Below are 56053 nucleotides of genomic sequence, written 5' to 3' on the forward strand. Positions count from 1 at the left end.
TCGCGGAAGAACCCGGTGCGGGGCTTGAGCGAACAGGGCTGCAATGTACCCCCCAGCACGTTGATCGCCTCATACATCTGCATCGCGCAGCCCTCCCTGTCAGGAAACCTCTGCGATGCGGCGCAACATGGCAAGGTTTTCCTCCTCGACGCCCTCCTCCTTGAAGCGCCAGTCGGCGGCGTTGAGCGCGATCACCGTGTCGGTCGCGGGGCTGACATAGATGTGCTGGCCATAGATGCCGCGCGCGAAATAATCGCCGCCGTGCTCCGCCGTGTCGACGGGCACCCACCATTGGTAGCCGTATCCCTCGCCCTTCGGCGCCTGCAGCGCGGTCGATTGCGTAACCCAGTCCTCGGGCACGATCTGGCGCCCGTTCCAGAAGCCCTTTTGCAGGAACATCTGGCCGAAACGCGCATAGTCCCGCGTCCGCAGGTTCAGCCCGCCAAGGACGAAGCTGACGCCCAACCCGTCGGTCAGCATCACCGGCGCGGCCTCCAGCCCCATCGGTGCGATCAGCAACTCGCGCATCACCTCCGCCGGATCGGCCCCGGTCGCACCGGCGATCACCATGCCCAGAACATGCGTATCGATCGAGACATAGAGCATCCGCGCGCCCGGCTCCGCCTCGCGGATCTTGAGCGAGGCGGCGAAGGCGTCCATCGACCGCCCCATCGCGAGAACACGGCCCATCTTGTTGATATCCGAATGGAAATCCAGATAGTCCTCGTTGAAGGCCACACCCGAGGACATCACCAGCGCATCGCGGATCGTCACGCCCTCATAGCCCGAGCCCTTCAGTTGCGGCGCAAAGCGGGTGAGCGGCGCGTCGAGATCGGGGATCACGCCCTGATGGTGCAGGATGCCCAGCGTGGCCGAGAGGAAGCTCTTCGCCATCGACCAGGAGATGCGCAGATCCTCGGGCGCGGTGCCGCGGAAATAGCGTTCATGGGTGATCTGGCCGTGGCGCAGCTTCACCAGCGCGGTGACCCAGCGCCGCTCGATCCAATCTTCGACGCCCTCGGGCAGCGCCTCCTCCGCGCCGCGGGCCAAGTCCGACACCGGCCCGTCGCCACATGCGATCTCGCGCGAATGAAACAGTGCGGGCATGTTGGAGAAATTGCCGACGATCCGGTCGGGCTCGAACAGCCGGTTCACCGCGCGCAGCCGCGCGATCTCGGCGCGCTTCCACCATGCGAGCCCCGCAATCGGTAGCGCCGCCGCCATGCCCACCCGGATCGCCCCCCGCATCGCCTTTTGTCCAAGCTGTTTCATCGCGCGTCCCCTCGCCGCATATCGTCACGGCAAGGAAGCACGCCCCACGCCGATGCGGCAAGGAGAACCGGGCGTCATCGCGCAAACGCGACCTGCGCAAGGGTCAGTAGATATAGCGGATCTGGTCGGTCCAGTAGCGCTCCATCCGGCGCAGCGTGTGGTTCATCTCCTCCATCGCGTCGAAGGTGATGACGCCGCGCGTCTCCATCCCGCAGGCGTGCCGCTCGAACAGGGTCGCCACGTTCTCGCGCAGCTCGCGCCCCTTCGCGGTCAGCCGCACCCGCACCGAGCGGCGATCTATCTCGCAGCGCTGATGGTGCATGTAGCCCGCCTCCACCAGCTTCTTGAGATTGTAGGAGACGTTCGACCCCTGATAATAGCCGCGGGTCTTCAGCTCCCCTGCGGTCACCTCGTTCTCGCCCACGTTGAACAGCAAAAGCGCCTGCACCGGGTTGATCTCGAGGATGCCCAGCCGCTCGAACTCGTCCTTGATGACGTCGAGCAGCAAGCGATGCAGCCGCTCCAGCAGCGAAAGGCTGTCCAGATATCCCGCCATCAGCCCCGGCGTTGCCGGGACGGGCGTCATGTCGCTTGCAGATTTCTGCACGGTCATAGCATTCTCCGCCAGTTTCGCTGCCCCTGACGCAGGACAGTGGCGGGAAATGGCAAAGATACCGTTAAGCGGCCCGAATTCTCCGAAAATTCGCGCAAAACCCTATGAAATCCGGGGCTTCCGCGCCGTTCTCAGGTTTTCGTAATGTGCCGTTCGCGGGCGAACTGGCCGATTACGGAGAGCAATTCGAGGTATTTCGGCGGGCAAGGCTGCGCGCCCGAGACCCACGGATACAGGTCCTGATCGTTCTCTTCGAGAAGCTGGTCATAGAGATCGAGAGTGGCGGCATCGAGATCGGGCAGGCACGCATCGGCGTAAGGCCCGAGGATCAGGTCCATTTCCTTGATCCCGCGCCGCCAGCTGCGCATCTTCATCCGTTTCAGCCGCGCCTCTCGCGTCTCTGTCATCAACTCTCTCCTGCCACCAAGCGCTTCTCCAGCCGTGCCAGCCGCACGTCGAGATCTTCGAGCCCGGACCGCACTTCCCGGATTTCGCGCACGAGGGCGCGTTCCGCCTTTGCGTCTTCTCCCTGTTCGGGCGGGCCGTCAAGCCCCTCGCCCGATCCGGTCAGCAGCCACATCAGCGTCACGTTGAGCATCCCCGACAGCATCTGCAGCCGGTTCGCGCGCGGCTCCAGCACGTCTTCCTCCCAGGCCTGCAGCGTCTCGAGCCGGACGCCCAGCTGCGTCGCCAGATCCTCCTGGCTCAACCCTGCCGCTTCGCGCGCGCCCGCAAGCCGGTCGCCGAACGTTGCGCTCGCCTCGCCATACCAATCGTCGACCATGTCTCTCTCCCGCTTTCGCTTGAACGCTTCTGGTGCCGAGCCTAGAAGTTTGCCGAACGAGTTACAAATCAAGGGCGACGCGATGGCATTCCTTTCCGACACGCTTGCACGGGTGAAACCTTCGCCGACGGTCGCGATGACCGGAAAGGTGGCCGAATTGCGCGCGGAAGGCCGCGATGTGATCGGCCTTTCGGCGGGCGAGCCCGATTTCGATACGCCCGAGTCGATCAAGGACGCCGCGAAATCCGCGATCGACGCAGGCAAGACCAAATACACCGCCGTGGACGGCATCGCCGAGCTGAAACAGGCGATCTGCGCCAAGTTCGCTCGCGAGAATGGCCTCAACTACACACCCGAGCAGGTCTCCGTCTCCTCGGGCGGCAAGCAGGTGCTGTTCAACGCGCTGATGGCGACGCTCAATCCCGGCGACGAGGTGGTGATCCCGACCCCCTACTGGGTCAGCTACCCGGATATGGTGCTGATCGGCGGCGGCACGCCCGTCTTCGTTCAGGGCGATCCCGCGATGGGCTACAAGATCAGCCCCGAGGCGCTGGAAGCCGCGATCACGCCGAACACCAAGTGGTTCCTCTTCAACTCGCCCTCGAACCCCTCGGGCGCGGCCTATTCCCGCGAGGAGCTGACCGCACTGACCGAGGTGCTGATGCGCCACCCGCATGTTTGGGTGATGACCGATGACATGTATGAACATCTCACCTTCGACGGGTTCGAATTCACCACGCCCGCGCAGGTCGAGCCCGCGCTCTATGATCGCACGCTGACGGTCAACGGCGTCTCCAAGGCCTATGCCATGACCGGCTGGCGGATCGGCTACGCGGCTGGGCCGAAAGAGCTGATCGCGGCGATGCGCAAGGTGCAATCGCAATCCACCTCGAACCCCTGCTCGATCTCCCAATGGGCCGCCGTCGAAGCGCTCAACGGCCCGCAGGATTTCATCGACACCTTCCGCACCGCCTTCAAGCGGCGGCGCGATCTGGTGGTGGCCGGGCTCAACGCCTGCCCCGGCATCTCCTGCCCGACGCCCGAGGGCGCGTTCTACGTCTACCCCTCGATCAAGGACTGCATCGGCAAGACCTCCGCAGGCGGGCGCAAGATCGAGAGCGACGCGGATTTCGCCAACGCGCTCTTGGAGGAAAACAACGTCGCGGTGGTCTTCGGCGCGGCCTTCGGGCTTTCACCGAATTTCCGCATCAGCTACGCTACATCGGACGCGGCCCTGACCGAGGCCTGCGCCCGGATCAAGGCCTTCTGCGAAGGGCTGTCATAAGGCGGAACGGCCGAGGGAGACTGGCGAATGACTGACTTGCCCGAGTATTACTTCCGGGTGAAGGAAAACGGCGCGACGGTGTTTCGCGTCGATACCGAGAACCGTCAGCGCCGGATCGAGATGGACCCGATCGCCAATATCAACATCCGCAATGGCGAGATCAAACCGCAGGGCGACCGGGTTCTGACCGAGGAAGACCGCGCCGAGATCGAGGCGTGGATGGCGCATCGCCGCGAGGTGCTCGCCCAGCGCGATGTCGACGACATCCTGCGCGCGGTCGATCACCTCAATCTCGTCACGCAATGGGCGCAGTCGAAGGCGACCGACGCCCAGCTCGAAGAGATCACGGATACGCTGTTGCTGACAATGCACGACCTGCGCAGCGTGCTGGTGCGCAAAAAGGCCGAGCGGCTGACCAGCGAGGGCTGAGCGCCCCCGCCCGCTCCGGCCTCAGCCTTTCGAGATGAACCCGGTGATCGGATAGACGCGGCCCAGCGCGCCGGGATTGCTCATGACGCGCACGCGGCTCCAGTCGTTCTTTTCCGAGACATCCACCACGACCATGTCGAGCGACACCTTGTTACGCTCCCAATTCGCGTGATCGACCCGGATCTGACGCGGCGAGTCGACGCCCGAGACCACCGCGATATGACCCAGCGGATTGCGACCGGTCGCCGAGAACGCCATCACCGCACCGACCTTCGGCTGATGACCGCGCGCATACAGACCCTTCGCCTGCGACCACCACGTCTTAGCATTGCCGCGAATGTCGATGCCCGAGGCATTGCGCGCAAACGGCACGCACCAGACACGCTGGCGCTTGGCGCGCATCTGCTTGGCAACTTCGACGGCATAGGCGCGGCGTTCGAGGTTGACGGAGCTCGCCTGATCCCGCGCGCTGGCAAAGCCCATCCGGTCGCCGGTGGTCGGGGTACAGGCCGAGACGGTCAGAGCCGCGATCAGAACAAGCGAAAGAGGGGCCGCGCGGCCCGCAAGGTCAGAGATAGAGAGCATGGGCGATCACTGTCGATGTCGAATTGTTGCGTCTTCGTTACCTCCTCCATAGCCCCGAATACCCCCTTCGCCGAAGGAGAATTTCGCCGCGCATCAGCGGGTTGGCAACAATCCGCTTACAGGAATGTAATCTTGGGAACCTTTTGCGATCTCGCGATGCGCATTCTACGGGTGACGGTCCGAAGGACAGCGCGCATGCAGGTAAATCTCGACCCATTCAAAGCCCGGATCGATCCCCCGCTCGGCCAGCCACGCCTCCTGCAGACGGTAGGCCTCCGGCTCGGCCGCCGCCGGACAGGGCCAGTCGCGCGCATGGAACTGAGCGCGGTGGATCAACTCATGCAACAGCGAGGAAAGCTGCATCGGATCGTCTTCGGACCACGGCCCGACGAGGAAGATTCGATCCTCCACCAGATCATAGGCCGCGCGCAGATCGGAATCGACCAGAAGATCGTGCCCCTCATAGGTGATGACCTCCCCGCTCTGGCACATGAAGATCGCAGGCGCGCCCTGCGGCACCGTGTAGTCGCTATGCGCCTCGATCCATTCGGCGAGCGCTTCCGTCACCGCATCGGGCACAGACATCGGCAGCGGCGCGGGACAGGCCCCGGCCGCTGCCGGACATAACAGTGCAAGCCCTATGACGATGGCTCGGATCATCACGCCTCCTCTCCAGACAGGATAGCAGCTGCGTGCGGATCTCGGAATTGATGCCGATCATTCGGGCCGATTGTTCAAACCGCGCCTTCCTAGTTCGGCATCATCGGCGGCGCCATCACGATATAGGGCGTCGTCGGAGCCTCCCCCGGCGGCAAGGCCTCGGGCATCCGATCCCCCGGTTCCCCGAGCGATTTGATATACTGGTAGAGCGAGCGCAGATCGCTCTCGGGCATGGCATGCACGTTGTAGAACGGCATTGGCGGCTTAGCGTCAAAGGTCTTCGCGTATTCCACGAAACCGTCCTCATCCATATCCTTGATCTCAAGGCGCAAATTGACCGCGTAGGTCGTGCCCCACGGCCCCTGCCAGCCAAGCGGCACGCCTTTGAGCGCCGCCTCCGGGTCGATCTTGCCGCCGGACTCGTTGTACCCAGCCGTGTGGCAGTCGTGGCAACCCGAGGTGATCGAGACCAGTTTGCCCCGCTCCACCGAGACCTCCTGAGCAACCACAGCCGAAGAGCTGGCCAGCGCGCCAAGCGCGGCCAGAATAAGAACGCGTTTCATGGGTTTCTCCCTCCCCTAACAGACGCGCCCCTCCCGGCGCGCCTCTCCCTGAGGTCCGGCCTTACGTCCAAACAGACCTGACCTTGCGGAAAGGATGCGCCCAAAGGGGCGAGTCCGGCAATTAGATAAAAGACAGGGTCTCGCAGCCGTGTTCAGGCAACGGATAGCGATGAGGCACGAACCTCACGACGGCGCGAAGCGGGCTGCGCCATCTGCCTCAGACGCTGACCACCTCGCGCAAAGCCTCGCGCGTCAGGGTCTCTTTCGTCCCCTCCATCGCGACCGCGCCGCGCTTGAGCACGTAGAAGCTATCGCCCAGATCATGCGCGAAGTCGAAATACTGCTCGACCAGCACAATCGCCATATCGCCCTTCTCGCGCAGGTAGGAGATCACCCGCCCGATCTGCTGGATGATGTTGGGCTGGATGCCCTCGGTGGGCTCGTCCAGCAACAACAGCTTCGGCTTCATCAGCATCGCGCGGGCAATGGCGAGCTGCTGTTGCTGTCCGCCCGAGAGGTCCCCGCCCCGGCGGTTCAGGAAGTCCTTCAGGATCGGGAACAACTCGTAAATCTCGTCCGGGATGACATGCTCGGATTTCGGAAGGCAGGCGAAAGCCGTCTCCATGTTCTCGCGCACGGTCAGCAGCGGGAAGATCATCCGGCCCTGCGGCACATAGCCCAGCCCCGCCTTCGCCATCGCCTGCGGCGGCACCCGGCCCATCTCCGCGCCATCGAGCGTGACAGACCCGCCCGAGCGCAGATGCGTCCCTGAGATCGCCTTCAGCAACGAGGTCTTACCCACCCCGTTGGTCCCCATGATGCAAGTCACCTCGCCCGCGCGGGCCACCATGTCGATCCCGTGCAGGATCTGGCTGCCCCCGTAATGGAGCGTCAGCCCCTCTGTCTTCAGCATCGCGGGTTTTGTCAGATCAGCGGCCAAGATACACCTCGATCACGCGTTTGTCGGCGGTCACATGGTCGAGCGAGCCTTCCGCCAGAACCGACCCCTCATGCAGCACCGTCACCTTGCAGTTCAGACGGCGCACGAATTCCATATCGTGCTCGACCACGACCACGGCATGATCGCGCGCCAGATCGACCAGCAGCGCGGTGGTCTGCTCGCGCTCGGCCAAGGTCATCCCGGCGGCGGGTTCGTCTACCAGCAGCAGCTTCGGCTCCTGCGCCAAGAGCATCCCGATCTCCAGCCATTGCTTCTGCCCGTGGCTCAGCTCGCCCGATTTGCGCGGCAGCTGATCGGCGAGGCCCACCTGCGCCGCGATCTCTTCGACCCGCGCGCGATCCGCATCGCCGGCCTTCCAGCCCAGCACCGCGAAGGGGCTGCGATTGGCCTTCAGCGCCATCATCAGGTTCTCGGTGACGGTCTGATCCTCGAAGACGGTGGGCTTCTGGAATTTCCGCCCGATCCCGATCCGCGCGATCTTCGCCTCGTTGAGCCGCAGCAGGTTGGTGGAGCTTTCCCCCCACAGCACAGAGCCCTCATCGGGCCGGGTCTTGCCGGTCACGATATCCATGAAGGTCGTCTTGCCCGCCCCGTTCGGCCCGATCACCGCGCGTAGTTCGGTCGGGCCGATATTGAAGCTGAGATTGTTGATCGCCTTGAACCCGTCGAAGCTGACGGAGATGCCCGAGACCTCCAGCAGGGTCTGCGCCCCTGCCCCCGGTTTGATCGCGACATTCATTCCTGCGCCTCCTCTTCCCGGAAGGAGCCTTTGTCGAGCCCGAGCGGCGCGCCGTGGCGGTTCGGACGGCGAATGCCCTCGAAAAGGTCGATCAGCCCCGACAGTCCCTTCGGTGCGAACAAGGTCACCAGCACGAAGGCGAGCCCCAACAGCACCTGCCACCAATCGACCCAGTCGATCGTGTAGAAACCCAGCGGCAGATCGGGCACGCGGCCGCCGGTAAACCAGCTCGAGACGATGGAAACGAAGGCCGCCCCCATCACCGCACCATAGAGCCGCCCGCGCCCGCCGATCGCGACCCAGACCGCGAGGTAGATCGAGGCGATAGGTGCCATCTCGCCCGGGTTGATGATCCCCGCCTGCGGGTAATAGAGCGCCCCCGCAATGGCCGCGATCACCGCTGTCAGGGTGAAGACGAACAGCTTGTAGCCCTCGACCGAATAACCAAGGAAGCGCACCCGCGCCTCGTCATCGCGGATGCCGCGAATGACCGAGCCGAACTTGCCCGAGACGATCAGCGACGCCGCGATATAGCCCAGCCCCAGCGCCAAGGCCGAGGCCCAGAGGAACCAGATCGACAGATGATCCTGCCCCGCGCTCACGCCGGGAATGTTCTGCAGCCCCGAAAGCCCGTTATTGCCACGCAGCCCGCTCTCGTTCTGGAACAGGTAGAGCGACAGCGCGAGCGTCATCGCCTGCGTCAGGATCGACAGGTAAACGCCCGTGACGCGAGACCGAAACGCGAGCCAGCCGAAGATCAGCGCCAAGAGCCCCGGCACCAACACCACGAACAGCAGCTGCATCGGCAGGTTGCCCGCGAAGGTCCAGATCGCAGGCAAGTCCGATCCACCCACCACGCCAAAGATTTGCGTGCCGATGGCGTCATTGACCTCCTGCGGGGTCATCGGGAACTCACCCGCCGATTTCAGCACGATGTCGCGGGTGCGCTCATACATGAGCCACATGCCGATCATGTAACCGCCCAGACCGAAGAAGGCGAAATGGCCGAGCGACAGGATGCCCGTATAGCCCCAGACCAGATCCATCGCGATGGCGATCAGGCACAGGCACAGCGTCTTGCCCAGCGTCTTAACCATCGAGGTCGAGATCGCCCCAGGCCCGTAGGCATGGGAGAGGAAGGTGACGCCCAGCGTGAAGACCGCGAGGATCAGCAGGAACCACAAGACGGAGGGGTTCTTGGCGAGAAATCCGGATTTCATGCGCGGACCTCCGATGTTGCGGCGGGGGTTTCGCACCCCCGCGCCCCCGCGGGATATTTGGACCAAGAGGAAGGGATAAGGGTGTGTGCCATGCTCAATCCCCCGCGGCCCGGCCCTTGAGCGCGATAATGCCGCGCGGGCGGAACTGGATGAAGATGATGATGAAGAGGATCATGTAGGTCTGCGCCGCGAGCGTATTCGACGGGTTGAGCCATTCGATCCCCTTCTGCAGCACGCCTATCAGGGTCGCGCCCGCAAGCGTGCCGAAGATCGAGCCGACACCGCCGACCACGACCGTCATGAACGACTGCACGATATAGTCCTGCCCCATCTCGGAGGTGACTTTCGCGAAGAGCCCGATGGCCACGCCCGCGATCCCGGCGATGCCCGAGCCAAACCCGAAAGCGAGCATGTTGATGCGATCCGGGTTGATCCCCATCGAGGCCGCCATCGACGGGTTCTGCGTGACCGCGCGGACCTCCAGCCCGAGGCGCGTCTTGCGCATCACCCAGAGATAGAGGGCAAGGAAAATCAGCGCCAAGACGAAGATCGCGATCCGGATATAGCTGATCGACACCACGTCATTGAGCGTCCACGCCCCTTCCAGCCACGGCGGCGAGGTCAGCGGACGCGCTTGCGTGCCGAAGATGTTCTTGAAGAGCTGTTGCAGCGCGATGGAAATACCGAAGGTCGCCAGCAGCGTCTCGAGCGGGCGTTTGTAAAGGTACCGGATCACCAGCCGCTCCATTGCGACGCCCGCGCCGAAGGTGATCGCAAAGGCCAGCGGCAGCGCGATCAGGATCGACAGCGTGTAATCGGGCACGAAGAGCTGCACGACATAGCCCGTATAGGCGCCCATCGTGATGAACTCGCCATGGGCCATGTTGATCACGCCCATCACCCCGAAGGTGATCGCAAGCCCGATGGCGGCGAGGAAATAGATCGAGGCGAGCGAGAGCGCATCGAGGCCGAGATCGACCGTCTGCATCCCCGCCACCGTGCGGCTCACCCGGGTCAGTGCGGCCTCGGCGGCGGCGGTCACTTCCGGGTCTGGCTCGGCATAGATATCGGCGAATTGGTGATCGGCGACGAGCGCCGCGGCCTCGGCATCGGTCAGCCGCGTCGGCACCTCGCCGGCAGCGGCCAGCGTCGCATAGGCCTCCTCGCGCTTGGCCGGATCGGCCATTGCAGCCAGTGGCAGCCCGCCCACCTGACCGTTCTCGACATGCGCGGCCAAAGCCTGCTGCATCTCGGATGCCGAAATCCGCGCGGGCGCCAGATCGGCCGAGACCAGCATCGCATAGGCCTCATCTTCGGGGATATCGCGACCCGGCTTGAGCGTTTCCGCAACATTGCCCTCGGGCGCGCCTTCGAACACCTTGCGGGTCGTCGCCACCAGCGGGTTCAGCGTCGCGCGGAAGTCCAGCCCCAGATCGGCCCCGAAACTGTCGATCGCCGCGACGCGCTCTTCGGCATCCTTGCCGAAGCGGATCGTCAGCAGGCGTTCCAGCCGCTGTTTTTCCGCCTTGATCGCGGGATCGGGCTCGTCGGGGATCGAGGCGCGCAGCGGCTCCAGATGCGAGGCCTCGCCATTGCGGTCGATCGCGGTCAGCGCCTCGCGGCGTTTCTTCGGATCTGGGTCGCTGAGCAGAAACCGCACCAGCGCCACACCGATCTCGGCGCGCACGCCGGAATTCGGCTTCACTTCCTTGATGTCGGATTTCGGCGCGGTGCCGGCGGGCTCTCCGGTGACCGGATCGCTTAGCTCGTATTCGCTGCCGGATTTCTTCACGATGAAGAAGGCGCCGTCGCTTTCGCGCAGCCCCACGCGCTTGTCGGACCAGGCCTGCAGGAAGCGCGAGGCCCCCTCGCCCGAACCGGCGACCGCCTCGATGACCGGGCCGATCGTGCGGCGCGACGGCTTGGCGATCTGCTTGGCATAGTCCTGAAGAACGGCGCGCAGCCCCGTGGCTTCGCTTTGCGTGGCCTCCGCCTGCGGCGCGTCGCCCGCATCCTGCGCCAGCCCCGGCAGAGCCAATGCCAGAACAATCCCGAGCGCGATCAAAAACTTGCGCATCCCGTCCCCTTAGGATGAAACGGCCGGGAGAGGCGCACCCCTCCCGGCCAAGACACGATCAGTAGTTCGATTTCTTCTGAACGCAGGTTTCGGTCTCGGTGTTGTACATGCCGCAATCGAGACCCGGCCAATCCGACTTGAGCACCGCCGATTCCGGCAGGAAGTCGGTCCAGGCGTCGCCCGGCACGGGGTCGGTCTGCGAGATGATGTCGAACTGTCCGTCTTCCATGATCTCGCCGATCAGAACCGGCTTGGTCAGGTGGTGGTTCGGCAGCATCTTCGCGGTGGAGCCGGTGAGGTTCGGGAATTCCTGCCCCGGCATCGCGGCGATGACTTCGTCGACATTGGTGGAGCCGACCTGCTCGACCGCCTGCACCCACATGTTGAAGCCGATATAGGTGGCTTCCATCGGGTCGTTGGTCACGCGGCTGTCGTCGCCGGTGAAGGCGTGCCACTGCTTGATGAAGGCCGCGTTCTCGGGCGTGTCGGCGCTCTCGAAGTAGTTCCACGCGGCCAGCTGACCGACGAGGTTCTTGAGATCCGCCTCACCCAGACCGGACAGCTCCTCTTCGCCGACCGAGAAGGCCACGACGGGGATATCCTCGGCGGTGATGCCGGACGCTGCGAGTTCCTTGTAGAAGCCGATATTCGCGTCGCCGTTGATCGTCGAGATCACGCCGACCTTCTTGCCGTCCGCGCCCAGCGCCTTCACGTCGGAGACGATCTTCGACCAGTCCGACTGCCCGAAGGGGGTGTAGTTCACGAAGATATCTTCCTTCGCGATGCCCTTGTCCTGCAGATAGGCTTCGAGAATGTTGTTCGTGGTGCGCGGGTAGACATAGTCGGTGCCCAGCAGCGCGAATTTCTCGACGCCAAGCTCTTCGAGGAAATAATCCACCGCCGGGATCGCCTGCTGGTTCGGGGCAGCACCGGTGTAGAACACGTTGCGCGAGCTTTCCTCGCCCTCGTATTGCACCGGGTAGAACAGCAGACCGTTGAGTTCCTCAAGGACCGGCAGAACCGATTTACGCGACACCGAGGTCCAGCACCCGAAGATCACGTCGACCTTGTCCACGGTGATCAGCTCGCGCGCCTTTTCGGCGAACAGCGGCCAGTCGGAGGCCGGGTCGACCACGACCGCCTCGAGCATCTTGCCGTTGATGCCGCCTTTCTTGTTCTGCTCTTCGACCAGCATCAGGACCGTGTCCTTCAGCGTGGTTTCCGAGATCGCCATCGTGCCCGACAGCGAGTGCAGAACGCCAACTTTGATCTTGTCGTCCTCCTGCGCGAAGGCGAAGCCCCCGCTCATCGACATGGCCCCGGCCAGAGCCGCAGACATCATAAGTTTACGCCGATTGATCATTTCATTTCCCTCGTTAGCGTCGACCCTGCGCGGCCCTTGATGGGCTCATTCTGCAGGTGCCGAACCTCCACTATTGGTAACGGTCGAGGCCATCCCTCCGACCAGGGGCGCACAGCCGAGCGCCTCCGACATCCAATCCCTCGCGCTGCGATGCGGCAAAAAATTCCGGCACCACGCAGCAAAAAACCCGCCGAATGGGCGGGTCTGCCGAAGTTTTCGCACAAATTGTGAGTTTTCGCCCAATAAATGGGCAACTATTTCGTTATCAGGCTGGAATCGATTTCAGCGCCAAACCACCCTCGCGCTCGAGAAATGCGACGATCTCCTCGATGCCCGCACCTTGGCGCAGCCGCGCCATGACATAGGGCTTCGACCCGCGCGCGGTTTTCGTATCCGCCTCCAACTGCGCCAGATCGACCCCCACATGCGGTGCGAGGTCCACTTTGTTCACCACCAGAAGGTCGGACTTGGTCAGCCCCGGCCCCCGCTTGCGCGGGATGTCCTGCCCCGCCGCCGTGTCGATCACATAGATCGTCAGATCGGCCAGTTCCGGCGAGAAGGTCGCCGCCAGATTGTCGCCGCCGCTCTCGATTAGCACCAGTTCCAGATCGGGGAGTTGCGCGGTCAGATCGGCGATGGCCGCCAGATTGATCGACGCATCCTCCCGGATCGCCGTATGCGGGCAGCCCCCCGTCTCGACCCCGCGAATACGCTCGCCCGGCAGCACCTGCGCGCGCATCAGCGCCTCGGCATCCTCGCGCGTATAGATGTCGTTCGTCACCACCGCCATCGACACGCGCGACGCCAAGGCCCGCGCCAGCTGCTCGGTCAGCGTGGTCTTGCCCACGCCCACCGGTCCGCCAATTCCCACGCGCAAAGGTCCGTTGCCCATATCCTCACCTCAAGTCTTGAAGAGACGCACATCGAGCGTCTCGTGTTTCATGGCCGAGACCTCGGCGCGAAAGGCGCTGAAGCTCAGGTCCGTCAGTTCCGCCTGCGCCGCGCGTGCCGCGATCTCGGCGATTTTTCCGTGCAGCTCGCTCAGAACCGTTTGTCCCGCGATTTGCCCCAAAGGGACAAGCCGGATCGCCGCAGAGACGAGGTTCGACGCGAAAGAATGCTGGAAGAGGGAAATCACCTCCGTGGCCGGCAGGTCCAGATCGCGCGCCGCCTCGGCCAGTGCGACCGGCAATATCCGCGGCGGCAGCTCGACGCCCCGCAACCCCGCCTGCGCCAGCGTGAAGGCCGCGCCCTGTTCCGCCGTCTCACGCAGCCGCTCGGCCGAACCCGCCATCGCGCGGCCCAGCGCGTCCAGTTCCTCCAGATCGCCACCGCGCAGCCCGCAGGCCAGCAGCACCGCATCGGACCAGCCCGCGCCATGCTCCAGCACATCGCCCAGCCATATCGCGAACCCCGCCGCATCCCTGATCTCGCCCGCCGCCACCGCCTGCTCCAGCCCATGCGAATAGGCGAACGCCCCGGTCGGAAAGGCCGGAGAGAGCCATTGCATCAGGGACAGAGGCGCGGTCGGATCAGGCATGGTCGTGATGATGGTCGTGGCTGTGCGAATGGTCGTGGTCATGCGAATGGGAATGCCCATGGTGATGCGAATGCCCGTGCTCGTGCCCCATCGTGCGCCCCATCCCGTAGGCGCCGCCCTCGGGTTGGAAGGTCTCGACCGCGGGCGAAACCACCGCCCCCAGCTGCTTCAGCATCGCCTCGAGCACATGATCGGCGCGGATCACCAGCCGCTCCGCCTCGATCTGGCACGGCGTGTGACGGTTGCCGATATGCCAGGCCAGCCGCGTCAGATCGCCCTTTACAACCAGCACCGGCTCCAGCGCCGGACGCACCTCGATGAAGCGACCGTCCTCCAGCACGAAGGCCTCGCCGCCCGTGAGGTTCGTCACCTCCGGCAGATCCACCAGAAACCCCGCGCCCGAGCCCGCAACCAGCCGTTTGCGGCGCAGAAACCGCCCCTCGTAATCCAGCGCCACATAGTCGACCGCCGCCTGCCAGGCACCTTTCGGCGCCACTTTTTCGGCCTTCGGATAATCGCTCATTCTCTCGGCTCCCCTTAACGCTTTCTCAAACCTCCGACCGCAGACTGCTCTGCAGCAAAGGAGTCTTTCAATGTTCCACCATTGCTTCGAACCGCGCACTCCCGCGGACGAGCTAGCCCAGATCCGCGCGCAGATCGCACAACTCAAACGCCGCGAGGCAGAGCTGCGCGAGGCCTATCTTACCCAGCCCGACATGCCCTGTCTCGGCCGCTGGACGAAGGTGGAGATCGTCACCAGCCGCCGCCAGGTGCTGGAGCCGCGCCTGCTGCCGCCCGAAATCCGCTCCGACCCGGCCTTTCAGCGCGAGAAAGTGACCCGCACGCTGCAGACCCGACCGCATGATCCGACGCGGAACCGCCTGCCCGAACTCGTCCGGGACAGACCCGTCAACGTCGGGCTGCGCCTCGTATCCGGCGGCTGACGCCATCCTCAGAAGAGGAAGTAACGCTGTGCCAGCGGCAGAACCTCCGCGGGCGCGCAGGTCAGCAATTCGCCATCCGCGCGCACCTCATAGGTCTCGGGATGCACGTCGATCTCGGGCGTCGCCGCATTGTGGATCATCTGCGCCTTGCCGATGCCGCGCGTACCCTCGACGGCAAGCGTCTGCTTTTGCAGACCAAGGCTCGCCGCCAGCCCGTTGGCCTGCGCCGCCTGACTGACGAAGGTGACGGAACTCGCGTGCCGCGCGCCACCCAGCGCCCCGAACATATTGCGCGTATAGAAAGGCTGTGCCGGGATCGAGCCGTTCGGATCGCCCATCTGCGCCGAGACAATCGAGCCCCCGATCAGCACCATCTCGGGCTTCGCGCCGAAGAAGGCCGGGTTCCACAGCACCAGATCGGCACGCTTCCCCACCTCGATAGAGCCGATATGCTGGCTCATCCCGTGGGTGATCGCCGGATTGATCGTGTACTTCGCGATGAACCGCTTCACCCGCACGTTGTCATTGTCGCCCTGCTCTTCCGGCAACCGCCCGCGCTGTTTGCGCATCTTGTCCGCCGTCTGCCAGCAGCGAATGATCACCTCGCCCACGCGCCCCATCGCCTGACTGTCCGAGCTGATGATCGACATCGCGCCCATGTCATGCAGGATATCCTCGGCCGCAATCGTCTCTTTCCGGATACGGCTTTCGGCAAAGGCCACATCCTCGGGCACCTTGTTATCGAGGTGGTGACACACCATCAGCATATCGAGATGCTCTTCGATCGTGTTGCCGGTATAGGGCCGCGTCGGGTTGGTCGAAGACGGGATCACGTTCGGCGCGCTCACCACCTTCAGGATGTCCGGCGCGTGGCCGCCCCCCGCGCCTTCGGTGTGGAAGGCGTGGATCGTACGTCCCTTGATCGCGGCGAGCGTATTCTCGACGAAGCCGCTCTCGTTGAGCGTGTCGGTGTGGATCATCACCTGCACGTCCATGTCGTCGGCCACCGACAGGCAGCAATCGATCGCGCCCGGCGTCGTGCCCCAATCCTCGTGCAGTTTCAGCGCGCAGGCGCCGCCCTCGACCATCTCGACCAGCGCCTCGGGGCGCGAGGCATTGCCCTTGCCCGACAGCGCGAGGTTGACCGGCAGCGCGTCGAAGCTCTGCAGCATCCGCGCGATATGCCACGGCCCCGGCGTGCAGGTCGTGGCCAGCGTGCCATGCGCGGGGCCCGTGCCGCCGCCCAGCATCGTCGTCATCCCCGACGCCAGCGCATCCTCGATCTGCTGCGGGCAAATGAAATGAATATGCGCGTCGAACCCGCCAGCGGTCAGGATTTTTCCTTCCCCAGCAATGACTTCCGTCCCCGGCCCGATGATGATGTCGACATTCGGCTGCGTGTCGGGATTGCCCGCCTTGCCGATCGCCACGATCTGCCCACTCTTCAGGCCGACATCCGCCTTGTAGATCCCCGAATGGTCCACGATCAGCGCATTGGTGATGACCGTATCGACCGCGCCGCCCGCGCGGGAGATCTGGCTCTGGCCCATGCCGTCGCGGATCACCTTGCCGCCGCCGAACTTGACCTCCTCGCCATAGGTGGTCAGGTCGCGCTCGACCTCGATGATCAGATCGGTATCGGCGAGCCGCACCCGGTCGCCGGTGGTGGGGCCGAACATATCGGCATAAGTGCTACGCGAGATCATAGCCGGCATCAGAGCGCCCCCATAACTTTCTGATTGAATCCATAGACTTCACGCGAGCCGCGATAGGGCACCAGCCGCACTTCGCGGCTCTGGCCCGGCTCGAACCGCACCGCCGTTCCGGCCGCGATGTCCAGCCGATAGCCGCGTGCGGCGTCCCGGTCGAACTCCAACCCCGGATTGGTCTCCGCGAAATGGTAATGCGAGCCGACCTGCACCGGGCGGTCGCCGGTATTGGCGACCATCAGCGTGATCGCCTCGCAGCCCTCATTCAGCGTGATCTCGCCCGCCGCGGGCAGGATTTCTCCGGGGATCATCGGCTCACTCCTTGTTGCGACGCAGGGCGCGCGCCAGTTCCGGCCCGACATAGGCGACCGCTGCGAGCGCGAGCAGCCCGATCAGCGGACCGTCGTGGAAAAACCATGTGCTCCCCGCGCTGTGGCCGGGATGGGCCAGCGCGGCAGTGGGCGCGAGGACGGCGAGAGCAGCTACAAATTTCATCGGACGGCCTTTCATTAGAAAAACTTATTTCGGGTCGGTCTGTATAAGCTGAACTTATCTCAGCGGATCGGATGGTGGACGGTGACGAGCTTCGTGCCGTCCGGGAAGGTCGCTTCAACCTGAATGGAATGGATCATCTCGGGGATGCCCTCCATGCATTGATCGGCCGAGATCACCCCTGCCCCCGCCTCCATCAGATCGGCGACGGAGCGCCCTTCGCGGGCCCCCTCGACGACGAAATCCGAAATGATTGCAATGGCTTCCGGGTGATTGAGCTTCACGCCGCGTTCCAGCCGGTTGCGCGCAACCATCGCAGCAACGCTGATCAGCAGCTTGTCCTTTTCCCTCGGTGTCAGGTTCATCGTATTCCCTCAGATCTGCCACACGCGCGGCGCCGCTTCACCGCGTCGCAACGTATTGAAAAGTCGTAGAATTTGTCGCCGCATCGGCCAACCGTCCCGCGCGAGCAGCCGGATGACGCATTTCCCGTCGAACCCCGAAGCCGCGCCCTCGACGCCCGGCTCGTCGAGCACCGCGCGCAGGGGCTCCACCGCGTCTTCCGCACCTTGCTGGCACAGGACGAGCGTCGCGAAAGCGCGTGCCTCGCCCAGCACTGCGCTGCGCGCGCCCTTGGCCAAAATGTTGGAATTCAGCAAGAAGGGCTCGAAAAACACAGGCTTTCCGGCGCGATCGATCCGGCGCATGTCGAAAAACTGCAAGTCCTGCACCCGCTCGCCCATCGCGATCCGGCCCAGAACCACCGCCTCGAGCATCAGGCAGGACGCATCGACGGCCAGCGAAATAGTCGTGTCGCGCGCAAGTTTCGCCCGATCGAACAGGATCGTCTCCTGCGGCAGCCAATCGAGATGACACCCGGCACCGACATTGTGATGCACCTCGACCTGCGCCTGACCACCATCCGCGCGATAGGCGCGCTCGGCGGCTTGGGTCGTCGCCACGAGCTTCGCGCCATCTTCCAGATCGGTTTTGTAGGAAAGCCGGTCTCCAGAGGCCAAACCACCGGAAGTATTCAGGAAAACCACTTCTGCCGCGCCCGGAACGCGCGGCAGAATGGCTTTCGCGGACCCGCTTTGATGGAGACCGGTCAGCCGCGCACCAGAAAAGGCTGCCCGCGCCGCGCCGCGCGAACGCTGCATCTCGACTGCAGCCGGAGTCTGTATTTTCGCGTCGAACATGGGTCCCTCCCTCCCGATTCAAAACCGCGCCAACGGGACGGTCCATGCCGTGCTCGCGCAGATTTGGCTTTGACCAAAGCACAACGGCAGCTGCGCCCATTTCACGCGCAATTTGCCCAATTTTTCAACTGTAATGAATCACCCCAAGGGACCGGGGCGGCGTTCTTCGTTGAGCAGCACATTCGCCTCGACCTGCCCGACCCCGGGCAAGGTCATGATCCGACGCCGCAAGACCCGTTCGAAATCGGGCAGATCGCGCGCAGTGACCCGCAGCCGGTAATCGAAGAGCCCGAGGACGTGCTGCACGAGCTGCACCTCCGGGATCGCGGTCACCGCGCGCTCGAAATCCTCAAGGCTGACGCGGCCTTTCGCGGCGAGCTTCACGCCCAGAAAGACCGTCACGCCGAACCCCAGCGCCTCGGGATCGACGATGACACGCCGCCCCGCGATAACGCCCGCATCCTGCATCCGGCGGATTCGTCGCCATGTCGCGGGCTGGGAAAGCCCGAGCTTGCGGCCCAACGCCCCCGCGCTTTGCGTGGAATCGCGGCTCAGCGCCCGCAGCAGCTGGCGGTCGAAGTCGTCGAGATCGAGGCTCATATCGGCAGCTCCGCGCTGGATTTGATCGTCGAGATCAGCATCAGAGCATCGAGTTCGGCGATATGCGGCAGGGTCAGAATGCGGTTGCGGTAGATCTCCTGATAATGCGCCATGTCGCGGGCGATGACCTGCAGGCGCATATCGGTGGAGCCGAGGAAGCTTTGGATTTCAATGACTTCCGGAACCTCTCGCGCGGCGGCGGTGAATTCGTCGAAAGCGCGCGGGTTGGTCTTATCCAAGGTGAAGCGCAGGGAAACCTCGACCGCCCAGCCGAGCGCGTGCCAGTCGATCAGCGCCTCTTCCCCGCGGATCACCCCGCCTTCGCGCAACTTCTCGATCCGGCGCCAACAGGTTGCGGGCGTGACGCCTGCGCGCTCGGCCAGCTCGGCCGAGGGGAGACCCGGCTCCGCCATCATCTGACGCAATATCCGCCGGTCGGTATCGTCGATCTGCATGATTTTTCCGATTTTATCCAAAAACGCGAATGACTTTTATCCTCGATAGCGGATACACTCAACTTCTGAACGCACATTCGCGCAGAACCTTCTATTCTCACCCTCAGACAAGAAGGAGGAACGCCATGCGCGTCTATTATGATCGCGATTGCGATGTGAACCTGATCAAGGACAAGAAAGTCGCCATTCTTGGCTACGGCTCGCAGGGCCACGCCCACGCGCTGAACCTGCGCGACTCGGGTGCGAAGAACGTGGCCGTTGCGCTGCGCGACGGCTCGCCCTCGAAAGCGAAAGCCGAAGCCGAAGGCCTGCAGGTGATGGGTATCGCGGAAGCGGCTGCCTGGTGTGACGTGATCATGTTCACCATGCCCGACGAACTTCAGGCCGAGACCTACAAGAAGTACGTCCATGACAACCTGAAAGACGGCTCGGCGATCGCGTTCGCCCACGGCCTGAACGTGCATTTCGGCCTGATCGAGCCGAAGCCCGGCATCGACGTGATCATGATGGCGCCGAAAGGCCCGGGTCACACCGTGCGCGGCGAATACACCAAGGGCGGCGGCGTGCCGTGCCTCTTCGCGGTCGAGAACGACGCGACCGGCAAGGCGCAGGACATCGCGCTGAGCTACTGCTCGGCCATCGGTGGCGGCCGCTCGGGCATCATCGAGACCAACTTCCGTCAGGAATGCGAAACCGACCTGTTCGGCGAGCAAGCGGTTCTCTGCGGCGGCCTCGTCGAGCTGATCCGCATGGGCTTCGAGACCCTCGTGGAAGCCGGTTACGAGCCGGAAATGGCCTATTTCGAGTGCCTCCACGAAGTGAAGCTGATCGTCGACCTGATCTATGAAGGCGGCATCGCGAACATGAACTACTCGATCTCGAACACCGCCGAATATGGCGAGTATGTCTCGGGTCCGCGCATCCTCCCCTACGAGGAAACCAAGAAGCGCATGAAGGACGTCCTGACCGACATCCAGACCGGCAAATTCGTGCGTGATTTCATGCAGGAAAACGCGGTCGGCCAGCCCTTCTTCAAGGCGACCCGTCGCATCAACGACGAGCACGAAATCGAGCAAGTCGGCGAGAAGCTGCGCGCCATGATGCCCTGGATCTCCAAGGGCAAAATGGTCGACAAGTCGCGCAACTGATCTGCACGACAGCGACGAGATTGGACCCCCGGCCTATGCGCCGGGGGTTCTTTTATGTGCGGGGTTACACCCAGTAACTGGCGCCGTTGGCCATGTTCATCGTCACGCCCCAGGCGAGGTAGAAGAGCCACACGCCGGTCAGCAGCTGGAACACGCCGCCCGCCTTTTCCGCCGTCTCGCTATTGGTCCAACGCGCGCCGAATTCGGCGAGATAAATCAGCATCAGGCCGATGAAGAGGATCGCAGCGGGAATGTCGCCATTGCCCCAGAACGAGATCGTGCCCATCGCGCTCAACCCGAACAGCGGGATCGCCATCCACGCCTCGGGCCCGGGATCGGAATGGGTGTAGCGACGCAGGCCGATGACGAACCAGTGGATGCCGTAGAGCGAAAAGGCGACAGCCGCCATGTAGAGCGGCGCGGCATTGGCGAAGACCGGAAACCATGTCAGGCCGATCATCAGGTAGATGCCGGTCAGAAGCTGGCCGAACCCGCCAAGGAAGATACCCCAGAGACCCAAGGTTCGCTCCTGCGCCAGCGGGTCGCCGGACCAGCTCGGGCCGTTCGCGACGGCCGCGCCGCCCTGGACGAAATAGTTGATCGAGAGCGATAGGAAGCCGATCGCGAGCGGCCAGAAATCTGATGTGGGAAAAATGGATGATTGGTCCATGACGCACCTCCGGTAAATATCGCCCCTCCATTGCTCCAAAGCCGCGGAAGGCCTTGAAGTTCAGTCACGTTTTGGTCACTCCAGACGCTGACCGCGGCAGCGCGTCGCCTTGCGGGGCTACGGGTTTCTTGTCACAGTTCCGCGAATTGAAAGGGAAGCAGATGGCCGAACCCGACCACGAGGAACTCGAAGCGATCTTCGAGGAGCGCGCAAAATTCTTCACCCCGAGATGGTTCGGCGATCTCTTCGCCGGGCGGCTCGCACCGGGAGATACGTTCTGGGCCGGGAATTACGGACCCGCGCTGGTGGTGGTGCCGCTGATCGTGATCCTGGCGCTGTTCACCGCGCTGATCTCGCCAGGCCATCTTGGCGCGTTCTTCGGAAGCTTCGCTGTGGCCGCGGGGATCTACCGGATCGCTGTGTTGATCGGTTTGACCCGCTCGGTCTGGCGCGCGGAGGCCGGCCCGACATTCTGGCGCTGGGTCGGCGTGCTCTGGACCGTGTTCGAAGCGGTCGCCCTGATCTGGCTGGGGCTGGGCCTCTTCGGCGGGTAAGAAAAAAGGGGGCGCGACGCCCCCTCTACTTCGCTCTTTCAAAATATCCCGGGGACGGCCGCAGGCCGGGGGCAGAGCCCCCTCACTCTCCGTTGATTGTCGCCCTACGGCGGCGGGGGCGGAGCCCCTTCATTCTCCGTTGATTGTCGCCCTACGGCGACGGGGGCAGAGCCCCCTTACGCGGTTTCGGCCTCGACAGCGGCGACGATGCTGTCGACCGTCGCCTCCAGCAACCCCTCGTCCTCGCATTCCGCCATCACGCGGATCAGCGGCTCGGTGCCGGATTTGCGGATCAGAAGACGGCCCTGACCGTTCAGACGGTTCTCCGCGTCCAATATCGCTTTTGCAACATTATCGGCGCTCAGAGGCTCCTGCCCCGCCTGATACCTTACGTTTTTCAACATTTGCGGCACGGTCTCGAATTGCCGCACGAGGTCGGAGGCGCGCAACCCGGTCTCGACCATCGCGGCGAGGAATTGCAGCCCCGCCATCAGCCCGTCGCCGGTCGTGGCGTAATCGGTCATGACGATATGGCCCGATTGCTCGCCGCCCAGATTGAAGCCGCCTTCGCGCATCCGCTCGACCACGTAACGGTCGCCGACCTTGGTGCGCTCGAGCCGCAGCCCCTCGGCTTCAAGGAAGCGCTCCAGCCCGAGATTGGACATCACGGTCGCCACGAGTGCACCGCCCGAAAGCTGACCGGATTCAGCCCAGCGTTTCGCAAACAGCGCCATGATCTGATCGCCATCTGCGACATGGCCGGTCTCGTCGATGATCATCACCCGGTCCGCATCACCGTCGAGCGAGATCCCGAGATCGGCGCCATGCGCCACCACGGCCTCGGCGCAGGTGCTGACATGGGTCGAACCGCAGCCATCATTGATGTTGCGCCCGTCGGGCGAGACGCCGACCGGGATCACTTCGCAGCCAAGCTCCCACAGAACCGCCGGCGCCGCACGATAGGCCGCCCCATTGGCGCAATCGACGACCACTTTCAGGTCGGGCTTGCGCAGCTTCGGGAAGGTGGTCTTGGCATATTCGACATAGCGCCCCAGACCGTCGTCGATCCGCTTGGCGCGGCCGATATTCTCGGGGCGCGCGAGGCGGATATCCGTGTCGAGCATCGCCTCGATCTCGGTCTCGGCCTCGTCGCTGAGCTTGAACCCGTCGGGGCCGAAGAACTTGATCCCGTTATCCTTGGCCGGGTTGTGGCTGGCGGAGATCATGATCCCCATATCCGCGCGCATCGAGCGGGTCAGGTAGCCCACGGCGGGCGTCGGCACCGGGCCGAGCAGCAGCACGTTCATCCCCGTCGAAGTCAGACCCGCCGTCAGCGCGTTCTCGAACATGTAGCCCGAGAGACGCGTGTCCTTGCCGATCACCACGCGGTGGCCGCGCGAGTCGTCCTGCCGGAAATAGCGGCCCGCCGCAGCGCCCAGTTTCAGCGCCATCTCGGCGGTCATGTTGCCCGAATTGGCCTCGCCGCGGACACCATCGGTGCCAAAAAGCTTCCTGCTCATTCCTCAAAACCTCTTTTGATCGCGTCCCAGAGCCGGATGCCTTGGGCGATCTCGGCCACATCGTGGACGCGGTGAATTTGAATGCCCTGATCGAGCCCGGCGAGCGTCACGGCCAAAGTGCCGGGGGCGCGGCTATCGGCCTCCTCGGCGCCGCCCACGGCCCCGATGAAGCGTTTGCGCGACACGCCGAGCAGGACGGGGCAGCCCAGCCCGTGAAACAAGCTGAGACCGCGGATCAGGGCGAGATTGTGCTGCGCGGTCTTGCCGAAGCCGATACCGGGGTCGGCGATGATCGCCTCGCGCGCGATGCCGTAATCCTCGGCCAGCGCGATGCGGTCTTCGAGATAGTCGTAGACGTCGAGCAGCACATCCGTGTAGCGCGGATCGTCCTGCATCGTCTCTGGCAGGCCCTGCGCATGCATCAGGCAGATCGGCGCGCCGGAGACCTGCGCCACCTCGACCATGGCCGGATCGAATTCCATCGCGGAGACATCGTTGAGCATCGCGGCCCCCGCCTCCAGCGCCTGATCAGCGACCAGCGACTTGCGGGTATCGATGGAGATCGGCGCATCGAAATCGGCATCGCGCAGCGCCGCAATCACGGGCGCGGTGCGGGCGATCTCTTCGTCTTCCTCGACTTCCGTGGCGCCGGGACGGGTCGACTCGCCGCCGATATCGAGAATGTCAGCGCCCATCTTGCGCAGCGCAACGGCGCGCTCGATCGCAGCATCCTCGACGTCGAAGCGCCCACCATCGGAGAAGCTGTCAGGCGTGACGTTCAGGATGCCCATGATCCGCGGCGCATCGAGCGTGATCCCGGCGACCGGCGTTCGCGGGGCGCAGAGCCGCTCCATCACCTCTTCGGGCAGATGGGCTGCGGGGATGATCTCGGGCTCGCCATCGCGGCGCAGAATCTCCACCTCATCGAACCAGCACCAGCCCCCCGCGAGGGTCAGGGCCGTGTCGGGACGGGCGGAGTCGGTTCGGGCGACGGGTCGATAATAGAGCTTCTCCATGCGCACCATTCACCCGATTGCGCCCGAGAGTTCAAGCCGTTCAGAGCGGGCGCGTCTCGACCGGCACGCGGCTTCCTGCCGGGGCTGAAACAGTCCCGTGAACTTCCAGCCGGGTCGCGGCCATCTGCTCGGCCAGCCACAGCGCCAGCGCCATCGCGTCGCGCGCGGGGCTTTTCGGGCCGTCGGTCGCGTCCAGCACGATCTTTGAGGGCGCCCAGACGACCATCTGGCCATGGCGCATCGCCCAGTCGATCTCGGTGCGGGTCGCCACCACAACGCAGCGCGGATCGCGGGCCGCGAGCCGCCATGCGTTCTGCTCGATCGCGAGAAGGTCGATGCGGCGCTGCGTGGGCCCCTGCCCGCTTTCGGGCACGGCGCCGTCGGGCAGCCCCACGGCGAGGATCACCGGAAGGCCCGTCTCCTGCAGCACGTCGAGCCGCGCCGAAAGGTCGGGCGCGTCGATAGCGGCGTTGGAGAGATAGGCCACCACCGGGTGCAGCGTTTCCTCCACCCCACTCTCGTCCACGCTTTTCACCGGGACGGAGGCGCGGGAGCGCACGATCTCGACGCCAAGCGCGCCGGGGCCGCGGTCGAGCTTTTCGATCCGCACGAAAACGCGCATCGCCTGCGGGCTGGCGAGGATACGCTCCGCCACGCCGGCTGCGAGCGTCTCCAGCAGGTTCACCCGTTCCTCGGCCAGTTCCGCCGCGATCGCCTCGGTGATCCGGTCATAGGAGAGGATGCGATCCACGTCGTCCTCGAGCGGCTCCGGCGTGGGCCGCACCTCCACCACCACGTTGAATTGCAGGCGCTGCGTGTGGCCACGCTCCTGCTGGAAGGCGCCGATATCGGCCTCCACCACATGGTCGCGCAGCGAGATGCGATCCCGAGGGTCGGTGGGCGCAGAGGCCGCCGCCCGCGCTTCGGGATGCGAAAAGGCGAGGGAAATATCGGAACTCATGCGCGCCTCGGGAATTTTTCTGTCATGTCGAGCATAGAAAAAGGGCGGGCCGAAGCCCACCCTCAACCGTCATTTCATCGCCTGCCCGCGACGCGGGCCCCTGAAAGCGCGGCCTCAGTTCGAGGCGGTGCGCACCGGGTTGGCGTAGAAGATGTGATGGCCGATCGACGCGGTTTTCGCGAAGCGGCGCGACCAGCTCGGGCGCACGGCAAGCGTGTGGAAGTAGGTCGCCCCATCGGTCAGCGAGCGCGGCGCGCCATCGATCATCGCCCGGGCGACTTTCGCGACTTCGGCGTAGGCCCCCTTGTTGCGGACGGTGTCGGAGCGACCGTCGCAATACCAGCTGAACTGGCAGGCGCGCGAATTGCCCTGATGGACAACGCCGCAGATCGAACCGGGGAAGCGCGGATCGTCGACACGGTTCAGGATGACCTCGGCGACGGCCTGCTGGCCCTTCACACCTTCGCCACGCGCTTCGAAGTAAAGCGCCTGCGAGAGGCATTGGAACTGCTCGCCACCCTTGGCAGCGGGTTGCGCGGACAGCCACTTGGCCGAAAGGACTTCCGGCAGAGTCGCATGTTTTTTCGAGCGTTCCGGCGCCATGGTGAGCGCGGTGACGCGTCGTTTGTCGATCGCGCTCATCGCGGAGCGCTCCGTCCACAGGACCGACATCAGTCCTTGTTCGGCGACCTCAGTGGGGTCGTTCGACTGGCTTACCGTGACTTCGGCACGCAAGCCTCCGGCGAGGGCGAGGAGGATGGCAGCACCCCCCGTCCAGCTTTTCAGCAGTGACATGGTTTTCTTCCGATAAGGTCAATCGCCGCGCACCCCCCATTGAGCCGCGACGGCGCATCGCTTACCCGAGCGAGCTATCCATGTCTAGGTTTTCACGAAAAAATGCGCGACCCCCTACGGAGTCACGGCGGAATCTTGCCAAAATGCACGGTGATTTGCGTGCTATGTCCCTGTCGAATCGCATATCGCGACGCGCGAAGATTTGCCAATGGTATTTGAGAAAAACGGCCAAATTTTCGCTTCTGTGACCTTACCTCTAGGGAAAAGATCGACCGCGCGGCGCAAGGAGTGCGAAATGGGCAGCAGCGAGACGAGCGACCGGCACCCGGAAAGGCGAACAGGAGACATAATCGAATCCCGCAGCCCGGCAGAAGGCGATTGATTCGGGGTTTCCGCCATGTTCGCCGCAGACCGAGATCGTGACATCGGGCCGGGCGGAGCGTCCGCGCGCAGCCCCGATCAGCAGCAACTCCCCTACCCCTTCGACGTCGAGGATATGGAACGGGTCTTCGCTATAGACCTGCTGGTTTACATAGGTCGACATGAAGCGGCCCGCATCGTCGCGGGAGAGCCCGTAGGTCATCTGCGTGAGGTCGTTGGTGCCGAAGGACAGGAAGGCCGCGTGTTCGGCGATCTCACCGGCGCGCAGGGCCGCACGGGGCGTCTCCACCATCACGCCGAGGCGGTAGGTGAAATCTTCCTTGGTCTCGGTGCGCACGGCGACGGCGACCGCATCGACCCGAGTTTTCACGATCTCCACCTCGCGCGAGGCGGAAACGAGCGGGATCATGATCTCCGGCACCACCTCGGCGCCACGGCGGAGCGCCTCCACTGTGGCCTCGAAGATCGCGCGGGCCTGCATGTCGTAGATCTCGGGCACAGTCACGCCCAAGCGCACGCCACGCATCCCCAGCATCGGGTTGAACTCGGACAGGGCCTCTACCCGGCGCGTGACCTCGGACAGCGGACGGTCCAGCGCCTCGGCCAGTTCACGCATCCCCTCGCGGTCATGCGGCAGGAATTCGTGCAGCGGCGGGTCGAAGAGACGGATGCAGACCGGCTCCCCCTTCATCAGTTCGAACAGAGCCCCGAAATCGTCCCGCTGCATCGGCAGCAGCCGGTCGAGTGCTGCACGGCGATCCTCCGGCCCGTCGGCGAAGATCATCTCGCGCATCACCGTCAGGCGGTCTTCGTCGAAGAACATATGCTCGGTCCGGCACAGGCCGATCCCGTCGGCCTCGAACATCAGCGCGGTGCGCGCATCCTCCGGCGTGTCGGCATTGGCGCGAATACCGATATCGCGCACCAGATCGGCCCAGCTAAGAAGCGTGCGGAACCCGTCATCCAGCGCAGGCGCGAGCATTTCCGCCGTCCCCACCAGCACCTCGCCATTGGTCCCGTCGAGCGTGATCGTATCCCCCTCACGGAACAGCCGTCCCTTGGGGCCGCGGAACTGGCGCTCGCGGCTGTTGATCTCGATCTCGGCGCCGACGATGCAGGGCAGGCCCAGACCGCGCGCGATCACCGCCGCGTGGGAGGTCATCCCGCCGCGCTCGGTCAGCACGGCGACGGCGGCATGCATCCCGCGGATATCCTCGGGCGAGGTTTCGCGGCGCACGAGGATACAGGGCTCGTCGCGCGCGGCAGAGGCCTGCGCGGCGGCGGCCGAGAACACGATCTTGCCGGTGGCCGCCCCCGGAGAGGCCGCGATCCCGCGCGCCAGCACGTCGCGGGGCGCACGCGGATCGACCTGATAGTGCAGAAGTTCGGTGATCGCGCGCGGCTCGACGCGGAGCAGCGCATCCTCGCGAGAGATAACATCGTCATTGGCCAGCGCCACCGCGATGCGCACGGCAGCCCGCGACGAGCGCGGCACCCGCACCGCGTCGATCACATGGACCTTGCCGCTTTCGATGGTGAACTCGATCTGCATCTCTTCACGCAGCTTCACCCGGCAGCGCGCGCCGTAATCCTTCAGCGTGTCGAAGACGCGGCCATCCGCCTCTTCGAGCGAGGCCCCGCGCGGGTCGCGCGTGAGATAGAGCGTCTCGACCGCGCTGGTACGGCCCTGGCTCTGGCCGCGGAACCGCCCGGTGATCTGCGGCGCGCCAGTGACGCTATCGACGAATTGCATCGTGCCCGAACCAGACAGGCCCGGCCCGATCCCCAGCGCCATCTCCTGCACCAGAAGTCCCAGCACCGCATCGGGCGGCGCGCCCTTGGCCTGACGCAGCAGCCGCGCCGTCGTGCCCTCCCAAGCCCGCGCCATGGAGCGCAGCACCTCGGCCAGCTGCTGGGCGCCCGATTGCGGGAAACGCTCGTCGGTTTCCTCTTCATAGGCGTCGAGCGCGGCTTCCAGCGCGCCCGGCCCGGGCTCCTGCTGGAACATGTCCGGATCGAGCCGCGCCACATGGATCGAGTAAAGCTGCACGAAGCGCAGATAGAGCGCGTCGGCGGCCTCGCTGCCATGCGTGTTCGACAGCACCGCATGCATGTCGTCATTCATGCCGACATTGAGCACCGTGCCCGGCCCGCCCCATTCGGGATTTTCCGGGCTCGGTCGCACCGAGACCAGCATCTGCGGCCCGAAGCAATCCGCGATCGCGGCCATGTCGAAAACCTGTCCCGACGCGATCGCGCGCACGGTTTCGGCGGGCAGAGCGACGGTTTTCGGGACGGGAAGGTCGAGCCGGATCAGCCGTTGAAGGCATTTCGCGCGCCAGCCGTGGCGCGCCTTATCGACCGACGCCGTGGGCGTAAGGGTCACAAAATCAGCGTTTTCAACGGGTTTCTGCATTGCAGCGCGCCTTCTCTCTCGACGCAGGATAGGCTGATTCCCCGCCCTCGCAAGTGTGACATTCGGACAGAAGACGTGGCGTCACTGGCCCGCCCTGTTTCGGCCTTGCGACAGGAGGCGCCGTGGGGGCGCCTCCGGCGGGGATATTTACACCAAGAGGAAGGATCAGCCTTCGATCTTGGTGAGGTCGGCCACATCGAGACAGATTTGCCGGATGCGCGAAAGCAGGTTCAGACGGTTGCGCCGCAGGATCGGGTTGTCGGCGTTGATCTGCACCGCCTCGAAGAAAGCGTCGATCGGCGCGCGCAGGTCGGCCATGGCGGACATTGCGGCAGCGAAATCTTCGTCTGCCATCGCCGGAGCGATCTTGGCTTCGGCGGCGTCGAGCGCCGCGAAGAGGGCCTTTTCCTCGTCGGTTTCCGCGAATTTCGGATCGGCGCCGAAGCTGTATTCCACCCCGTCCTTTTCCTCGGCCTGCGTGAGGATGTTGTTCGCGCGCTTGAAGCCCTGGATCAGGTTCTCGCCATCGTCGGTCTTGAAGAAGTCCGACAGCGCCTCGGCCCGTTTGACGACGAGGGTGAGATCGTCGCTGCCCGGCATGGCGAGCACGGCGTCGATCACGTCGTGACGGATGCCCGCATCGCGCAGGTGGACCTTGAGGCGGTCGTGGAAGAAGGAGAGGAGGTCGTCTCGGGTAGTCACGGTGTCAACTGCGGCGTTCAGCGCGAGGCCGACACGGATCGTTTTGGAAACCTCAATTCGCAGCTCATTCGCCAGCACCAACCGGATCACACCCAGCGCCGCGCGACGCAGCGCGAAGGGGTCCTTGCTCCCCGTGGGCTTCTCGTCGATCGCCCAGAAGCCGGTCAGCGTGTCGATCTTGTCGGCGAGGGCAACGGCGACCGAGACGGGCTCGGACGGCACAGCATCGGACGGGCCAAGCGGCGCGTAGTGGTCGCGGCAGGCATCGGCGACGGCGTCAGACAGCCCCGCCTTTTGCGCATAGTAGCGGCCCATCACGCCCTGCAGCTCGGGGAATTCATAGACCATTTCCGAGCGCAGATCGGATTTGGCGACGCGGGCCGCCTCGGCGGCGAGGTCCGGCTTGGCGCCGACCAAGGGCGCGATTTCGCGCGCGAGGTTTTCGATCCGGCGGATGCGGTCGCCTTGGCTCCCGAGCTTGTTGTGGAAGGTCACGGCGTCGAGCCCCGCGCCCATGCCTTCGAGCCCGTGGGCCTGAACGGTGCGCAGATCGTTTTCCCAGAAGAACTTGGCGTCCGACAGACGCGCCGAGAGCACTTTCTGGTTGCCCGCGAGGATCGTCGCTCCGTGATCGGCGGTCTCGCGGTTGGCGACGGTCACGAAACCCTCAATCCGGGCGGTCTTGGGGTTCTTCACCGAGAAGAATTTCTGATGCTCTTTCATCGAGGTCTGCAGCACCTCGGGCGGCAGGTCGAGGAATTCGCCGTCGATCTCGCCCATCAGGGTGACGGGCCATTCGACGAGACCGGAAACCTCGGCCAGCAGACCCTTGTCCGGCACCACTTCCCAGCCCTTCGCGAAGGCCATCTGCGCGGCATCGTGGTCGATCGCCTCGGCGCGCTCATTGGGGTCGAGCATGACCTTGGCGGCTTTCAACTGCTTGGCGTAGCTCTCGTAGCCCGAGACCTGAAGCACGTCGGGCGCCATGAAACGGTGGCCGCGCGTGGTGTCGCCGGCCTTAATGCCGTCCACGTCGAGCGGCACGACGGTCGCGCCGGCCTCGTCGGTCAGGATCGCGAGGATCGAATGCAGCGGGCGGACCCAGCGCAGCGAACCTTCGCCCCAGCGCATCGATTTCGGCCAGGGGAAGTTGCGGATCGTTTTCTCCAGCACCTCGGCCACGATCTCGGTCGCGGGGCGGCCCGGCTTTTCGATCACCGCGAAATAGACCTGCCCCTTCTTGTCGTCGCGCGCCTCAAGCTGATCCATGCTCAGCCCGGTCGAGCGCAGGAAGCCCTCGATCGCCTTTTCGGGCGCGTCGGTGCGCGGGCCCTTGCGCTCTTCGCGCAGGGTCGGCGAGTTGGCGGTCAGCCCCTCGACGGTCAGCGTCAGGCGGCGCGGGGTCGAGAAAGCGCCGGCGGAGGCATAGGTCAGACCCGCCTCGACGACGCCATCGGTAATCAGTTTCTTCAGATCCTCGCGGGCCTTGGCCTGCATCCGCGCGGGGATTTCTTCGGAGAACAGTTCAATCAGAAGATCGGGCATGTCATTTCTCCGCTTCGTCGTTCAGTTGGTGCCAGACATAGGCCCGGCCATCGGGATAAAGAGCCACGACGCGGTCAACGCCGGGGTGGATATTGTGTTGCGACAGGAAGGCCACCGCGCGGCCTGCCTCGAGGTCCGCGCCGATGGTTTTCGCATCATAGCAGTCGAACCATTTCGGGCCGATCAGCGGGGTCGGTCGATCATAGACCTCATAGGTCTCGGTCGCCGTTGCAATCGACAGATCGGTGTCGAAGCAGGCCCGGTAGCGCAGGGGCGAGCTGTCCGCGTCGATCCCTTTGTAGCCCTCGGCCTGCAGCTGGTCCTGCGTCGTGCCGTCCAGCTCCATCAGCGAGACTTTCGCCGCGTCGGAGCCCGGCGCTATCTCGTCGTAATAGCCGTATTCCTGCGAATAATAGACCACCGCGCCGAAGACGAGCGCGATTACCACGATGCCGCCTCCGATGAGCTTACCATTCACGCGACAGCCTCGCCGGTTTCGCTCTGGGAGGCCCCGCCCGCTTCGGTCTGCACGAAAGCGTCGGCGCAGGCCTTGGCCAGCGCGCGAACGCGGCCGATATAGGCCTGACGCTCGGTGACCGAGATCACGCCGCGCGCGTCGAGCAGATTGAAGAGATGCGACGCCTTGATGCACTGGTCGTAGGCCGGATGCGCCATGATGATCTTGCGGCCCGCATCGTCGGCCTCGGGCGAAGCGAGGATACGTTCGCATTCGGCCTCGGCATCCTCGAAATGGCGCAGCAGCGTCTCGGTATCAGCCACGTCGAAATTCCAGCGCGAATATTCCTGCTCGGTCTGGCGGAACACGTCGCCGTATTTCAGCGCGATCGGCGCGGAGGGGTCGTTATAGGGCATGTCCATGACGTGATCGATGCCCAGCACATACATCGCCAGACGCTCGAGCCCGTAGGTCAGCTCGCCCGAGACCGGCTTGCAGTCATGGCCGCCGACCTGCTGGAAATAGGTGAACTGGCTGACTTCCATACCGTCGCACCAGACCTCCCAGCCAAGCCCCCACGCGCCGAGCGTCGGGCTTTCCCAGTCGTCTTCCACGAAGCGGATATCGTGCAGTTCGGTATCGATCCCGATCGCGCGGAGCGAGCCGAGATAGAGCTCCTGCAAGTCCGGCGGGCTCGGTTTGATGAGCACCTGATACTGATAGTAGTGCTGCAGGCGGTTCGGGTTCTCGCCATAGCGGCCATCGGTCGGACGGCGCGAGGGCTGAACATAGGCGGCCGCCCACGGCTTGGAGCCGAGCGCGCGCAGCGTCGTCGCCGGGTGGAAGGTGCCTGCCCCCACTTCCATGTCATAAGGCTGCATCACCGCGCAGCCTTTCGAGGCCCAATAGCTCATCAGGCGCAGGATGATTTCCTGAAAGGATTTCGGGGCGTCCGGGTTTGCCATATTTCGCACCTTCCGTTGAAGCGCCTTCTCTCTAGGCAAGGGGCGCGGGGGCGTCAACGCCCTGCAAGGATTAGGGCGGACGATCTGCGCAACTCGACATGCAATGCTGCGGCCCCCGCCCCACAACGACGTATTTCATGACTCAAAAGAGGGCGTTTGGGGGGTGACCTCCGCCCGCGTTTCGCTAAGGTCGGGGGAAAAGCATATTTTACGGGGGCAGCAATGCGGGCAATTTCACGGACAGTTTCGATCGTCGTCGGAGCCAGCCTCACCGGCATGATCTGGACCGGCACGGCCTGGGCCGAAGCCTGGGTGCAGATCGAGGCGAAAAGCTCGCTTGCCCAAGCCGAAGCGCGCGCCCGCGACTGGGCGGGCATGTTCCCCGACACGACCGGTTTCCGGCTCGATTCCGGCTGGTATGCGATCGCGCTCGGCCCCTTTGCCGATGATGCGGAGGCGAATGCGCGCCGCCGGGTTCTGCGCCGCGAGGGGCTGATCCCGCGCGACAGTTTCGTGGCCGATGGCAACAACTTCCGCCAGCAGTTCTGGCCGGTCGGCGCGACCTTGAACGCCCCCGCGCAGGTGCCCGAACAACCCGCCCCGCAAGCCGACACCCAAAGCGACGTGCGCGGCGCGCCGATGCCCGCCCCGATCGACGTGGAGCCTCTGGACGGGCCGGATGCGACCGCGCAAACGGGCGATCAGACCACGCCCCCGGACACCGCTGCGCAAGACACCGCCACCGCGCCTGAGCCGGTGAACCCCGACACCACAACCACAGCCGACACCCCTGCCCCGCAGGAGGTCACGCCCGCGCCCGAACCGGTCGAGACGCTGCGGGACTCGCGCCGGTTGGAGGCCGCACTCGATCCGCAGACCAAGCGCGACATCCAGACCGCTCTGGAATGGGAAGGCAGCTATCAGGGCGCGATCGACGGAATTTTCGGCCGCGGCACCCGCAATTCGATCGCCGACTGGCAGATGAAGAACGATTACGAGCCGACCGGCGTACTGTCCTCGACCCAGCAGGCGGCGCTTCTGGACAAGGTCGCCTCCGAGCGCGCGGCGCTGGGGCTGCAGACCGTGACCGAAGATCAGGCCGGCATCCGGATCGACCTGCCGATGGGGCTGGTGAAATTCGACCGCTACAACGCGCCTTTCGTGAATTACGCGCCCAAGGATGGCAGCGGCGTGCAGGTTCTGCTGATCTCGCAGCCCGGCGACGCCGCGCGGCTGCGCGGTCTTTATGACGCGATGCAGACGCTCGAAATCGTGCCGACGGGGGGCGAGCGCAACATTCGCGGCAACAGCTTCACCATCGAAGGCCAGAACACTGCTGTGCAGTCCTACACCCATGCGGAACTCTCGCGCGGGCAGATCAAGGGCTTCACGCTGGTTTGGCCCGCCGGGGACGACACGCGCCGGGCCCGCGTGCTCGACGCGATGAAAAAGAGCTTCACGCCCATCGGCACCTCGTCGCTCGACGCGACGCTCGGCCAGCCGATGTCGGTGACGCGGGCCGCCCTGATGGCGGGGATCGAGAAGCGCGCGCCGATCTTCTCGCGCTCGGGCTTCTTCATCGATGCCGATGGCCATGTGCTGACCGCCGCCGAGGGGCTCGACCAATGCGGGCGGATCACCATCGAGGATCACCCCGCCTCGCTCAGCTTCGACGGCGGCGCGAAGGGCTATGCGGTCCTGACCCCGAAAGACACGCTGGCGCCGAAGGAAGTCGCGAAGTTCAACCCCGATGCCCCGATGGCCGGGAGCAAGGTGGCGGTGGCGGGCTTCTCCTATCCCGAAGCGCTCTCCGCGCCGGTGCTGAATTTCGGCACGCTCTCTGCGCTCAAGGGGCTGGAGGGGCAAGACAGTCAGGCCCGGATCGAGGCGCAGACCCGCGCGGGCGACGTGGGCGGGCCGGTGCTCGACGGCACGGGCGCGGTCGTGGGGATGTTGCTGCCCTCGAGCGGCGACGCAAACCGCGTGCTGCCCGACAACCTGACAGTTGCGCTGCAGGCGAAGGCGATGGCGCCGGGCCTGTCGGACAATGGCTTTACCCCGAAAGCCGCAGGCATCTCGGCCAATCGCGACCCGGAGGACCTGCAGCAGATCGCGGACGGGATGGTGGTGCAGATTTCCTGCTGGAAGTAATCAGCCCCGCCAGAAGCGCGGCAGCAACAGCACGAGCACGCTCATCAATTCGAGCCGCCCGAGGCACATTGCCGCGCTCATCAGCCATTTCGCGCTGTCAGGGAAATCCGCGACCGAGCCGTTCGCGGTGATCTCGGGCCCCCATGCGGGGCCGATATTGGCGATCGAGGTCCAGGCGGCGGTCATCGCAGTCTCCGTCCCGAGCCCGGTGAAGGTCAGCGCGATGATCAGTAACCCGAAAATCAGGATGAACAGCGAGAAGAAGGCCATCACCGAGTTGACCACGCTATCCTCGACCGGGCGGCCGTCATATTGCACTTTCAGCAGACGGTGCGGCGAGTAGAGACGCTGAATCTGCGCCTTGATCGCTTCGAGTAGGATCAGGTAGCGGAACACCTTGACCGAACAGGCGGTGGAGGCCGTGCAGCCCCCGATCAGCCCGGAAATCAGCAGGATCGTGAAGGCCAGATGCCCCCATTGGGTCACGTCCTCCGAGGCATAGCCCGTCCCGGTGAAGGTCGAGACCACGTTGAACGTCACCTCGCGCAGCGTCGGCCAGAAGGACGCCTCATGGCGGATCATCCGGTAAAGAACGATGATCGCGATCGCATAGCCCATCCAGCGCAGGAAGGCGCGCACCTGCGGGTCGCGCCAGAGCGGCATCGTGTCGCCGCGCATCACCTGAACGAAGCGGATGAACGGCATCGCCGCCAGCGCCATGAAGACCGAAGCCGCGTATTCCGGCGCGCCCTTATAGGTGGCGAAGCTGGCGTCGTAATTCGAGAACCCGCCGGTGCTCATCGTGGTGAGCGCGTGCATGATCGCGTCGAACCCCTTCATCCCGAGCCCGAGATAGGTCAGCGCGCAGGCGATCGTCAGCCCGACATAGATGCGGATCAGCGCGGTCGAGATATCCATCGCGCGCGGCAGGATTTTCCCAAGCGTGTCAAAGCCTTCCGAGCGGAAGAACTGCATCCCGCCGACCTTCATCACGGGCAGGAAGATCATCGCGACGATGATGATCCCCAGACCGCCCAGCCATTGCAGTAGCCCGCGCCAGAGGTTCACCCCCGGCGGCAACCCGTCGAGATGCGGAATCGCGGTGGTGCCGGTCGTGGTCAGGCCCGACATCGCCTCGAAATAGGCATCGACCAGCGACAGATGCGGCACGCCCAGCATGAAGGGCAGCGCCCCGAAGAAGGGCAGCGTCAGCCAGACGAGCGAGGTCAAAAGAAAGCTTTGATGGATCGACAGCGTCCGGGCCAGCCCGTCACGCGAGGCCAGCGCCAGCAGCGCCCCCGCCGTCGTCGTCAGCACCGCGCTTTCGACGAAGACCAGCCAATGCGCTGCGCCATAACCCAAATCGACCGCCGCCGGGATAAGCATCGTCAGCCCCAGCACGGATGTCAGCATTCCGATGATATATCCAACCGGGCGCAGATCGATCATGCGCCCCACCTTGCCCAGAGCGCCGGTCTAGTCAATCCCAGACGGGCCCGGAGGGACCTGCAGTGGCGCAGCGTGACTTTGCAAACCCGAGCGGTTTGGTCAGTAAATTTGCCCAACTTTGCAGGTAGGCCCTTGCGCTGCGGCGCGGCAACGCTACCGTAGCGCCACTTTCGACAACAGGGAGAACGCTATGTTCAACAAGATCCTCGTGGCCAACCGTGGCGAGATCGCCATCCGAGTGATGCGCGCCGCCAACGAGCTCGGCAAGAAGACGGTCGCCGTCTACGCCGAAGAGGACAAGTTGGGCCTGCACCGCTTCAAGGCCGATGAAGCCTATCGCATCGGCGAGGGCCTCTCCCCCGTCGGCGCCTATCTCTCGATCGAAGAGATCATCCGCGTCGCCAAGGAAAGCGGTGCCGATGCGATCCACCCGGGCTATGGCCTGCTGTCGGAGAACCCCGATTTCGTCGAAGCCTGCGACGCCGCCGGCATCACCTTCATCGGTCCGAAGGCCGAAACGATGCGCGCGCTTGGCGACAAGGCCTCGGCGCGTCGCGTGGCGATCAAGGCCGGTGTGCCGGTAATCCCCGCGACCGAAGTGCTGGGCGAGGATTTCGACGCGATCAAGAAAGAGGCCGCAGAGATCGGCTACCCGCTGATGCTGAAAGCCAGCTGGGGCGGCGGCGGGCGCGGCATGCGCCCGATCTTGGGCGAGGACGAACTGGTCGAGAAGGTCCGCGAGGGCCGTCGCGAGGCTGAAGCCGCCTTCGGCAATGGCGAGGGCTATCTCGAGAAGATGATCATCCGCGCGCGCCACGTCGAGGTGCAGCTGCTGGGCGACACGCATGGCAATCTCTATCACCTCTACGAGCGCGACTGCACCGTGCAGCGGCGCAACCAGAAGGTCGTCGAACGCGCCCCTGCCCCCTATCTCTCGGACGAACAGCGCGAAGAGGTCTGCCAGCTCGCGCTGAAGATCGGTCAGGCGGTCGGCTATGAATGTGCCGGCACGGTCGAATTCCTGATGGATATGGACTCGGACAATTTCTACTTCATCGAGGTGAACCCGCGCGTTCAGGTCGAGCACACCGTGACCGAAGAGGTCACCGGCATCGACATCGTGCAGGCCCAGATCAAGATCGCCGAGGGCGCGACGCTGGCCGAGGCCACCCGCGCCAAATCTCAGGACGAGATCGAGCTTTCGGGCCACGCTCTGCAATGCCGCGTGACCACCGAGGATCCGCAGAACAACTTCATCCCCGATTACGGCCGCCTGACCGCCTATCGCTCGGCGACCGGTAACGGCATCCGCCTCGACGGCGGCACCGCCTATGCGGGCGGCGTCATCACCCGCTATTACGACTCGCTTCTGGTGAAGGTCACCGCCTGGGCGCAGGATCCCGATCAGGCGATCCGCCGGATGGACCGCGCCCTGCGTGAATTCCGGATCCGCGGGGTGAGCACGAATATCGACTTCGTCATCAACCTGCTCAAGCACCCGACCTTCCTCGACATGAGCTACACGACGAAGTTCATCGACACGACGCCGGAGCTGTTCGACTTCAAGCAGCGCCGCGACCGGGGCACCAAGATCCTGACCTATATCGCGGATATCACCGTCAACGGTCACCCCGAGACCGCGGGCCGCAACAAGCCCCATGCCGAGGCGAAACCGCCGCGCCTGCCCGCCTACAAGGATGAGGCAAAGCCGGGCAGCCGGAACCTGCTCGAGAAAGAGGGCGCGAAAGCCGTCGCCGATTGGATGAAGGCGCAGAAGAAGCTGCTGCTGACCGACACCACGATGCGCGACGGTCACCAGTCGCTGCTGGCGACCCGGATGCGCTCGATCGACATGATCAAGGCAGCCCCCGCCTATGCCTCGAACCTCAGCGATCTGTTCTCGGTCGAATGCTGGGGCGGCGCGACCTTCGACGTGGCTTACCGCTTCTTGCAGGAATGCCCGTGGCAGCGCCTGCGCGACATTCGCGAGGAGATGCCTAACATCCTGACGCAGATGCTGCTGCGCGCCTCGAACGGCGTGGGCTACACGAACTACCCCGACAACGTGGTGCAATTCTTCGTTAAGCAGGCCGCGGAGAGCGGCGTCGACGTGTTCCGCGTCTTCGACTCGCTGAACTGGGTCGAGAACATGCGCGTCGCGATGGATGCGGTTATCGAAAGCGGCAAGATCTGCGAAGGCACGATCTGCTACACCGGCGATATCCTCGACCCGGACCGCGCCAAGTATGACCTGAAATACTATATCGGCATGGCGAAAGAGCTGGAGGCCGCAGGCGCGCATGTGCTGGGCCTCAAGGACATGGCAGGCCTGCTGAAACCCGCCGCCGCCCGCAAGCTGATCGCGGCGCTGAAGGAAGAGGTCGATATCCCGATCCACTTCCACACCCATGACACGAGCGGAATCGCGGGGGCTACGATCCTCGCCGCGGCAGATGCGGGCGTCGATGCGGTCGACGCGGCGATGGACGCCTTCTCGGGCGGCACTTCGCAGCCCTGCCTCGGCTCGATCGTGGAGGCCCTGGCCCATACCGAGCGCGACACCGGCCTCGACATCCACGCGATCCGCATGATGTCGAACTATTGGGAGGCCGTGCGCCACCAATATGCGGCGTTTGAGAGCGGTCTCGAAGCCCCGGCCTCCGAGGTCTATCTGCACGAGATGCCCGGCGGCCAGTTCACCAACCTCAAGGCGCAGGCGCGCTCGCTGGGGCTGGAGGAGCGCTGGCATGAGGTGGCCCAGGCCTATGCCGACGCCAACCAGATTTTCGGCGATATCGTGAAGGTCACGCCGTCCTCGAAAGTCGTGGGCGACATGGCCCTGATGATGGTGGCACAGGGCCTGTCGAAGGAAGACGTGCTCGACCCGGCCAAGGATGTCTCCTTCCCGGATTCGGTCATCGACATGATGCGCGGCAATCTCGGCCAACCGCCCGGCGGCTGGCCCGAGGGGGTTGTGAAGAAGGTGCTCAAAGGCGAGCATCCCTCGACCGAGCGCCCGGGCAAGAACCTGCCCCCGGTCGATCTGGAAGCCGCCCGCAAGGAGGTCTCCGAACAGCTCGACGGGCGTGAAATCGACAATGAGGATCTCGCCGGCTACCTGATGTATCCCAAGGTCTTCACCGATTACGCCAGCCGCCACGAAGCCTATGGCCCGGTGCGCACCCTGCCCACCCCGGTCTTCTTCTACGGGATGGAGCCGCAGGACGAGATCTCCGCCGAGATCGACCCCGGCAAGACGCTGGAGATCCGCTATCTCACCACCGGCGAAACCGACGAGCTGGGTGAGGTGAAGGTCTATTTCGAACTCAACGGCCAACCCCGTGCCGTGCGCGTCCCGAACCGCGCGGTGAAGGCGACGACGGCGGCGAAGCCGAAGGCCGAGGCAGGCAACCCGAACCATATCGGCGCGCCGATGCCGGGCTCGATCGCCTCGATCGCGGTCAATGTCGGCCAGAAGGTGAAACCGGGCGATATGCTCCTGACCATCGAAGCGATGAAGATGGAGACCGGCATCCATTCCGACCGCGAAGCCACGGTGAAGGCGATCCATGTCTCGCCGGGGGCGCAGATCGACGCGAAGGATCTGCTGGTCGAACTGGAGTAATCGTCGCAGCATTGAACAAAACGCGCGCCGAGGCCCCGCCCCGGCGCGCGTTTTTATTTGTTGGAAAGATCAGGTCCAGAACGTCATTGGGAACACGGAGGCCCCTGTTTCTTGTCGACCGCCCTACGGGCAACATTGACAAGACCGCCCGGGATTATAGGATCGTAACGATTTTTATCAGCATCTTAATCTATTCATAATTTCCAGAAAGATTTGTGAATGACTACGATTAGAGCGGAGTCCGGCTGCGCGAAAGCAGGCATCAATTTCGAGAAAATTTCGCGCTGGCAATATCTCCTGACACAACGTGAGATTACGGACACGATCCTGAAGCGTTATAGTTTCGGCGGCTGGCACCTTCATGTCGGCGACGGAGTATGCGTTTCGAAGCTGGAAGATGCCAAGGGCCGTGCGATCGGCCTTTTCATCGGTATCGGAGTCGATAACGAGACGTTGGTGAAGGGCACCCATAAAATCCTGTCACTCGATTTGGATCGCGATAGCTTCTTCGAGGATTTCGAAGACTGGCTCTTTTATGTTTCCGGTCGGTATAATGTATTTATTGCCAAAGGCGCTTCAAAGCGATTTTACAGTGACGCAGTCGGCATGAATGGCATGGTCTATGACCGTGAAGAACGACAGGTCGCGTCGAGCCTTGCCCTTTGCATCGAGCGCGACACAACACCTCATCCGCTATACGACCATTCTCTCATCGAGCGCGGCGAAGGCAATTACAGCCTGTTCCACAGTTACGATAAGGATGTCCGTCGCGGAAATCCGAATTTTTATCTCAATCTCAATGACTTTTCTGAAACTCGCTTTTGGCCGCGCGACGAGGATTTCACGACGGATCGATCACATGACGATATTTACGGAGAAATAATTCGACGAACCTCGAAGGTTATCGGAGAGATCAACGCTAACTTCAAAACTGCGCTCCCGTTATCGGGAGGGCAGGATAGCCGCTTGCTCGCTTCGATATCGCGCACGAACCTCGCGGGCTTCGACCAATTTTTCACCCATATCCATAATTACGCGAGCAGGATCGACGCAACGATCGCTGGAACACTCGCGAAGGTCCTGCAGGTCGACCATGAAATCCACGACAAGCGGAATATCAAGGTCTCTGAAGAGGATGTTTCGCGGTTCGAAGCCGAATTCCATGCCGCGCTCGGGTTCAAGAAAAAGCTGACCCGAGAAGTCGCTCACGGGCTGCATGAATGCCTCGAGGATAGGATGGTAATCCTGCGCGGCCACCAAACCGACTTGTTGCGTGCCGTGTTCATCGACAAACTGGGCGAGGACGGAAGAAACAATCTACGCTGGCAAGTCAAACGCCTGCTGATCGTTCCGGGCAAAGCGTTCGACCGCAAGACATACAGGACGTTTCTACCCGAGTATCAGAACTGGGTCGAAACGCTTCCGGAAAACGCTGCGAAACGCCAAGTCGACCTTATGTTCCTCGAAATATACTATAGCTCGACAATCGGGCTCATTTTCCCGGCACTTACGCGAAACTTCTTCATGTCGCCCTTCAACAGTCGACATCTGATATCCCTGTCTCTTTCAATCGAAGAGGGTTATCGCAAAAACAGCTTTGCGGTTAACGATATTATTTTCCAGGTTGATCCTGAGCTTCACGACGTCCCGTTCGATTATGAATTTGGCGGTGCCAATCTCGGGCGCATCGACGACCAACAGGCGATGGCGGAGCTGACAGCCGCGCGCCGCAAAGCCAGCGAAACGCGCGTCGCACTCAGGACCCAGCACCCAGATTTGGCGGCGTCCGAGGACGTCCTTGTGCCCTGAGCGACGAGCTCGCGCATGAAGCTCGAGGGACGAGGGGCACCGTAGAGGACTGAACTTCCGTCTCGCGGCGTCGCAAAACGTGTCCGCGCGCATCCAGACGTCGGCAACGGTTAGACGTGCCGCCAAACACCCTCTGCACGTTCGGCAGATGACGGACGCTCAGGGGCGCCCGCCTCCGATTGCGATGTCTTGTCGGAATTCTACGACGAAGAGGCCGCGCCACCTGCCCCGGCTCGAATCTCATGGATCGGATCGCAGGAGCCCCATGCCGTCTCAGACCGATAGCCTCGCGGGCGCACCGCGATCGAGGCCTTACCGCTGGCCTTCAAACGGGTCACGCGAAACTCGACGCGCGGGGTGTAGTAGTTGCGCTTGGTCTTGAGCCTGTCGACCTTCCAGCCAAACGTCGTGCGCTTTGGATTGTCGACAAGCACCTGCACCGGCTGCAACGGCAAGTCGAAATGATGGAGGAACGTGTCATAGACCTTCCATTCCCCGCCCGGGATTTTCAGCAGATCGACCTCGCCGGGTGTCGAATTCGACAGATGGCCGGTCTCGAAGGTGCAACGCATCACCTGCGTCCCGCGCGGCAGCTTCGGCTGCTCGGGATTGGCCAGAACCGGGCCAGCGGAAAAGACGACGAAAGCTGCGAAAAGAAATGGACGGAACATATGGCCTCGACAAATTAATCGGGCACGAAGCGGCCCGATTAATGCAAGACCAACGCCCGGATGTTAAAAGAGATCGCTGCCCTCACGGGCGGAAACTTCAAGCAGTCCCATAACATAGCCGGCAACAGAGCGGAAAGATATGAGTGAGATTTCACTTTCCCCGGAGCGCCAGAACGCGGCCGCGACTTGCGCCGTGCGGGAGCGGCGGATCTCGCCTTCGGGCAGGGTTGCGATATCGGCGGGCGAGAGCTTCATCACCACCTGATCCGCCTTGTCCCCACGAATGGTGAACATCGCGCGGGCATCCGAGACGTTGACGACCAGCGCATGGTCTGCGGCAAGCGCCTCGGCCAGCCGTGCAGTCAGTGCGGGCGCCTCGTCATGAGCGCAGATCAGCAACAGCTCATCCGGGCTCATCCAGGCGATGGAGCGCCCGTCAACGGTCTCGATGCGGCGCGCGCCGGGAACGGGAAGCCCCTCGGCCTTGAGCGCCTTGGCGAGCCCCTTGGCCTCCAGATCGGAGCGGATCGAGATCATGCCCACCAGCCCGGCCTCGGACACGGTGACGAAACCTTCGTGGGTCTGGCCCGAAAGGGCGCTGACGGCCTCAGACATTCTGCTTCTCCCCGTCCTTATCGTAGAAGACCGGATCGACGATCCGCGCCTTGACCATTTCCTCGCCCTCGCCGGTGAACTCGATCACCTCGCCCATCCGGTCGGGCCCGTTCAGTACCAGCCCCATCGCGATGCCCTTGCCAATCGTCGGCGAGTAATAGGTCGAGGTGACGCGGCCTTGCGTGTTGCGCTGACCGTTGTCGTTGAACCCGTCGGCGGGCGCGTGGCTGCCATCGGGGATCACCGATCCGTCGAGCGTCTCCAAGCCGACCAGCTTCCAGCGGTTCGGGTCGGTCATGTGGGACCGCTCCTGCGCGCGCTTGCCCAGATAGTCGGTCTTCTTCTTCGAGAGCGCCCAGTTCAGCCCCAGATCCTGCGGGATCACCGTGCCGTCGGTCTCGTCGCCGATCATGATGAAGCCCTTCTCGGCGCGCATTACATGCAGCGCCTCGGTGCCGTAGGGCATCACGCCAAGCGCCTCGCCCTCGGCCATGAGCGCCTTCCAAAGCGCGAGGCCTTGGCTCGCAGGCACCGCGATCTCGTAGCTCAGCTCGCCCGAGAAGGAGATGCGGAAGATGCGAGCGTCGAACGTGCCCAGCTTGCCCTCGGTCCACTTCATGAAGGGCAGCGTCTCCTTGCTGACATCCATGCCGCCCAAGCGCTCCAGCAGCTCGCGCGATTTCGGACCGACGACGGCGATCTGCGCGTATTGCTCGGTCAGGTTCGTGGTATAGACCTTCCAGTCCCACCACTCGCATTGCAGCCAGTCTTCCATCCAGCCGTGGATGTGATCGGCCCCGCCCGAGGTCGTGTGGCACAGCCACGTATCCTCGTCGAGCCGCGCCACGACCCCGTCATCCATCAGGAAGCCGTTCTCGTTGCACATCAGCCCGTAGCGGCATTTGCCCACCGGCAGGGTCGACATCATGTTCGTGTAGAGCATGTCGAGGAATTTCCCCGCATCGGGCCCTTTCACCACGATCTTGCCCAGCGTCGAGGCGTCGAGCATGCCCACATTCTTGCGGGTATTGGTGATCTCGCGATTGACCGCGTCACGGTGGCTCTCGCCCGATTTCGGGTAGCAATAGGGGCGACGCCAATGGCCGACCGGTTCCCAATGCGCGCCCTTGGCCTCGTGCCAGGACTGGATCGGGGTGCGGCGCAGCGGCTGGAACAGCTCGCCCTTGGCCTCCGCCGTCACAGCGCCGAGCGAAATCGGCGTGTAGGGCGGACGGAAGGTGGTCGTGCCAGTGGCGGGGATCGGTTGACCAAGCGCATCCGAGAGGATCGCGAGCCCGTTGATATTGCTCAGTTTCCCCTGATCGGTCGCCATGCCGAGCGTCGTGTAGCGCTTGGTATGTTCGACCGACTCGTAGCCCTCGCGCGCAGCGAGTTGCACGTCGGAGACTTTCACGTCGTTCTGGTAGTCGAGGAAGCTCTTGAAGCGCAGCGCGTCGGGCGCGCCTGCGGGCATCATCCAGACCGGGGCGAGCGGCGCTTCTTCCTCGGAAGCTGCGCCGATACCCAGACCGCCCATCGCCTCGGAGAGCGTCAGATCGCCATTGGCGGCCCCCACGACCGTCGCCATGCCGGTCCCGTCCGCGCCGGTCGGCGGACGGTTGGGATCGGGGCGGAACATCGCGCGCGCATCGTCCCAGGTTAGCTTGCCGCCGCAATGGGACCACAGGTGCACGACCGGCGACCAGCCGCCCGACATCGCGACGCAATCGCAGTCGATCATCTCGACCGCACCGCCCTCGCCTGCCTGTGCGCAGATCTCGACGCCGGAGACGCCCTTGCGGCCCAGCACTTTCGCGATGCCGCGCCCTTCGAGGACACGCACGCCGCGCGCCTTCACGGCTTCGGCCAGTGCCCCATGGGTTTCCTCGCGCGCATCGACCACGGCCGAGACCGTCAGACCTGCATCGAGGATCGCGAGCGCCGTGCGGTAGGCGTCGTCATTGTTGGTCACGAGCACCGTGCGATCACCGGGCGAAACCGCCCAGTTCACGATGTAATCGCGCACCGCCGAGGCCAGCATCACGCCAGGCACGTCATTGCCCGCGAAGGCCAGCGGACGCTCGATCGCGCCCGTCGCGGTGATCGTGTGGCCTGCACGGATACGCCAGAGGCGGTGACGCGGACGGCCATCGCCGGGGGTGGTGTCGGCGAGGTTCTCGTAGCCGATGACATAGCCATGATCGTGCAGGCCCGCCGCCATCAGGCGGGTGCGCATCGTGACGTTCTCCATCGAGGACAGTTCGACCAGCGCGCTGTCGATCCAGTTCTGTGCGTCGTGACCGTCGATCTGACCGCCATCGACGGGCGTGCGCCCGCCCCAGTTCGGGGTCTGCTCGATCAGCCAGACGCGCTTGCCCGCGCGACCTTCCTTGAGCGCCGCGGCAAGACCCGCCACACCGCCACCCACGACGAGCACGTCGCAATGGGCATAGACCTGTTCGTAGCGATCGGGATCGGCCTCTTTCGGCACGCCGCCTAGACCTGCGGATTTGCGGATGATGGGTTCGAAGAGGTGCTTCCACGCAGCTCGCGGCGCCATGAAGGTCTTGTAGTAGAAGCCCGCGGGCAGGAATTTGTAGAAGGTGTTGTTGATCTCGCCGATATCGAAGTCGAGCGACGGCCAGTGGTTCTGGCTGGTGGTCTCAGCCCCTTCGAACAACTCGGTCGTGGTGGTGCGCTGATCGGGCTCGAACCGTGCGTTACGACCCAGACCGACGAGCGCGTTCGGCTCTTCCGCGCCAGACGCCACGATCCCACGCGGGCGGTGATATTTGAACGACCGGCCCACCATGACCTGACCGCCGCCCAGCAGAGCCGAGGCCAGCGTATCGCCCGCAAAGCCGCGCATCGGTTTGCCGTTGAAGGTGAAGGCGAGCGGTTTCGCGCGGTCGATCAGACGACCACCCTTGGAAAGACGCGTGCTCATTTATAGCCCTCCCAGTCGGGGCGTTTCGCTTTGATCTTCGCGATCACATCGGCGGGGGGCTCGGTGGTCTGCGCCTTGTAGGTCGCAAACACCTCGAGCGTGTTGGTGTCGCGTGCAGCCAGGAACCACTTGCCGCAGCCATAGGCGTGCCGCCAGCGCTCGAAATGGACGCCTTTCGGGTTCTTGCGGGCGAACAGGTAGCCCTCGAACTCGTCATCCGACGAGCCCGGCCCGAAGCGCTTGAGATGCGCCTCGCCGCCCGGGGCGAATTCGGTTTCCTCGGCGATGACGCCGCAGCAGGGACAGGTGAGGGTCAGCATTTGGGATGCACCTCGCAGTTGGAGAGCGCCGGGAGGGATTTGAAGCAGGTCGAAAGGGAGGTCGTCTTCATCAGTGCGCCACCCCTGCGGCGACGCTTTCGTCGATGAAGCGGCCTTCCTTGAAACGGTCGAGCCCGAATTGGTCGGTCAGCGGCGAGTGGCCGCGCGCGATCAGTTCGGCCATGCCATAGCCCGAGCCCGGGATCGCCTTGAACCCGCCGGTGCCCCAGCCGCAATTGACGAAGATGCCCTCGACCGGCGTTTTCGACAGGATGGGCGAGCGGTCACCGGTCATGTCCACGATGCCGCCCCATTGGCGCAGCATCTTGAGGCGCGAGATGATCGGGAAGGTCTCGACCAGCGCGCGGGTGGTTTCCTCGACATGGTGCCACGAGCCGCGCTGGGTGTAGTTGTTGAACCCGTCGGTGCCGCCGCCGATCACCATCTCGCCCTTGTCGGATTGCGACATGTAGCCGTGCACGGTGTTGGCCATCACGACGACGTCCATGCAGGGTTTGATCGGCTCGGACACCCAGGCCTGCAGCGCCACGCTCTCGATCGGCAGACGGAAGCCCGCCATTTCGGCCATGACTGAGGAGTGCCCCGCGACGACGATGGCGAGCTGTTCGCAGTCGATCTCGCCCTTGCTGGTCGAGATGCCCTGCACCTTGCCGCCTTCGGTGCGCACACCGGTCACTTCGCATTTCTGGATGATATCCATGCCCATGTCCGAGCAGGCCCGTGCATAGCCCCAGGCCACCGCGTCGTGCCGTGCCGTGCCGCCGCGCTTTTGCAGCAGCGCGCCCAGCACCGGATAGCGCGGCCCGTCGATATTGATGATCGGCACGAGGTCCTTGACCTGCTGCGGCCCGATCCATTCCGTGTCGATGCCTTGCAGGCGGTTCGCGTGCACCGTGCGCTTGTAGCCGCGCACCTCATGCTCGGTCTGGCCCAGCATCAGAAGACCGCGCGGCGAGAACATCACGTTGTAGTTCAGGTCCTGGCTGAGATCCTCGTAAAGCGCGCGGGCTTTCTCGTAGATCGCCGCCGACGGATCCTGCAGGTAGTTCGAGCGGATGATCGTGGTGTTGCGGCCCGTATTGCCGCCGCCCAGCCAGCCTTTCTCGATCACCGCGACATCGGTGATGCCATGCACCTTACCGAGGTAATAGGCGGTGGCGAGGCCATGCCCGCCCGCCCCCACGACGATGACCTTGTAGCGTTTCTCCGGCTCGGGGGAGCGCCATGCTCGTTCCCAGCCGCGATGGAAGCGCATCGCCTCACGTGCAACGGCAAACATCGAATAGCGTTTCATGAGCGCGCCTCCGAGCAATCTCGACTCTTTCGCCTTTGTGATGGACCGGGGCGGCGGACGAAAGCCCCCCTGTTGCGGCATCGCAGGGAAAAAAGCGACATGGGCCTGCGACATCGAGTTCCATTCACGCGCTAGACCCTTTCGGCGCGGCGTCATCTCGCCTAAATGGGGAACGAAGGATGAGGAGACGCCATGCTGTTCTGGATTATCGCCGCCGCGCTCGTTGCGGTCATCGCGCTTTTGTTCGCCCTTGCGCTGCTGCGCGGGCGCGGCGAGGACGAGATGGCCCCTGCGGCCTCGTATGACGTGCAGGTCTATCGCGACCAGCTGCGCGATCTGGAGCGCGACGTCGAACGCGGCGTCACCTCGCGCGAGGAAGCCGACCGCGCGAAGCTGGAAATTTCGCGCCGGATGCTCGAGGCCGACCGCAAGGCGCAGGCAGGCTCCGATCTGGGCCGCGCGCCAAAAGGGGCGACCATCGCGGTCGTGCTCGGCGTCGTCGTGATTTTCGGCGGGGCATTCGCGCTTTACGATTACGTGGGGCAGGACGGGTACGAAGACCAGCCCATCGGCGTGCGTCTTGCGGATGCCGACAAGCTTTATGACAGCCGCCCCTCGCAGGCCGAGGCCGAGAAAATGGCCAAGGCCCGCGCGACCGCCCCTCAATCCAACCCGGATCCGCAATTCCTCGCACTGATGAAGAAGCTGCGCGAAGCCGTGGCGAAAAAGCCCAACGATCCGAAAGGTCTCGAATTGCTGGCACGCAACGAGGCGACTCTGGGCAACTTCGATGCCGCATGGAAGGCGCAGCAGCGTCTCGTCGCGACCAAGGGCGATTCTGCGACGGCGCAGGATTACGCCGAGCTGGGCGACATGATGGCCGTCGCGGCAGGCGGAATGATCACCCCCGAGGCGGAGAAAGTCTTCGCGACCGCACTGACGATGGATCCGAAGAACGGGCTGTCGCTCTATTATGTCGGCCTGATGATGCTGCAGAACGGGCGTGCCGACCGCGCGTTCCGCTTCTGGGACAGCGCGTTGCGCAACTCGGAGAATAGCGACCCCTGGGTGCCGATGATGCGGCAGAACATCGAGGAACTGGCATGGCTCGCGGGCGAGAAGGACTACACCCCGCCCAGACCGCGCGGCGCCCCCGGCCCGTCGCAGGCCGATGTCGCGGCGGCGGCGGATATGTCGCCCGAGGCCCGTCAGGACATGATCCGCTCGATGGTAGAACGGCTGAACGACCGGCTCGCACAGGAAGGTGGTAGCGCGGATGATTGGGCACGCCTGATCTCCTCCCTGCGCATGATCGGCGAGGTCGACCGCGCCGATGCGATCTATGGCGAAGCGAAGGGCAAATTCGGCTCGCGCCCGGAAGACATGGCGAAGATCGATGCGGCCCATCAGGCGCCCGCCGGTCAGGCGCTCAAGGATATGGGTGGCGCCTCGGCGGGGCAAAGCGCACCGCAAGCGGCACCCGCCCTCCCCGGCCCGAGCGCCCAGCAGATGAAGGAGGCGCAGTCCATGACGCCCGAGGAGCGCCAGCAGATGATCCAGGGCATGGTCGACGGTCTCTTTGACCGGCTGACCACCGACGGCGGCACGCCGCAGGAATGGGCCCGCGTGATCTCGTCGCTCGCGACTCTGGGCGAGAACGCACGCGCCAAGGAAGCCTGGGGCGAGGCACAAAAGGCGCTGGCCGACAACCCGGACGCGCTGGCTCAGGTCGAGGCAGCCGCGAAATCGGCAGGTGTGGCGGAATGATCTGCGAGACGATCGAAGAGTTCGCCGAAGCGATCCCCCGCATGGGCGGGGTCGCGGGGCTCGATCTGGGCACCAAGACCATCGGCGTCGCGGTGTCCGACGGGCTGCGCTCGGTCGCGACACCGCTCTCGACGATCAAACGCAAGAAATTCGGCGTCGATGCCGAGGCGCTCCTGAAGATCGTGGCGGAGCGCGAGCTGAAGGGCCTGATCCTAGGCCTGCCGAAGAACATGGACGGGACCGAGGGCGCGCGCTGCCAATCGACCCGTGCCTTCGCCCGCAACCTTAGCCGCCTCACCGATCTGCCGATCAGCTATTGGGACGAGCGGCTGAGCACGGTCGCCGCCGAACGCGCGATGCTGGAGGCCGACATGTCGCGCGCCAAACGCGCCGAGGCGATCGACCACGTCGCGGCCAGCTTCATCCTGCAAGGCGCGCTGGATCGACTGCGCTATCTGGGGGCGGCATGAACGATCCGCAAAACACCGACGACATCTGGAAACGCGCCGAGATCGAGAGCCCCTGCGTCAAGCTCTGCCAGATCCACCCCGAGGCGCGGATCTGCATCGGCTGCTACCGCACGATGGAAGAAATCGGCGCATGGTCGCGGATGACGCCCGAGGCGCGCCGCGAAGTGATGGCGGAACTGCCCGAGCGCGCGCCGCAACTTCGCAAACGCCGGGGCGGGCGCGCGGGGCGGCAGGACCGCTGAGCGCTTAAGCGCCAGCCCCTTTCGCCGGGAAGACGAAGCAGCGATCACGGCGGATCATCAGCCACATCGGCGTGCCGGGCTTCGGCAGGAAGACGTTCGGGACGCTGGCGCGCAGGATCGTGCCGTCGAAATCCATCCGAAACTCGACGAGGCTCTCGCGGCCCAAGAAGCGCGCGCGTTCGACCACGCCACGCGCGGGCGTTCCGTCCTGCGGCGTCGGGGCCGGGCCGCGCCCTGCCCGGTCGAAATCGATCTTCAGGTGCTGCGGGCGGATCACGATGTCGATCTCGGTCCCGTCCGCGTGGCCCGGCGTCAGGAAATCGCCGAATGCGGTCTCGGTCAGCGCGTCCTTCACCTGCCCCTTGAGCACGTTCACATCCGAGAAGAACGCCGCCGCCGCGCGATCCACCGGCGCGTTGTAAAGGTTGTAGGGCGCACCGCGCTGCACGATTTTCCCGCCGCGCATCAGCAGGATCTCATCGGCCATCCGCATCGCCTCATGCGGCTCATGCGTGACCAGAAGAACGGCCGTGTTTTCCTCTTTCAGAAGCGCCAGCGTCTCGTCGCGGATATCGTCGCGCAGGCGCTCGTCCAGTCCCGAGAAAGGCTCATCCATCAAGAGGATACGCGGCCGTGGCGCAAGCGCGCGCGCCAGTGCCACGCGCTGCTGCTCGCCGCCCGAAAGCCCGTGCGGATAGCTGTCGCGATGCCGCGTGAGCCGCACCTTCCCGAGCAGTTCCGTCACGCGGGCGCGTTTCGCCGCTGAGTCGCCCTTGAGGCCGAAGGCGATATTCTCGGCCACCGTCAGATGCGGAAACAGCGCGAAGTCCTGAAACATCAGCCCGATCGCGCGTTGCTCGGGCGGGATACGGAACACCGTGTCGCAGATCAGCTTACCATCGACGTAGATCTCGCCCGTATCCTGCATGTCGACGCCCGCGATCAGCCGCAGCGTCGTCGATTTGCCGCAGCCCGAGGGGCCCAGCAGACAGGTCACCTGCCCCGCGGGGATCGCGAAGGACACGTCATCGACGACGGCCCGCCCGTCGAACACGCGGCCAAGCGCGCGAACTTCGAGGCGCGGAGGGGGTAATTGTGCGCTCATACAGCGAAATCTCGACCGAAAGTGTCAGGCAATGCAGGGCGGGAGATAGCAGCCCCCCGCCCCCCAAGCAAGCCCGGCAGGTCCGGCAGACCCGGCTTAGATCGAGATGTTGTTCAGCCCGCCGTCGAGCATCACGTTCTGCCCGACCATGAAACCCGCATGGCCCGAACACATGAAGGCGCAGGTCGCGCCGAACTCCTCGGGCGTGCCGTAGCGGCCCGCCGGGATCGTCGCCTCGCGTTGCGCTTTCGCCTCCTCGACCGAGATGCCCTTCGCCTTCGCTGCCCCGGTATCGAGCGATACCGCGCGGTCGGTCGCGTGCAGGCCCGGCAGCAGGTTGTTGATGTTCACGCCATATTCGGCGACCTGCCGCGAGGTGCCAGCGACGAAGCCGGTCAGGCCCGACCGCGCGGAATTCGACAGGCCGAGCTGCGCAATCGGCGCGCGCACGGATTGCGAGGTGATGTTGACCACCCGCCCCCAGCGCTGCTCGATCATGGCAGGCAAAACCGCCTGCATCATCGCGATCGGCGCGAGCATGTTCGCGTCGAGCGCCGCGATGAAATCGTCACGCGACCAGTCGCGCCAGTTGCCCGGGGGCGGGCCGCCCGCATTGGTCACCAGAATGTCGACCTCGCCCGCTTCGCTCAGCACCGCCGCGCGCCCCTCGGGCGTGGTGATGTCGGCGGCCACGGGCGTCACGGTCACCCCGGTCGCAGCCATGATCTCGTTCGCGGTCGCGGCCAGCGCATCGGCACCCCGCGCGTTCAGCACGATCTCGACGCCCGCCTGCGCAAGCGCCATCGCGCAGCCCCGTCCAAGCCCTTTCGACCCCGCACATACGATCGCCTTGCGGCCCTTGATCCCAAGATCCATCGCGCCCTCTCCTTTGCTGTCATTCTCCGGCGTGCTCCGGCGGGGCCCCTCGCACGAAACACCGCGCGCCGCCCTGCCAGCTTCGCCTCGGACAGTAGCTTGCGCGCGGGGGAGGACAAGCGCGCTGTCGCCGCTTGACCATCGGGAGCAGCCCGCGGTAAGCCGATGCGATCCATCAGTTTCAGACGGCCCGGCAGGGCGAGGGAGAGCGCGTGTCCAACCCGAGCCAGATCGTTCACGTCTTCGAGGCCGAGGATATCTGGGTCACTTCCGGGGCCAATCAGGGCGACGCGCTCGGTCCTGCCGAAGACTGCGAACCCGGCGACATCTATCAGCTTCATCGCGCCGCCAAACCGCGTCGCCTCGTGCTGGCCCAGCAAGGCGCCGCGCCGATCGTGGCGACAGGCTCCGAGATCGGCGCGCCGGGCGATGCGCTCGCGCTGATCGCGCGGCACCTGCTGATCACGCCCGAGGGCGACACGGTCGATATCCTGATGATCCGCCACGACGCGACGGGCGCGCTTTATGCGCTGCCGCTTTCACCGATGGCGGCGCGCTTCGATTACACGCTTCTGGAAGCCAGCGAAGACCCCGGCGAGGCGCTGCTGTCGGACCTCGTCTGCGTGGCCTTCACCACCGGCACGATGATCACGCTCGCGGGCGGCGCGCAGATGCCGATCGAGCAACTCACTCCGGGCGCGCGCGTCCTGACCCGCGATAACGGCCCGCAACCGGTGAAGCTGGTGGCGAAGGCGACGATGCGCGCGCTGGGGTCTTTCGCGCCGGTCGTGATTTCGGCGGGCGTGCTGGGCAACGAGGGCGATCTGGTGATCTCGCCCCATCACCGCGTGTTCCTCTATCGCCGCGGCGTGCACAAGCTGGGCGACACGTCGGAAATCCTCGTGCAGGCAAAGCATCTCGTCGATGGCGAGAATGTCTGGCAGCGCGAGGGCGGTTTCGTCGATTACTACGCGCTGGTCTTCGATCGGCACGAGATCATCTATGCCGAGGGCATCCCGGTGGAGAGCCTGATGGTCTCGGAAGCGACGCTCTCGCTGCTTCCCGAAGAACTCGGCCGCGAGATTTCAAACCGCCTGCCCGACCTCGCCCATCGTCAGCATTTCGGTACGGAAGCCACACGCGAACTGCTGGACCGGATCGGGCGCGAGAAGCTGTTCCGCAAGCGCAAGGACTGAGGGTGGAGGGGGCGCTGCCCCCGCTCTTCTCTGCCCTCCGCTCGCGCTTCGGGCGTTCGGCGGGGCGTCCTTCCACTGGAAGGCTGCTAAACCCGCCTCACCCCCCGGGATATTTTTGCCAAGAGGAAGAGGTTAGCCGTTCAGCACGTCGAGCGCGGCTGCGTGGATCTCGGGCGATGCGGCAGCAAGCACCTGCCCGCCGCGATGGGCCGGACCGCCCTGCCAGTTGGTGACAAGGCCACCCGCCGCCTCGATCACCGCGATCGGAGCCGCGACGTCATAGGGCTGCAGCCCCGCCTCGACCACCAGATCGATCTGACCGGCGGCGAGCAGCGCATAGGCGTAGCAATCCATGCCGTAGCGCGTCAGCCGCACCTGTTGCGAAAGCCGCGCGAAGGCCGCGCCTTCGTCGGGCGTGCCGACTTCGGGGAAGGTGGTGAAAAGCGTCGCGCTGTCGAGCCCGCGCCCGCTGCGCACGCCGAGACCGCGCCCGCCATGCGGCCCCTCCAGCGTCGCGCGGCCGAAGCCGCCGGTGAAACGCTCTCCGATATAGGGCTGGTCGATCACGCCCATCATAGGCGCGCCGGGGCCATCCGCTTCCTCGGCGCATAGCGCGATCAGCACGCCCCAGGTCGGCGTACCCGACAGGTAGCCGCGCGTGCCGTCGATCGGGTCGAGCACCCATGTCAGGCCGCTCTCGCCACGGGTCACCCCATGTTCTTCACCGTAGATGCCGTCTTGCGGGCGGCGTTCCGCGATCAGGGCGCGCATCGCGGCCTCGGCGGAGCGGTCGGCCTCGGTCACCGGATCGAAACCGCCTTCGAGCTTGTTATCCGCGCCGATCCCGCCCACGGGCCGGAACTGCGCCAGGGTCTCGCGACGGGCGCAATCGGCAAGGTCATTGGCCAGCACGGCGAGCGCCGCACGGGTATCGGTGTCGAGATCAAGCATCGGTGTCCTCCCCGGGCCGTGCCGTCACCGCAACCGCCCCCCAGAAATGAGATAAGGGGAGCGGTAACCGCCCCCCTTCTCCGGGTCAAGCTGCCGACCGCCCCACATTCGGTCGCCAGTTGCGCCTAAACTCGTCTGCGTGGCGCTCAGGCCGCGTCGGACAGAACCTTGGCCAGTTCGAACAGCCGGCGGCGCTGCGCCTCCGGGATCGCGTAATAGGAACGCACGAGTGCGAGCGCCTCCTTGTCGGACAGAATATCCCCCGCCACTTCCGGTTGCATCCCGCTGTCTTCCGCGAGACCCTCGAAGAAGAACGAGATCGGAACCTCGAGCGCATCCGCGATATCCCAGAGACGCGACGCCGAGACGCGATTCATCCCGGTTTCGTATTTCTGAATCTGCTGGAATTTGATCCCAACTTTGTCCGCAAGCTGTTGTTGGGTCATCCCAATCATCCAGCGCCGGTGCCGGATACGCTTGCCCACGTGGACATCAACCGGATGCTTCATACTCTTTCCCCTTTAAGCCAATTTCACCCGCAAACTACCGTGCGCTGAGTGTGGCCTGCGCGGGTAAAATCTCAAACCTGTCTAAAAAGACAGGGAATTTGCGGCTTTCCGCAGCACACCTAACCTAAAGGATAGGTCGCCCGCTATTCGCCTTCCGCGTGTTTTGCGATTTGCAAATCAACGACTCAGGTGCCGTAGGGGAAGATGGTGGCGCTAACCGGTCTGTCACGAGGGATTGATTCGCGCGTCAACCCGCGGATCGGACCTGCCGCGGGGTCGCTTCCGGCACCAAAAGCGCGGGCTGGTCCTGATCTCTCGCGCGGTTTATCACGGACGCCGAAGGGTCCGCCCGCTTGGCAGACCCGCCTCGAGACACAACCTGCCGGAGCATTCGATGCGCGCCTATGTTCAGACCGCCCCCGGGCAACGCCCCGAGCTGACCGAAATCCCCCTGCCCGCGCCGGGGCCGGGCGAGGTTCAGGTGGCCATCCGGGCCTGCGGCCTGAACTTCGCCGACCTGCTGATGATCGAGGGGAAATACCAAGACACCCCCGCCCCGCCCTTCACCCTCGGGATGGAGCTCGCGGGCGAGGTCATCGCGGCAGGCGAAGGCTGCACCCTCGCCCCGGGCACCCGCGTTGCGGTCTTTGCGGGCCAAGGCGGGCTGGCGGAGGCGGGCAATTTCCCGGAAAGCCGCTGCACCCCAATGCCGGACGCGATGAGCTACGCGCAGGCTGCGGCCTTCCAGATCGCCTATGGCACCAGCCATGTGGCGCTGGAGACGCGCGCAGCGCTTGCCGAGGGCGAGACGCTGGTGGTTCTGGGCGCGGCTGGTGGTGTCGGCCTCACCGCTGTCGAGATCGGCAAGAAGATGGGCGCACGGGTGATCGCCTGCGCGCGCGGCGAGGCGAAGCAGCAAATCGCGCGGGACGCCGGAGCCGATGAGACGCTCGACAGCGAGAGCGACGACCTCAAGGGGGCCATCAAGGCGCTTGGCGGCTGCGACGTGGTCTATGACGCGATCGGCGGCCCGGCGGGCGAAGCGGCGTTCCGCGCGCTGAAGCCCGGCGGGCGCTATCTCGTGATCGGGTTCGCCAGCGGCAGCCAGCCGAAGCTGCCGCTCAACCACGCGCTGGTGAAGAATATCGCGATCCACGGGCTCTACTGGGGTGGCTATCTCAAGCTCGACCCGCAGGTGCTGACCGGCTCGATGGCGCGGCTGTTCGACTGGTTCGCGCAGGGCGGCCTCAACCCGCATATCGGCGCGACCTATCCGATGGAGCAGATCCCGGACGCGCTGGAGGATCTGCGCGCGCGCCGCTCCACCGGCAAGCTGGTCATCGAGATCGGCGCTCAGGCATAGGCCTCGCGGAGCATGGCGCGAAACGCGTCGACCGGGTCGCCGGTCAATCGTC

At 64.5% G+C, this 56053-nt stretch carries 56 protein-coding genes (2 of these 56 only partly in view); 13 read left to right on the top strand and 43 right to left on the bottom strand.

The window, feature by feature from the left end; translation table 11 throughout:
* The 5 genes from BMI91_RS07520 to BMI91_RS07540 all read right to left on the bottom strand — a co-directional run.
* Positions 1-83, bottom strand: the beginning of a protein-coding gene (locus tag BMI91_RS07520; RefSeq protein ID WP_078547997.1) for a DUF2237 family protein. It extends 307 nt beyond the left edge of the window; 83 of the gene's 390 nt are visible here — the first part of the coding sequence; the start codon lies at positions 81-83; its stop codon lies off the left edge, out of view.
* A 16-nt stretch (positions 84-99) separates the two neighbouring features.
* Positions 100-1272, bottom strand: a complete 1173-nt coding sequence (locus BMI91_RS07525) for a serine hydrolase domain-containing protein (protein WP_093476977.1) — start codon at positions 1270-1272, stop codon at positions 100-102.
* A gap of 103 nt (positions 1273-1375) precedes the next feature.
* On the bottom strand, positions 1376-1885 hold the full coding sequence (locus BMI91_RS07530; protein ID WP_078520247.1) for a MarR family winged helix-turn-helix transcriptional regulator: 510 nt from the start codon (positions 1883-1885) through the stop codon (positions 1376-1378).
* Positions 1886-2016: 131 nt separating this feature from the next.
* A complete protein-coding gene (locus tag BMI91_RS07535) occupies positions 2017-2292 on the bottom strand; it encodes an FAD assembly factor SdhE (protein WP_078604532.1) in 276 nt (91 codons plus the stop codon).
* The gene (locus BMI91_RS07540) at positions 2292-2669 is read right to left on the bottom strand and encodes a helix-turn-helix domain-containing protein (RefSeq protein ID WP_078541836.1); all 378 of its coding nucleotides are present in this window, start codon (positions 2667-2669) and stop codon (positions 2292-2294) included. Before BMI91_RS07540 ends, BMI91_RS07535 begins: the two co-directional genes overlap by 1 nt.
* Before the next feature lie 82 nt (positions 2670-2751).
* Here BMI91_RS07540 and BMI91_RS07545 point away from each other — a divergent pair, with 82 nt between their 5' ends.
* Positions 2752-3954, top strand: a complete 1203-nt coding sequence (locus BMI91_RS07545; RefSeq protein WP_078604533.1) for a pyridoxal phosphate-dependent aminotransferase — start codon at positions 2752-2754, stop codon at positions 3952-3954.
* Positions 3955-3981: 27 nt separating this feature from the next.
* The gene (locus BMI91_RS07550) at positions 3982-4383 is read left to right on the top strand and encodes a hypothetical protein (protein WP_078520251.1); all 402 of its coding nucleotides are present in this window, start codon (positions 3982-3984) and stop codon (positions 4381-4383) included.
* A 21-nt stretch (positions 4384-4404) separates the two neighbouring features.
* Here BMI91_RS07550 and BMI91_RS07555 read toward each other — a convergent pair whose 3' ends face one another.
* From BMI91_RS07555 to ureE, 11 genes are all read right to left on the bottom strand, one after another.
* Positions 4405-4968, bottom strand: coding sequence for a CHAP domain-containing protein (locus BMI91_RS07555; protein ID WP_078541839.1), 564 nt, complete (start codon positions 4966-4968; stop codon positions 4405-4407).
* Positions 4969-5133: 165 nt separating this feature from the next.
* Entirely contained in the window at positions 5134-5628 is a 495-nt protein-coding gene (locus BMI91_RS07560; protein WP_078604534.1) for a DUF6647 family protein, read from the bottom strand.
* Positions 5629-5717: 89 nt separating this feature from the next.
* Positions 5718-6191 (bottom strand): c-type cytochrome, encoded by a 474-nt coding sequence (locus BMI91_RS07565; RefSeq protein ID WP_078604535.1) that lies wholly within the window; start codon positions 6189-6191, stop codon positions 5718-5720.
* Between the two features lie 217 nt (positions 6192-6408).
* Positions 6409-7104 (bottom strand): urea ABC transporter ATP-binding subunit UrtE, encoded by a 696-nt coding sequence (urtE, locus tag BMI91_RS07570; RefSeq protein ID WP_075776995.1) that lies wholly within the window; start codon positions 7102-7104, stop codon positions 6409-6411.
* Between the two features lie 16 nt (positions 7105-7120).
* Positions 7121-7891 (bottom strand): urea ABC transporter ATP-binding protein UrtD, encoded by a 771-nt coding sequence (urtD, locus tag BMI91_RS07575; protein ID WP_078541842.1) that lies wholly within the window; start codon positions 7889-7891, stop codon positions 7121-7123.
* Positions 7888-9111 (bottom strand): urea ABC transporter permease subunit UrtC, encoded by a 1224-nt coding sequence (gene urtC / locus BMI91_RS07580; protein ID WP_078604536.1) that lies wholly within the window; start codon positions 9109-9111, stop codon positions 7888-7890. The genes urtD and urtC overlap by 4 nt, the downstream gene beginning before the upstream one ends.
* Before the next feature lie 94 nt (positions 9112-9205).
* Positions 9206-11188: an urea ABC transporter permease subunit UrtB gene (gene urtB, locus BMI91_RS07585; RefSeq protein WP_078604537.1), complete on the bottom strand. Its 1983-nt coding sequence runs from the start codon at positions 11186-11188 to the stop codon at positions 9206-9208.
* Between the two features lie 58 nt (positions 11189-11246).
* Positions 11247-12527, bottom strand: a complete 1281-nt coding sequence (urtA, locus tag BMI91_RS07590; protein WP_078605092.1) for an urea ABC transporter substrate-binding protein — start codon at positions 12525-12527, stop codon at positions 11247-11249.
* A gap of 289 nt (positions 12528-12816) precedes the next feature.
* Positions 12817-13443: an urease accessory protein UreG gene (gene ureG / locus BMI91_RS07595; RefSeq protein ID WP_078604538.1), complete on the bottom strand. Its 627-nt coding sequence runs from the start codon at positions 13441-13443 to the stop codon at positions 12817-12819.
* 9 nt (positions 13444-13452) lie between these two features.
* Positions 13453-14091, bottom strand: coding sequence for an urease accessory protein UreF (locus tag BMI91_RS07600; protein WP_078604539.1), 639 nt, complete (start codon positions 14089-14091; stop codon positions 13453-13455).
* The gene (gene ureE / locus BMI91_RS07605) at positions 14084-14614 is read right to left on the bottom strand and encodes an urease accessory protein UreE (protein WP_078604540.1); all 531 of its coding nucleotides are present in this window, start codon (positions 14612-14614) and stop codon (positions 14084-14086) included. Before ureE ends, BMI91_RS07600 begins: the two co-directional genes overlap by 8 nt.
* Before the next feature lie 70 nt (positions 14615-14684).
* On the opposite strand from ureE, the gene BMI91_RS07610 reads away from it, so the two are divergent.
* A complete protein-coding gene (locus BMI91_RS07610) occupies positions 14685-15035 on the top strand; it encodes a hypothetical protein (RefSeq protein WP_078520262.1) in 351 nt (116 codons plus the stop codon).
* 8 nt (positions 15036-15043) lie between these two features.
* Here the strand turns inward: BMI91_RS07610 and ureC are convergent, their stop codons facing one another.
* The 7 genes from ureC to BMI91_RS07645 form a co-directional block, all read right to left on the bottom strand.
* The gene (ureC, locus tag BMI91_RS07615) at positions 15044-16750 is read right to left on the bottom strand and encodes an urease subunit alpha (RefSeq protein WP_078548024.1); all 1707 of its coding nucleotides are present in this window, start codon (positions 16748-16750) and stop codon (positions 15044-15046) included.
* Positions 16750-17055 carry an urease subunit beta gene (locus BMI91_RS07620; RefSeq protein WP_078520264.1) on the bottom strand — a complete coding sequence of 102 codons (306 nt, stop codon included), beginning with the start codon at positions 17053-17055 and terminating at the stop codon, positions 16750-16752. The genes ureC and BMI91_RS07620 overlap by 1 nt, the downstream gene beginning before the upstream one ends.
* Positions 17056-17059: 4 nt before the next feature.
* On the bottom strand, positions 17060-17239 hold the full coding sequence (locus BMI91_RS07625) for a hypothetical protein (RefSeq protein WP_134330715.1): 180 nt from the start codon (positions 17237-17239) through the stop codon (positions 17060-17062).
* Between the two features lie 59 nt (positions 17240-17298).
* A complete protein-coding gene (locus BMI91_RS07630; RefSeq protein ID WP_075776945.1) occupies positions 17299-17601 on the bottom strand; it encodes an urease subunit gamma in 303 nt (100 codons plus the stop codon).
* A gap of 9 nt (positions 17602-17610) precedes the next feature.
* On the bottom strand, positions 17611-18435 hold the full coding sequence (locus BMI91_RS07635) for an urease accessory protein UreD (protein WP_078604541.1): 825 nt from the start codon (positions 18433-18435) through the stop codon (positions 17611-17613).
* A gap of 138 nt (positions 18436-18573) precedes the next feature.
* A complete protein-coding gene (locus tag BMI91_RS07640; RefSeq protein ID WP_078604542.1) occupies positions 18574-19035 on the bottom strand; it encodes an Lrp/AsnC family transcriptional regulator in 462 nt (153 codons plus the stop codon).
* Positions 19032-19490, bottom strand: coding sequence for an Lrp/AsnC family transcriptional regulator (locus BMI91_RS07645; RefSeq protein WP_078520268.1), 459 nt, complete (start codon positions 19488-19490; stop codon positions 19032-19034). Before BMI91_RS07645 ends, BMI91_RS07640 begins: the two co-directional genes overlap by 4 nt.
* Before the next feature lie 29 nt (positions 19491-19519).
* On the opposite strand from BMI91_RS07645, the gene ilvC reads away from it, so the two are divergent.
* A complete protein-coding gene (gene ilvC / locus BMI91_RS07650) occupies positions 19520-20638 on the top strand; it encodes a ketol-acid reductoisomerase (protein ID WP_279627330.1) in 1119 nt (372 codons plus the stop codon).
* 64 nt (positions 20639-20702) lie between these two features.
* On the opposite strand, the gene BMI91_RS07655 is transcribed toward ilvC, so the two are convergent.
* Positions 20703-21308 (bottom strand): hypothetical protein, encoded by a 606-nt coding sequence (locus tag BMI91_RS07655; RefSeq protein WP_078604543.1) that lies wholly within the window; start codon positions 21306-21308, stop codon positions 20703-20705.
* Positions 21309-21469: 161 nt separating this feature from the next.
* On the opposite strand from BMI91_RS07655, the gene BMI91_RS07660 reads away from it, so the two are divergent.
* Positions 21470-21862 (top strand): hypothetical protein, encoded by a 393-nt coding sequence (locus tag BMI91_RS07660; protein WP_078520270.1) that lies wholly within the window; start codon positions 21470-21472, stop codon positions 21860-21862.
* A 176-nt stretch (positions 21863-22038) separates the two neighbouring features.
* Here BMI91_RS07660 and glmM read toward each other — a convergent pair whose 3' ends face one another.
* The 8 genes from glmM to BMI91_RS07700 form a co-directional block, all read right to left on the bottom strand.
* Positions 22039-23382: a phosphoglucosamine mutase gene (glmM, locus tag BMI91_RS07665; protein WP_078604544.1), complete on the bottom strand. Its 1344-nt coding sequence runs from the start codon at positions 23380-23382 to the stop codon at positions 22039-22041.
* Positions 23379-24398, bottom strand: coding sequence for a dihydropteroate synthase (gene folP / locus BMI91_RS07670; RefSeq protein ID WP_078605094.1), 1020 nt, complete (start codon positions 24396-24398; stop codon positions 23379-23381). The genes glmM and folP overlap by 4 nt, the downstream gene beginning before the upstream one ends.
* A 40-nt stretch (positions 24399-24438) precedes the next feature.
* Positions 24439-25359 carry a dihydroneopterin aldolase gene (locus tag BMI91_RS07675; protein WP_078604545.1) on the bottom strand — a complete coding sequence of 307 codons (921 nt, stop codon included), beginning with the start codon at positions 25357-25359 and terminating at the stop codon, positions 24439-24441.
* A gap of 114 nt (positions 25360-25473) precedes the next feature.
* A complete protein-coding gene (locus BMI91_RS07680; protein ID WP_078604546.1) occupies positions 25474-26154 on the bottom strand; it encodes a cell wall hydrolase in 681 nt (226 codons plus the stop codon).
* A 256-nt stretch (positions 26155-26410) separates the two neighbouring features.
* A complete protein-coding gene (locus tag BMI91_RS07685) occupies positions 26411-28951 on the bottom strand; it encodes a putative PEP-binding protein (RefSeq protein ID WP_078604547.1) in 2541 nt (846 codons plus the stop codon).
* A 165-nt stretch (positions 28952-29116) separates the two neighbouring features.
* On the bottom strand, positions 29117-31198 hold the full coding sequence (gene glyS / locus BMI91_RS07690; protein WP_078604548.1) for a glycine--tRNA ligase subunit beta: 2082 nt from the start codon (positions 31196-31198) through the stop codon (positions 29117-29119).
* Position 31199: 1 nt separating this feature from the next.
* On the bottom strand, positions 31200-31676 hold the full coding sequence (locus tag BMI91_RS07695; protein ID WP_078520276.1) for a DUF6446 family protein: 477 nt from the start codon (positions 31674-31676) through the stop codon (positions 31200-31202).
* On the bottom strand, positions 31673-32620 hold the full coding sequence (locus tag BMI91_RS07700; protein ID WP_078604549.1) for a glycine--tRNA ligase subunit alpha: 948 nt from the start codon (positions 32618-32620) through the stop codon (positions 31673-31675). Before BMI91_RS07700 ends, BMI91_RS07695 begins: the two co-directional genes overlap by 4 nt.
* Positions 32621-32842: 222 nt before the next feature.
* On the opposite strand from BMI91_RS07700, the gene BMI91_RS07705 reads away from it, so the two are divergent.
* Positions 32843-34771: a trypsin-like peptidase domain-containing protein gene (locus BMI91_RS07705; protein ID WP_078604550.1), complete on the top strand. Its 1929-nt coding sequence runs from the start codon at positions 32843-32845 to the stop codon at positions 34769-34771.
* Here the strand turns inward: BMI91_RS07705 and BMI91_RS07710 are convergent, their stop codons facing one another.
* Complete coding sequence (locus BMI91_RS07710) at positions 34772-36220, bottom strand: TrkH family potassium uptake protein (RefSeq protein ID WP_078604551.1); 1449 nt, start codon at positions 36218-36220, stop codon at positions 34772-34774.
* 190 nt (positions 36221-36410) lie between these two features.
* On the opposite strand from BMI91_RS07710, the gene BMI91_RS07715 reads away from it, so the two are divergent.
* On the top strand, positions 36411-39845 hold the full coding sequence (locus BMI91_RS07715) for a pyruvate carboxylase (protein WP_078604552.1): 3435 nt from the start codon (positions 36411-36413) through the stop codon (positions 39843-39845).
* 219 nt (positions 39846-40064) lie between these two features.
* Positions 40065-41654 (top strand): hypothetical protein, encoded by a 1590-nt coding sequence (locus BMI91_RS07720; protein ID WP_078604553.1) that lies wholly within the window; start codon positions 40065-40067, stop codon positions 41652-41654.
* A gap of 200 nt (positions 41655-41854) precedes the next feature.
* Here the strand turns inward: BMI91_RS07720 and BMI91_RS07725 are convergent, their stop codons facing one another.
* The 5 genes from BMI91_RS07725 to BMI91_RS07745 all read right to left on the bottom strand — a co-directional run bounded on the left by BMI91_RS07725 (position 41855) and on the right by BMI91_RS07745 (position 47522).
* Positions 41855-42325 (bottom strand): hypothetical protein, encoded by a 471-nt coding sequence (locus BMI91_RS07725; RefSeq protein WP_078604554.1) that lies wholly within the window; start codon positions 42323-42325, stop codon positions 41855-41857.
* A gap of 63 nt (positions 42326-42388) precedes the next feature.
* The gene (locus tag BMI91_RS07730; protein WP_078604555.1) at positions 42389-42940 is read right to left on the bottom strand and encodes a sarcosine oxidase subunit gamma; all 552 of its coding nucleotides are present in this window, start codon (positions 42938-42940) and stop codon (positions 42389-42391) included.
* A complete protein-coding gene (locus BMI91_RS07735; protein ID WP_078604556.1) occupies positions 42933-45887 on the bottom strand; it encodes a sarcosine oxidase subunit alpha family protein in 2955 nt (984 codons plus the stop codon). Before BMI91_RS07735 ends, BMI91_RS07730 begins: the two co-directional genes overlap by 8 nt.
* Positions 45884-46207, bottom strand: coding sequence for a sarcosine oxidase subunit delta (locus BMI91_RS07740; protein ID WP_078548063.1), 324 nt, complete (start codon positions 46205-46207; stop codon positions 45884-45886). Before BMI91_RS07740 ends, BMI91_RS07735 begins: the two co-directional genes overlap by 4 nt.
* 70 nt (positions 46208-46277) lie before the next feature.
* A complete protein-coding gene (locus tag BMI91_RS07745; protein WP_078604557.1) occupies positions 46278-47522 on the bottom strand; it encodes a sarcosine oxidase subunit beta family protein in 1245 nt (414 codons plus the stop codon).
* Between the two features lie 192 nt (positions 47523-47714).
* On the opposite strand from BMI91_RS07745, the gene ccmI reads away from it, so the two are divergent.
* The 3 genes from ccmI to BMI91_RS07760 are packed head-to-tail and all read left to right on the top strand — an operon-like array spanning position 47715 to position 50001.
* Entirely contained in the window at positions 47715-49289 is a 1575-nt protein-coding gene (gene ccmI / locus BMI91_RS07750; protein ID WP_078604558.1) for a c-type cytochrome biogenesis protein CcmI, read from the top strand.
* On the top strand, positions 49286-49759 hold the full coding sequence (gene ruvX, locus BMI91_RS07755; RefSeq protein ID WP_078604559.1) for a Holliday junction resolvase RuvX: 474 nt from the start codon (positions 49286-49288) through the stop codon (positions 49757-49759). Before ccmI ends, ruvX begins: the two co-directional genes overlap by 4 nt.
* Positions 49756-50001: a DUF1289 domain-containing protein gene (locus BMI91_RS07760; RefSeq protein WP_078548071.1), complete on the top strand. Its 246-nt coding sequence runs from the start codon at positions 49756-49758 to the stop codon at positions 49999-50001. Before ruvX ends, BMI91_RS07760 begins: the two co-directional genes overlap by 4 nt.
* A 4-nt stretch (positions 50002-50005) precedes the next feature.
* Here the strand turns inward: BMI91_RS07760 and BMI91_RS07765 are convergent, their stop codons facing one another.
* Both BMI91_RS07765 and BMI91_RS07770 read right to left on the bottom strand, forming a co-directional pair.
* Positions 50006-51106: an ABC transporter ATP-binding protein gene (locus tag BMI91_RS07765; RefSeq protein WP_078604560.1), complete on the bottom strand. Its 1101-nt coding sequence runs from the start codon at positions 51104-51106 to the stop codon at positions 50006-50008.
* 96 nt (positions 51107-51202) lie between these two features.
* On the bottom strand, positions 51203-51982 hold the full coding sequence (locus BMI91_RS07770; protein WP_078604561.1) for an SDR family oxidoreductase: 780 nt from the start codon (positions 51980-51982) through the stop codon (positions 51203-51205).
* Positions 51983-52194: 212 nt separating this feature from the next.
* Here BMI91_RS07770 and BMI91_RS07775 point away from each other — a divergent pair, with 212 nt between their 5' ends.
* Positions 52195-53178: a Hint domain-containing protein gene (locus tag BMI91_RS07775; RefSeq protein ID WP_078604562.1), complete on the top strand. Its 984-nt coding sequence runs from the start codon at positions 52195-52197 to the stop codon at positions 53176-53178.
* Between the two features lie 132 nt (positions 53179-53310).
* On the opposite strand, the gene BMI91_RS07780 is transcribed toward BMI91_RS07775, so the two are convergent.
* Together BMI91_RS07780 and BMI91_RS07785 are read right to left on the bottom strand one after the other, a co-directional pair.
* Positions 53311-54129: an inositol monophosphatase family protein gene (locus BMI91_RS07780; protein ID WP_078604563.1), complete on the bottom strand. Its 819-nt coding sequence runs from the start codon at positions 54127-54129 to the stop codon at positions 53311-53313.
* A gap of 146 nt (positions 54130-54275) precedes the next feature.
* Positions 54276-54638 (bottom strand): helix-turn-helix domain-containing protein, encoded by a 363-nt coding sequence (locus BMI91_RS07785; RefSeq protein ID WP_078541876.1) that lies wholly within the window; start codon positions 54636-54638, stop codon positions 54276-54278.
* Between the two features lie 394 nt (positions 54639-55032).
* Here BMI91_RS07785 and BMI91_RS07790 point away from each other — a divergent pair, with 394 nt between their 5' ends.
* On the top strand, positions 55033-56001 hold the full coding sequence (locus BMI91_RS07790; protein ID WP_078604564.1) for an NADPH:quinone oxidoreductase family protein: 969 nt from the start codon (positions 55033-55035) through the stop codon (positions 55999-56001).
* On the opposite strand, the gene BMI91_RS07795 is transcribed toward BMI91_RS07790, so the two are convergent.
* Positions 55992-56053 carry the 3' end of a LysR family transcriptional regulator gene (locus tag BMI91_RS07795; RefSeq protein WP_158522116.1) on the bottom strand. 787 nt of this gene lie beyond the right edge of the window, so the window shows 62 of its 849 coding nt (coding positions 788-849); its start codon lies off the right edge, out of view — the gene reads right to left on this strand; it ends in the stop codon at positions 55992-55994. The two genes, BMI91_RS07790 and BMI91_RS07795, sit on opposite strands and share 10 nt — an antisense overlap.

Source organism: Thioclava sediminum, assembly GCF_002020355.1.
Taxonomy (GTDB): domain Bacteria; phylum Pseudomonadota; class Alphaproteobacteria; order Rhodobacterales; family Rhodobacteraceae; genus Thioclava; species Thioclava sediminum.

Coding starts and splice junctions, on each gene's coding strand:
- BMI91_RS07525 (WP_093476977.1), bottom strand. CDS start 1,272: ATGAAACAGCTTGGACAAAAGGCGATGCGGGGGGCGATCCGGGTGGGC.
- BMI91_RS07530 (WP_078520247.1), bottom strand. CDS start 1,885: ATGACCGTGCAGAAATCTGCAAGCGACATGACGCCCGTCCCGGCAACG.
- BMI91_RS07535 (WP_078604532.1), bottom strand. CDS start 2,292: ATGACAGAGACGCGAGAGGCGCGGCTGAAACGGATGAAGATGCGCAGC.
- BMI91_RS07540 (WP_078541836.1), bottom strand. CDS start 2,669: ATGGTCGACGATTGGTATGGCGAGGCGAGCGCAACGTTCGGCGACCGG.
- BMI91_RS07545 (WP_078604533.1), top strand. CDS start 2,752: ATGGCATTCCTTTCCGACACGCTTGCACGGGTGAAACCTTCGCCGACG.
- BMI91_RS07550 (WP_078520251.1), top strand. CDS start 3,982: ATGACTGACTTGCCCGAGTATTACTTCCGGGTGAAGGAAAACGGCGCG.
- BMI91_RS07555 (WP_078541839.1), bottom strand. CDS start 4,968: ATGCTCTCTATCTCTGACCTTGCGGGCCGCGCGGCCCCTCTTTCGCTT.
- BMI91_RS07560 (WP_078604534.1), bottom strand. CDS start 5,628: ATGATCCGAGCCATCGTCATAGGGCTTGCACTGTTATGTCCGGCAGCG.
- BMI91_RS07565 (WP_078604535.1), bottom strand. CDS start 6,191: ATGAAACGCGTTCTTATTCTGGCCGCGCTTGGCGCGCTGGCCAGCTCT.
- urtE (WP_075776995.1), bottom strand. CDS start 7,104: ATGCTGAAGACAGAGGGGCTGACGCTCCATTACGGGGGCAGCCAGATC.
- urtD (WP_078541842.1), bottom strand. CDS start 7,891: ATGAATGTCGCGATCAAACCGGGGGCAGGGGCGCAGACCCTGCTGGAG.
- urtC (WP_078604536.1), bottom strand. CDS start 9,111: ATGAAATCCGGATTTCTCGCCAAGAACCCCTCCGTCTTGTGGTTCCTG.
- urtB (WP_078604537.1), bottom strand. CDS start 11,188: ATGCGCAAGTTTTTGATCGCGCTCGGGATTGTTCTGGCATTGGCTCTG.
- urtA (WP_078605092.1), bottom strand. CDS start 12,527: ATGTCTGCGGCTCTGGCCGGGGCCATGTCGATGAGCGGGGGCTTCGCC.
- ureG (WP_078604538.1), bottom strand. CDS start 13,443: ATGGGCAACGGACCTTTGCGCGTGGGAATTGGCGGACCGGTGGGCGTG.
- BMI91_RS07600 (WP_078604539.1), bottom strand. CDS start 14,091: ATGCCTGATCCGACCGCGCCTCTGTCCCTGATGCAATGGCTCTCTCCG.
- ureE (WP_078604540.1), bottom strand. CDS start 14,614: ATGAGCGATTATCCGAAGGCCGAAAAAGTGGCGCCGAAAGGTGCCTGG.
- BMI91_RS07610 (WP_078520262.1), top strand. CDS start 14,685: ATGTTCCACCATTGCTTCGAACCGCGCACTCCCGCGGACGAGCTAGCC.
- ureC (WP_078548024.1), bottom strand. CDS start 16,750: ATGCCGGCTATGATCTCGCGTAGCACTTATGCCGATATGTTCGGCCCC.
- BMI91_RS07620 (WP_078520264.1), bottom strand. CDS start 17,055: ATGATCCCCGGAGAAATCCTGCCCGCGGCGGGCGAGATCACGCTGAAT.
- BMI91_RS07625 (WP_134330715.1), bottom strand. CDS start 17,239: ATGAAATTTGTAGCTGCTCTCGCCGTCCTCGCGCCCACTGCCGCGCTG.
- BMI91_RS07630 (WP_075776945.1), bottom strand. CDS start 17,601: ATGAACCTGACACCGAGGGAAAAGGACAAGCTGCTGATCAGCGTTGCT.
- BMI91_RS07635 (WP_078604541.1), bottom strand. CDS start 18,435: ATGTTCGACGCGAAAATACAGACTCCGGCTGCAGTCGAGATGCAGCGT.
- BMI91_RS07640 (WP_078604542.1), bottom strand. CDS start 19,035: ATGAGCCTCGATCTCGACGACTTCGACCGCCAGCTGCTGCGGGCGCTG.
- BMI91_RS07645 (WP_078520268.1), bottom strand. CDS start 19,490: ATGCAGATCGACGATACCGACCGGCGGATATTGCGTCAGATGATGGCG.
- ilvC (WP_279627330.1), top strand. CDS start 19,520: ATGACTTTTATCCTCGATAGCGGATACACTCAACTTCTGAACGCACAT.
- BMI91_RS07655 (WP_078604543.1), bottom strand. CDS start 21,308: ATGGACCAATCATCCATTTTTCCCACATCAGATTTCTGGCCGCTCGCG.
- BMI91_RS07660 (WP_078520270.1), top strand. CDS start 21,470: ATGGCCGAACCCGACCACGAGGAACTCGAAGCGATCTTCGAGGAGCGC.
- glmM (WP_078604544.1), bottom strand. CDS start 23,382: ATGAGCAGGAAGCTTTTTGGCACCGATGGTGTCCGCGGCGAGGCCAAT.
- folP (WP_078605094.1), bottom strand. CDS start 24,398: ATGGAGAAGCTCTATTATCGACCCGTCGCCCGAACCGACTCCGCCCGT.
- BMI91_RS07675 (WP_078604545.1), bottom strand. CDS start 25,359: ATGAGTTCCGATATTTCCCTCGCCTTTTCGCATCCCGAAGCGCGGGCG.
- BMI91_RS07680 (WP_078604546.1), bottom strand. CDS start 26,154: ATGTCACTGCTGAAAAGCTGGACGGGGGGTGCTGCCATCCTCCTCGCC.
- BMI91_RS07685 (WP_078604547.1), bottom strand. CDS start 28,951: ATGCAGAAACCCGTTGAAAACGCTGATTTTGTGACCCTTACGCCCACG.
- glyS (WP_078604548.1), bottom strand. CDS start 31,198: ATGCCCGATCTTCTGATTGAACTGTTCTCCGAAGAAATCCCCGCGCGG.
- BMI91_RS07700 (WP_078604549.1), bottom strand. CDS start 32,620: ATGGCAAACCCGGACGCCCCGAAATCCTTTCAGGAAATCATCCTGCGC.
- BMI91_RS07705 (WP_078604550.1), top strand. CDS start 32,843: ATGCGGGCAATTTCACGGACAGTTTCGATCGTCGTCGGAGCCAGCCTC.
- BMI91_RS07710 (WP_078604551.1), bottom strand. CDS start 36,220: ATGATCGATCTGCGCCCGGTTGGATATATCATCGGAATGCTGACATCC.
- BMI91_RS07715 (WP_078604552.1), top strand. CDS start 36,411: ATGTTCAACAAGATCCTCGTGGCCAACCGTGGCGAGATCGCCATCCGA.
- BMI91_RS07720 (WP_078604553.1), top strand. CDS start 40,065: ATGACTACGATTAGAGCGGAGTCCGGCTGCGCGAAAGCAGGCATCAAT.
- BMI91_RS07725 (WP_078604554.1), bottom strand. CDS start 42,325: ATGTTCCGTCCATTTCTTTTCGCAGCTTTCGTCGTCTTTTCCGCTGGC.
- BMI91_RS07730 (WP_078604555.1), bottom strand. CDS start 42,940: ATGTCTGAGGCCGTCAGCGCCCTTTCGGGCCAGACCCACGAAGGTTTC.
- BMI91_RS07735 (WP_078604556.1), bottom strand. CDS start 45,887: ATGAGCACGCGTCTTTCCAAGGGTGGTCGTCTGATCGACCGCGCGAAA.
- BMI91_RS07740 (WP_078548063.1), bottom strand. CDS start 46,207: ATGCTGACCCTCACCTGTCCCTGCTGCGGCGTCATCGCCGAGGAAACC.
- BMI91_RS07745 (WP_078604557.1), bottom strand. CDS start 47,522: ATGAAACGCTATTCGATGTTTGCCGTTGCACGTGAGGCGATGCGCTTC.
- ccmI (WP_078604558.1), top strand. CDS start 47,715: ATGCTGTTCTGGATTATCGCCGCCGCGCTCGTTGCGGTCATCGCGCTT.
- ruvX (WP_078604559.1), top strand. CDS start 49,286: ATGATCTGCGAGACGATCGAAGAGTTCGCCGAAGCGATCCCCCGCATG.
- BMI91_RS07760 (WP_078548071.1), top strand. CDS start 49,756: ATGAACGATCCGCAAAACACCGACGACATCTGGAAACGCGCCGAGATC.
- BMI91_RS07765 (WP_078604560.1), bottom strand. CDS start 51,106: ATGAGCGCACAATTACCCCCTCCGCGCCTCGAAGTTCGCGCGCTTGGC.
- BMI91_RS07770 (WP_078604561.1), bottom strand. CDS start 51,982: ATGGATCTTGGGATCAAGGGCCGCAAGGCGATCGTATGTGCGGGGTCG.
- BMI91_RS07780 (WP_078604563.1), bottom strand. CDS start 54,129: ATGCTTGATCTCGACACCGATACCCGTGCGGCGCTCGCCGTGCTGGCC.
- BMI91_RS07785 (WP_078541876.1), bottom strand. CDS start 54,638: ATGAAGCATCCGGTTGATGTCCACGTGGGCAAGCGTATCCGGCACCGG.
- BMI91_RS07790 (WP_078604564.1), top strand. CDS start 55,033: ATGCGCGCCTATGTTCAGACCGCCCCCGGGCAACGCCCCGAGCTGACC.